At 63.5% G+C, this 56,753-nt stretch carries 51 protein-coding genes and 1 tRNA gene (1 of these 52 running past the window's edge); 22 read left to right on the forward strand and 30 right to left on the reverse strand.

Annotated features, from left to right (window positions below; translation table 11 throughout):
* Window positions 1-395 precede the first annotated feature (395 nt).
* Window positions 396-650, forward strand: a complete 255-nt coding sequence (locus CIK76_RS11630; RefSeq protein WP_096286620.1) for a hypothetical protein — start codon at window positions 396-398, stop codon at window positions 648-650.
* A gap of 243 nt (window positions 651-893) precedes the next feature.
* Here the strand turns inward: CIK76_RS11630 and CIK76_RS11635 are convergent, their stop codons facing one another.
* From CIK76_RS11635 to cobA, 6 genes are all read right to left on the reverse strand, one after another.
* Window positions 894-1,223 (reverse strand): hypothetical protein, encoded by a 330-nt coding sequence (locus CIK76_RS11635; RefSeq protein WP_096286622.1) that lies wholly within the window; start codon window positions 1,221-1,223, stop codon window positions 894-896.
* Window positions 1,224-1,469: 246 nt separating this feature from the next.
* A complete protein-coding gene (hutU, locus tag CIK76_RS11640; RefSeq protein WP_096286624.1) occupies window positions 1,470-3,140 on the reverse strand; it encodes a urocanate hydratase in 1,671 nt (556 codons plus the stop codon).
* A gap of 101 nt (window positions 3,141-3,241) precedes the next feature.
* Window positions 3,242-4,030 (reverse strand): IclR family transcriptional regulator, encoded by a 789-nt coding sequence (locus CIK76_RS11645; protein ID WP_096286627.1) that lies wholly within the window; start codon window positions 4,028-4,030, stop codon window positions 3,242-3,244.
* A 77-nt stretch (window positions 4,031-4,107) separates the two neighbouring features.
* Window positions 4,108-5,022, reverse strand: coding sequence for a carbohydrate kinase (locus CIK76_RS11650; protein ID WP_096286629.1), 915 nt, complete (start codon window positions 5,020-5,022; stop codon window positions 4,108-4,110).
* A gap of 245 nt (window positions 5,023-5,267) precedes the next feature.
* On the reverse strand, window positions 5,268-6,389 hold the full coding sequence (locus tag CIK76_RS11655) for a uroporphyrinogen-III synthase (RefSeq protein ID WP_096286631.1): 1,122 nt from the start codon (window positions 6,387-6,389) through the stop codon (window positions 5,268-5,270).
* Window positions 6,386-7,399: a uroporphyrinogen-III C-methyltransferase gene (cobA, locus tag CIK76_RS11660; RefSeq protein WP_096286633.1), complete on the reverse strand. Its 1,014-nt coding sequence runs from the start codon at window positions 7,397-7,399 to the stop codon at window positions 6,386-6,388. The genes CIK76_RS11655 and cobA overlap by 4 nt, the downstream gene beginning before the upstream one ends.
* Before the next feature lie 500 nt (window positions 7,400-7,899).
* Here cobA and CIK76_RS11665 point away from each other — a divergent pair, with 500 nt between their 5' ends.
* Window positions 7,900-8,622 (forward strand): CbiX/SirB N-terminal domain-containing protein, encoded by a 723-nt coding sequence (locus CIK76_RS11665; protein ID WP_096286635.1) that lies wholly within the window; start codon window positions 7,900-7,902, stop codon window positions 8,620-8,622.
* A 56-nt stretch (window positions 8,623-8,678) separates the two neighbouring features.
* Window positions 8,679-9,347, forward strand: a complete 669-nt coding sequence (locus CIK76_RS11670; protein WP_096286637.1) for an alpha-ketoglutarate-dependent dioxygenase AlkB — start codon at window positions 8,679-8,681, stop codon at window positions 9,345-9,347.
* Between the two features lie 4 nt (window positions 9,348-9,351).
* On the opposite strand, the gene CIK76_RS11675 is transcribed toward CIK76_RS11670, so the two are convergent.
* On the reverse strand, window positions 9,352-10,296 hold the full coding sequence (locus CIK76_RS11675) for an endonuclease/exonuclease/phosphatase family protein (protein ID WP_176484188.1): 945 nt from the start codon (window positions 10,294-10,296) through the stop codon (window positions 9,352-9,354).
* A 170-nt stretch (window positions 10,297-10,466) separates the two neighbouring features.
* Here CIK76_RS11675 and CIK76_RS11680 point away from each other — a divergent pair, with 170 nt between their 5' ends.
* The gene (locus CIK76_RS11680; protein ID WP_096286641.1) at window positions 10,467-11,711 is read left to right on the forward strand and encodes an MFS transporter; all 1,245 of its coding nucleotides are present in this window, start codon (window positions 10,467-10,469) and stop codon (window positions 11,709-11,711) included.
* 67 nt (window positions 11,712-11,778) lie between these two features.
* On the opposite strand, the gene CIK76_RS11685 is transcribed toward CIK76_RS11680, so the two are convergent.
* The gene (locus CIK76_RS11685) at window positions 11,779-12,213 is read right to left on the reverse strand and encodes a VOC family protein (RefSeq protein WP_096286644.1); all 435 of its coding nucleotides are present in this window, start codon (window positions 12,211-12,213) and stop codon (window positions 11,779-11,781) included.
* Between the two features lie 193 nt (window positions 12,214-12,406).
* Here CIK76_RS11685 and CIK76_RS11690 point away from each other — a divergent pair.
* Window positions 12,407-12,479, forward strand: a tRNA-Ala gene (locus CIK76_RS11690).
* A 98-nt stretch (window positions 12,480-12,577) separates the two neighbouring features.
* Here the strand turns inward: CIK76_RS11690 and CIK76_RS11695 are convergent.
* From CIK76_RS11695 to CIK76_RS11705, 3 genes are all read right to left on the reverse strand, one after another.
* Window positions 12,578-13,177 (reverse strand): NADPH-dependent FMN reductase, encoded by a 600-nt coding sequence (locus CIK76_RS11695; protein WP_096286646.1) that lies wholly within the window; start codon window positions 13,175-13,177, stop codon window positions 12,578-12,580.
* A gap of 138 nt (window positions 13,178-13,315) precedes the next feature.
* Complete coding sequence (locus CIK76_RS11700; protein ID WP_096286648.1) at window positions 13,316-13,582, reverse strand: hypothetical protein; 267 nt, start codon at window positions 13,580-13,582, stop codon at window positions 13,316-13,318.
* Window positions 13,583-13,595: 13 nt separating this feature from the next.
* A complete protein-coding gene (locus CIK76_RS11705; protein WP_096286650.1) occupies window positions 13,596-14,792 on the reverse strand; it encodes a S8 family serine peptidase in 1,197 nt (398 codons plus the stop codon).
* A 680-nt stretch (window positions 14,793-15,472) separates the two neighbouring features.
* Between CIK76_RS11705 and CIK76_RS11710 the strand changes: the two genes are divergently transcribed.
* Window positions 15,473-17,251, forward strand: a complete 1,779-nt coding sequence (locus tag CIK76_RS11710) for a BCCT family transporter (protein WP_343252130.1) — start codon at window positions 15,473-15,475, stop codon at window positions 17,249-17,251.
* 201 nt (window positions 17,252-17,452) lie between these two features.
* Window positions 17,453-18,667, forward strand: coding sequence for an FAD-dependent oxidoreductase (locus tag CIK76_RS11715; protein WP_096286654.1), 1,215 nt, complete (start codon window positions 17,453-17,455; stop codon window positions 18,665-18,667).
* Here CIK76_RS11715 and CIK76_RS11720 read toward each other — a convergent pair.
* From CIK76_RS11720 to CIK76_RS11750, 7 genes are all read right to left on the reverse strand, one after another.
* Window positions 18,640-19,068 carry a cupin domain-containing protein gene (locus tag CIK76_RS11720; protein ID WP_096286656.1) on the reverse strand — a complete coding sequence of 143 codons (429 nt, stop codon included), beginning with the start codon at window positions 19,066-19,068 and terminating at the stop codon, window positions 18,640-18,642. The two genes, CIK76_RS11715 and CIK76_RS11720, sit on opposite strands and share 28 nt — an antisense overlap.
* Before the next feature lie 21 nt (window positions 19,069-19,089).
* The gene (locus CIK76_RS11725) at window positions 19,090-19,911 is read right to left on the reverse strand and encodes an IclR family transcriptional regulator (RefSeq protein ID WP_096286658.1); all 822 of its coding nucleotides are present in this window, start codon (window positions 19,909-19,911) and stop codon (window positions 19,090-19,092) included.
* 55 nt (window positions 19,912-19,966) lie between these two features.
* On the reverse strand, window positions 19,967-21,310 hold the full coding sequence (locus CIK76_RS11730; RefSeq protein ID WP_096286660.1) for an MFS transporter: 1,344 nt from the start codon (window positions 21,308-21,310) through the stop codon (window positions 19,967-19,969).
* A 184-nt stretch (window positions 21,311-21,494) separates the two neighbouring features.
* On the reverse strand, window positions 21,495-22,751 hold the full coding sequence (locus tag CIK76_RS11735) for an aminopeptidase P family protein (RefSeq protein ID WP_096286662.1): 1,257 nt from the start codon (window positions 22,749-22,751) through the stop codon (window positions 21,495-21,497).
* Window positions 22,752-23,050: 299 nt separating this feature from the next.
* A complete protein-coding gene (locus CIK76_RS11740) occupies window positions 23,051-24,742 on the reverse strand; it encodes a BCCT family transporter (protein ID WP_096286783.1) in 1,692 nt (563 codons plus the stop codon).
* A gap of 52 nt (window positions 24,743-24,794) precedes the next feature.
* A complete protein-coding gene (locus tag CIK76_RS11745; protein WP_096286664.1) occupies window positions 24,795-25,589 on the reverse strand; it encodes a creatininase in 795 nt (264 codons plus the stop codon).
* A 383-nt stretch (window positions 25,590-25,972) separates the two neighbouring features.
* The gene (locus tag CIK76_RS11750; RefSeq protein ID WP_096286666.1) at window positions 25,973-26,632 is read right to left on the reverse strand and encodes a GntR family transcriptional regulator; all 660 of its coding nucleotides are present in this window, start codon (window positions 26,630-26,632) and stop codon (window positions 25,973-25,975) included.
* Between the two features lie 151 nt (window positions 26,633-26,783).
* Between CIK76_RS11750 and glyA the strand changes: the two genes are divergently transcribed.
* The 7 genes from glyA (at window position 26,784) to CIK76_RS11785 (ending at window position 35,288) form a co-directional block, all read left to right on the forward strand.
* Complete coding sequence (gene glyA, locus CIK76_RS11755; RefSeq protein ID WP_096286668.1) at window positions 26,784-28,100, forward strand: serine hydroxymethyltransferase; 1,317 nt, start codon at window positions 26,784-26,786, stop codon at window positions 28,098-28,100.
* A gap of 2 nt (window positions 28,101-28,102) precedes the next feature.
* Entirely contained in the window at window positions 28,103-29,320 is a 1,218-nt protein-coding gene (locus CIK76_RS11760; protein ID WP_096286670.1) for a sarcosine oxidase subunit beta family protein, read from the forward strand.
* 16 nt (window positions 29,321-29,336) lie between these two features.
* Window positions 29,337-29,636 (forward strand): sarcosine oxidase subunit delta, encoded by a 300-nt coding sequence (locus tag CIK76_RS11765; protein ID WP_096286672.1) that lies wholly within the window; start codon window positions 29,337-29,339, stop codon window positions 29,634-29,636.
* The gene (locus CIK76_RS11770; RefSeq protein WP_096286674.1) at window positions 29,633-32,542 is read left to right on the forward strand and encodes a sarcosine oxidase subunit alpha family protein; all 2,910 of its coding nucleotides are present in this window, start codon (window positions 29,633-29,635) and stop codon (window positions 32,540-32,542) included. The genes CIK76_RS11765 and CIK76_RS11770 overlap by 4 nt, the downstream gene beginning before the upstream one ends.
* Complete coding sequence (gene soxG / locus CIK76_RS11775; RefSeq protein WP_096286676.1) at window positions 32,535-33,155, forward strand: sarcosine oxidase subunit gamma family protein; 621 nt, start codon at window positions 32,535-32,537, stop codon at window positions 33,153-33,155. The genes CIK76_RS11770 and soxG overlap by 8 nt, the downstream gene beginning before the upstream one ends.
* Before the next feature lie 182 nt (window positions 33,156-33,337).
* Window positions 33,338-33,829, forward strand: a complete 492-nt coding sequence (locus CIK76_RS11780; protein WP_096286678.1) for a universal stress protein — start codon at window positions 33,338-33,340, stop codon at window positions 33,827-33,829.
* 58 nt (window positions 33,830-33,887) lie between these two features.
* Window positions 33,888-35,288 carry a mycothione reductase gene (locus tag CIK76_RS11785; RefSeq protein WP_096286680.1) on the forward strand — a complete coding sequence of 467 codons (1,401 nt, stop codon included), beginning with the start codon at window positions 33,888-33,890 and terminating at the stop codon, window positions 35,286-35,288.
* Here CIK76_RS11785 and CIK76_RS11790 read toward each other — a convergent pair.
* Window positions 35,285-35,608 carry a CHY zinc finger protein gene (locus CIK76_RS11790; protein WP_096286682.1) on the reverse strand — a complete coding sequence of 108 codons (324 nt, stop codon included), beginning with the start codon at window positions 35,606-35,608 and terminating at the stop codon, window positions 35,285-35,287. The two genes, CIK76_RS11785 and CIK76_RS11790, sit on opposite strands and share 4 nt — an antisense overlap.
* 417 nt (window positions 35,609-36,025) lie before the next feature.
* Entirely contained in the window at window positions 36,026-36,274 is a 249-nt protein-coding gene (locus tag CIK76_RS19605; RefSeq protein WP_096286684.1) for a hypothetical protein, read from the reverse strand.
* Between the two features lie 25 nt (window positions 36,275-36,299).
* Here CIK76_RS19605 and CIK76_RS11800 point away from each other — a divergent pair, with 25 nt between their 5' ends.
* Window positions 36,300-36,848 (forward strand): CGNR zinc finger domain-containing protein, encoded by a 549-nt coding sequence (locus tag CIK76_RS11800; protein ID WP_096286686.1) that lies wholly within the window; start codon window positions 36,300-36,302, stop codon window positions 36,846-36,848.
* Between the two features lie 66 nt (window positions 36,849-36,914).
* On the opposite strand, the gene CIK76_RS11805 is transcribed toward CIK76_RS11800, so the two are convergent.
* Complete coding sequence (locus tag CIK76_RS11805; protein WP_176484189.1) at window positions 36,915-37,340, reverse strand: LysR substrate-binding domain-containing protein; 426 nt, start codon at window positions 37,338-37,340, stop codon at window positions 36,915-36,917.
* A gap of 21 nt (window positions 37,341-37,361) precedes the next feature.
* Here CIK76_RS11805 and CIK76_RS11810 point away from each other — a divergent pair, with 21 nt between their 5' ends.
* From CIK76_RS11810 to CIK76_RS11825, 5 genes are all read left to right on the forward strand, one after another.
* Window positions 37,362-37,745 carry a hypothetical protein gene (locus tag CIK76_RS11810; RefSeq protein ID WP_176484190.1) on the forward strand — a complete coding sequence of 128 codons (384 nt, stop codon included), beginning with the start codon at window positions 37,362-37,364 and terminating at the stop codon, window positions 37,743-37,745.
* 41 nt (window positions 37,746-37,786) lie between these two features.
* Window positions 37,787-38,047, forward strand: a complete 261-nt coding sequence (locus CIK76_RS19085) for a hypothetical protein (RefSeq protein ID WP_141393542.1) — start codon at window positions 37,787-37,789, stop codon at window positions 38,045-38,047.
* Window positions 38,044-39,195, forward strand: coding sequence for an ROK family transcriptional regulator (locus tag CIK76_RS11815; protein WP_141393543.1), 1,152 nt, complete (start codon window positions 38,044-38,046; stop codon window positions 39,193-39,195). The genes CIK76_RS19085 and CIK76_RS11815 overlap by 4 nt, the downstream gene beginning before the upstream one ends.
* Before the next feature lie 111 nt (window positions 39,196-39,306).
* Window positions 39,307-40,116 carry an ROK family protein gene (locus tag CIK76_RS11820; RefSeq protein WP_096286693.1) on the forward strand — a complete coding sequence of 270 codons (810 nt, stop codon included), beginning with the start codon at window positions 39,307-39,309 and terminating at the stop codon, window positions 40,114-40,116.
* Window positions 40,117-40,122: 6 nt separating this feature from the next.
* A complete protein-coding gene (locus CIK76_RS11825) occupies window positions 40,123-40,938 on the forward strand; it encodes an HAD family hydrolase (protein WP_096286696.1) in 816 nt (271 codons plus the stop codon).
* A gap of 145 nt (window positions 40,939-41,083) precedes the next feature.
* On the opposite strand, the gene CIK76_RS11830 is transcribed toward CIK76_RS11825, so the two are convergent.
* The 5 genes from CIK76_RS11830 to CIK76_RS11850 all read right to left on the reverse strand — a co-directional run bounded on the left by CIK76_RS11830 (window position 41,084) and on the right by CIK76_RS11850 (window position 46,976).
* The gene (locus CIK76_RS11830; protein ID WP_096286698.1) at window positions 41,084-42,280 is read right to left on the reverse strand and encodes a serine hydrolase; all 1,197 of its coding nucleotides are present in this window, start codon (window positions 42,278-42,280) and stop codon (window positions 41,084-41,086) included.
* Window positions 42,281-42,367: 87 nt separating this feature from the next.
* Entirely contained in the window at window positions 42,368-44,008 is a 1,641-nt protein-coding gene (locus CIK76_RS11835) for a biotin carboxylase (RefSeq protein ID WP_096286700.1), read from the reverse strand.
* Window positions 44,009-44,250: 242 nt separating this feature from the next.
* Window positions 44,251-45,462 carry an amidohydrolase gene (locus tag CIK76_RS11840; RefSeq protein ID WP_096286702.1) on the reverse strand — a complete coding sequence of 404 codons (1,212 nt, stop codon included), beginning with the start codon at window positions 45,460-45,462 and terminating at the stop codon, window positions 44,251-44,253.
* 23 nt (window positions 45,463-45,485) lie between these two features.
* Window positions 45,486-46,211 carry a hypothetical protein gene (locus CIK76_RS11845; protein ID WP_096286704.1) on the reverse strand — a complete coding sequence of 242 codons (726 nt, stop codon included), beginning with the start codon at window positions 46,209-46,211 and terminating at the stop codon, window positions 45,486-45,488.
* A 15-nt stretch (window positions 46,212-46,226) separates the two neighbouring features.
* A complete protein-coding gene (locus CIK76_RS11850) occupies window positions 46,227-46,976 on the reverse strand; it encodes a DUF5058 family protein (RefSeq protein WP_096286706.1) in 750 nt (249 codons plus the stop codon).
* A gap of 188 nt (window positions 46,977-47,164) precedes the next feature.
* Between CIK76_RS11850 and CIK76_RS11855 the strand changes: the two genes are divergently transcribed.
* The gene (locus CIK76_RS11855; RefSeq protein ID WP_096286708.1) at window positions 47,165-48,118 is read left to right on the forward strand and encodes an AsnC family transcriptional regulator; all 954 of its coding nucleotides are present in this window, start codon (window positions 47,165-47,167) and stop codon (window positions 48,116-48,118) included.
* On the opposite strand, the gene CIK76_RS11860 is transcribed toward CIK76_RS11855, so the two are convergent.
* The 3 genes from CIK76_RS11860 to CIK76_RS11870 all read right to left on the reverse strand — a co-directional run bounded on the left by CIK76_RS11860 (window position 48,104) and on the right by CIK76_RS11870 (window position 52,340).
* Window positions 48,104-49,519: an NAD-dependent epimerase/dehydratase family protein gene (locus tag CIK76_RS11860; RefSeq protein ID WP_096286710.1), complete on the reverse strand. Its 1,416-nt coding sequence runs from the start codon at window positions 49,517-49,519 to the stop codon at window positions 48,104-48,106. The two genes, CIK76_RS11855 and CIK76_RS11860, sit on opposite strands and share 15 nt — an antisense overlap.
* A gap of 213 nt (window positions 49,520-49,732) precedes the next feature.
* Window positions 49,733-51,238: a sodium/proline symporter PutP gene (putP, locus tag CIK76_RS11865; protein WP_096286712.1), complete on the reverse strand. Its 1,506-nt coding sequence runs from the start codon at window positions 51,236-51,238 to the stop codon at window positions 49,733-49,735.
* Between the two features lie 157 nt (window positions 51,239-51,395).
* Window positions 51,396-52,340: a LysR substrate-binding domain-containing protein gene (locus CIK76_RS11870; RefSeq protein ID WP_096286714.1), complete on the reverse strand. Its 945-nt coding sequence runs from the start codon at window positions 52,338-52,340 to the stop codon at window positions 51,396-51,398.
* A gap of 259 nt (window positions 52,341-52,599) precedes the next feature.
* On the opposite strand from CIK76_RS11870, the gene CIK76_RS11875 reads away from it, so the two are divergent.
* Window positions 52,600-56,121 carry a bifunctional proline dehydrogenase/L-glutamate gamma-semialdehyde dehydrogenase gene (locus CIK76_RS11875; protein ID WP_096286716.1) on the forward strand — a complete coding sequence of 1,174 codons (3,522 nt, stop codon included), beginning with the start codon at window positions 52,600-52,602 and terminating at the stop codon, window positions 56,119-56,121.
* Window positions 56,122-56,228: 107 nt separating this feature from the next.
* Here CIK76_RS11875 and CIK76_RS11880 read toward each other — a convergent pair whose 3' ends face one another.
* Window positions 56,229-56,753: the end of a peptidase C39 family protein gene (locus tag CIK76_RS11880; protein ID WP_096286718.1), read on the reverse strand. It continues 561 nt past the right edge of the window; 525 of the gene's 1,086 nt are visible here — the last part of the coding sequence; its start codon lies off the right edge, out of view — the gene reads right to left on this strand; its stop codon occupies window positions 56,229-56,231.

The raw sequence follows: 56,753 nt of genomic DNA on the forward strand, positions 1-56,753 counted from the left end.
TCATGAAATACCCGGGCTAGAGCAAGACGCAAATGACGACAGATTTGACGCCGGTTAAAACGCCTCCGGTTGCTGAAGGATCTGTGTGAACCCTCGTTGGAACGTCTTTTCGGGAGTATCGTGGTAAGTAGTAGCCGTGATCGGATGGCATGGCTACCCGGCCATTTAATGGTCGAAAATTGACCCGGAAGGGACCAACCTATGGGAGTTCAAAACAACGACGGTGACTAGGTCATCGACGTCATCGACGTAATTCGCGAGTCTCAATGTGAATTAACGTTATTCACGTCGAGGCCTTTTCGCTTCGCAGGCGGAGCCTTTCTTGCTGCACCGCCAACCCAATGGAAGATAGCCGATTCTAAGCCGGGAATACCGGTAAGAACAGGAGAGACGCCATGTCGACAATTCACGGAGCGTCCAGACCGCACAGCACACATTTGGGTTTGGGACTAGCCGCGGGCGGTGCCCTGCTTGCAGCCATGTTCCTAGCCATCATATTTTGGGTTCCCATGGGACTCATTCCCAGCATGAATCCCATGTGGATCGTCGTCGCATGGGGCGCCATGCTCATGTGCTGGGGTGTTTTCCGGTTGATCGCCGGGCCCAGCAGCCTAGACCATTTTAATGGCGGTACCAGCGCAGGCTCTTAGCCTCAGAGAGAGTGCTTTCTGCCGAAGGGCGGAGCACGAACTCACAGCTTAGAAAAACGAAGCCACTGTGCCACTTGAATTCGAAGTGGCACAGTGGCTTCGTAAAAGCTACAAAAGTGATACCTGCAGATATTGCGTCGCCGACGCGTCAGCTTCGGTTACTAGATCTCAATACCGGGATCTGCCCGTTTCCGGCATCAGTAGTCGACGAGGCCCTAATCAGTAGCAAGTACCACTTCGGTTCTAATTTCCGAACTGGTTGTCTTCTCCACCTTCGCTGCCGAAATCATTGCCACGATTGGCTGATTCCGTTGAGCCAAACTGATTTTCTTCGTCGTCGTCTCCACCGTAGGATCCCTGGCTGGAGTCCTGGTCGCTACCGCTACCGTAGGATTGCTGTCCACCACCGCTGCCGAAATCACTGCCATCGTTGGCGCTGTTTTCGGAATCTGGCTGGCGTTCGTCGTTGCCACCGCTATTCTCATAGCCACCCCGAGAGCCGAAGTCGCTGGTCCCCTCGGATTCGTTGTTGTCGAAGTTCCCGAACTGCTCACTTGAATCGTGCTCGGACATGATGTCCTCCTTGATCGTGTTGATCGTGGTTCCTGACTAGTTCCACGCTATGGACCCCTATCCGAAGTACGCAAGGTATGTGCAAGTTCTAACTGTGAAATGCTATGTAACGTTCAGGTAACGCTCACACTTGTTTCGAATTCCTCAACGGCGAGGCAAACTTCCGGTGAACAACTGACAGCCACGGGGACCTTCCTGCACTAGCGCTGAAGATCCCCGTGGCTCTCGAAATGAAAATGTATATTTCTATTTGTGGTTCATCGGAATGCGTACGCCGCGTTCGGCGGCAACCTCGATGGCGCGGTCATAGCCAGCATCAACATGGCGGATGACCCCCATGCCAGGGTCGTTGGTAAGCAGGGCCTCTAGCTTTGCGGCGGCCATTTCCGTGCCGTCGGCTAGGGACACCTGGCCTGCGTGGATCGAGCGGCCCATGCCCACGCCACCGCCGTGATGGATCGAAACCCACGAAGCACCGGAGCTCGTCGCGGTCAGGGCATTGAGCAGCGGCCAATCGGCGACGGCATCCGTACCATCGGCCATGGCTTCGGTCTCCCGGTATGGCGATGCCACCGAACCCGAGTCCAGATGATCGCGTCCAATGACGATCGGCGCAGAGACTTTCCCGTCGGCAACCAGCTGGTTGAATAGCAAGCCCGCCTTGTGGCGTTCCCCGTAGCCCAGCCAGCAGATGCGTGCAGGCAGGCCTTCGAATTCGACACGTTCCGCCGCGGCATCCAGCCAACGGTGCAGGTGTACGTTTTCTGGAAACAGCTCCTTGAGCGCTTGGTCAGTCACGCGAATATCCTCCGGATCGCCGGAGAGCGCAACCCAACGGAATGGGCCCAGACCCTCGCAGAACAACGGACGGATGTAAGCCGGAACGAAGCCAGGGAATTCGAAAGCACGCTCGTACCCGCCCTTGCGTGCTTCATCGCGGATGGAATTACCGTAGTCGAAGACCTCGACGCCGAGGTCCTGGAACTCGACCATCGCCTCAACCTGCTTGGCCATCGCTGCTTGGGCCTTGAGGGTGAAATCGGCTGCGTCTGCGGCCGCGGCGGGGGCCCACTGGTCCAGCGTGTATTCCACCGGCAGGTAGCTCAGCGGATCATGGGCACTGGTCTGATCGGTGACGACGTCAATCGAGATCTCGCCTGCCTTCTGGCGCCGCAAGAGCTCCGGGAAAACTTCCGCCGCATTGCCGACGAAACCTACGGAGTGTCCGCGGCCTTCGGCCTTAGCCGCTGCTACCTTGGCTAGAGCCTTGTCGAGGTCCAGCTCCACCTCATCCAGGTAGCGCTTTGAAACGCGTCGGCGCAGACGCGACTCGTCCACATCCACAATCAGGCAGGCCCCCTCGTTCAAGGTCACCGCCAATGGCTGGGCACCACCCATACCGCCGCAACCGCCGGTGAGGGTCAGCGTGTTTGCCAGCGTACCGTTGAAGCGTTTCGCGCCGATAGCTGCGAAAGTTTCATAGGTGCCCTGCAAAATGCCTTGAGTGCCGATGTAGATCCACGAGCCGGCGGTCATCTGGCCATACATCATCAGGCCTTCGGCTTCGAGCTTGCGGAAGTGCTCCCAATTTGCCCAGTCTCCCACCAGATTCGAGTTGGCGATGAGCACACGAGGTGCCCACTTGTTGGTGCGGAAGACACCGACGGGCTTGCCCGACTGGACCAGCAAGGTCTCGTTTTCTTCCAGGTCCTTCAGAGTCTCGACAATTGCATCGAATGCTTCCCAAGAGCGTGCCGCCTTGCCGGTTCCTCCGTAGACGACGAGGTCTTCGGGGCGCTCGGCAACTTCTGGGTCGAGGTTATTCATCAGCATGCGCAGCGGGGCTTCGGTTGCCCAGGACTTGGCGTTCAGCTGGGTCCCGCGCGGGGCGCGGACGACTCGTGGTTCATGATTCATGATTGGCTCCTTTGGCAGCAGCGGAAGTAACTTTCTATCTTCCATCATTGGCCAAAGCAGGCAAGGAGGGTACGCCCTAGCACAGGGTCATGTCCGGAATTTCAGACTGGGCGTACCGGAGCGAGGCGTCGCCCATGCACCCGGCTGGTCAGCTGCCCTGCGGTTTGCCGAATCTGTTCGAGCAACGGTTCCCAACGTTCCTCGGGGACCCGATCACCGAGGAACGTCACCGCAACCGCGGCTACCGGCCAACCATTCGCATCCTGTATTTCGACGGCAAGGGAATGGAAGTCCGCGGTGACATCCCCGCGTTCTACGGCGAACCCGCGTTTTGTTGTCTGGTCCAGCTCGCGGCGTAGCTGCTGATAGGAATTAATCCCGCTATCTTGCGCGCGATTGCTGAAACTTGAGGTGCCCGGGTACAGCGCACGAACCTGTGACTTCGGCAGGGCAGCCAGAATCGCGCGGCCCGAGGCGGTCAAATGCGAAGGCAGGCGCACCCCGACGTCGGTGACCAGCGAGGGGCGGCCCTTGGCGCGTTCCTCTACGATATAGAGCACGTCAGGCCCGTGGAGCACGGCCAGATGGGCGCTTTCGCCTACCTTGTCCACGAGTTGCGCAATCAGCGGTGCTCCGAACCTAGCCAGAGGTTCTTGCCTGGTGTAGGCACTGGAGAGCTCGAAGGACGATACCCCCAAACCGTAGGCTTTCTCCTCGGGGTAATGGGCGATGAAACCTTGTTCGAGCATCACATTCAGCAGCTGGTACACACTGGATCTGGGCAGCTCCAGCAGCTTGGCGATCATCGCCGCCGGGGTCGGCGACTTTCGGCTTGCGAGTAAACGCAAGACGCGGAGCGTATTTTCCGCTGCCGGAACCTTGCTGCCCATCAATGACCCCTTAGTCGAAAAACGCCTACCTGCTAGGGAACTCTAGCAAGACTCTGAGCAAAGGAGCGTTTTCTTCCCTAGGAAATTTGGTCTTGAAAAGACTCGTTGAGCTGTTCGAGCCTTGGCGGGTGGGCCCCGGAAACCAGTACTGTCAGCTCCGAACAACGAGTCGCCTGAGTCAGCGCAGACTCCAATTCCTTCTGGTCCAAGGCTTCGCCCTTTGTGATGAGCGCCTGCGCCAACGAACTATTGAGCAGCCCATGAAGCAGGCCGGACATGAATGCGTCGCCAGCACCGATGGAGTCCACGACCTTCACCGCACGGGAATGGACGAGTACCTCGGTGTTCTTCGTGCGGGCGGTTGCGCCGCGTGCCCCGAAGGTCATCACGGCAAGCTTGGCGCCGCGTTCCAGAATATGATCCAGGATGCGTTGGCAGTCCCAACCGGGGTAGAGCCACAAGGCATCGTCATCGCTGAGCTTGACCACATGGGAGAGGCTCATCAGTTTTTCTACCTGCTTCAGCGCCGCGGCACGCTTGGGAATCAGTTGCGGACGCAGATTCGGGTCATAGCTGCGCAATTGCGTTGCCGGAGAGCCTTGGAATGCTTCCAATACTTTCTCGCATCCCGGTGCCAGCCATCCAGCGATGGAGCCTGCATGCAGGAGTTGCGCCTCGGAGCTTGGGACGCCGCCCGGAAGTTCCCAGGACAAGTCGAATTCGTAGCTCGCGTCGCCCACTCCGTCGACGGAAACCGTGGCGGAGTTCGTGGACTGCTGCGCGAAGCTGCCGGCCGCGAGCGCTACACCGGAATTTTCGAGGTGCGCGGCGATCAACTTGCCGTACGCGTCTTCGCCTAGCTCTGTATGCAAGTTGACTTGATGGCCTAAGCGTCCTAGGCCCACCGCGACATTCATCGGGGAGCCACCTGGATGAGCCACGTCATCAACGATATCGGCTAGAGCTTCGCCAACCACCTGTATCTGTGCCATGACTCGATACTACGGAAATTCACCTAAATAGCCATTTCCGGGGCGTGGGTTCGGCGCTTATTGCGCGGAACCTCACAAATGCGTGTCGAGACCGTGGAAAATCGGTGAGCTTATTCGCGCTGAGCTATCAGGAACCACCGCTATCGGTGAGTCGCCTTCGGCCCTCGTTCCCCTGAACCGGCGGGGGCAGGAGGCCCCGGCCTGCCGAATCCTGAACGTTCCCGGGATTCAGCCGGCCGGAGGACTCAATAGCGCGCGGCCTCGACATTCAGCCGGTAGCCGCGCTTGATGACGGTGGTGATCAGGTCCGGGTGCGGGAGCGTGCGCCGCAGCCGGCTGAGCGTCATGTCCAGCGCGTGCTTCGAGGACACCGTGGGCAGCACGGCGCCGAGTTCGTCGCGCGAGACGACCGATCCTCCGGCCTCCAGCAGGCAGCGCAGGATCTCGGTCTGGGCCGGGGTGAGTTCGCAGCGCTCATCGTTCAGGCTCAACGTGCGCCCGCGCAGTTCGCATTCCCCGAAAACCGTCGGCGCGCTGAGTGTGCCCAGCGCGCCCAGATGCTCGACCAGCTGCAGAATCATCGCGCCCATGCGGTGGCGTTCGGGAACCAACGCGCCGTGCACACCGGAGGACTGCAGCGGGGCCGCCGTCACCGGGCCCACCGTTGCCACCGCAATGCGTTCGTTCAACGAGCGGATCAGCGCCTGGTAGCGATTGCGCGTGCGGGCCGCGGCGAACAGCGCATGCACGCTGGGCGCGCTGGTGAAGGTGATGGCGTCGAAATGCGCGGCGCAGATCCCCTCGACCAGCAGCGAAAGGTGCTGGTCGGAGCTGGTGTCCAGCCAGCGGTACGGCTCGACCTTCAGTACCCGCGACGCACCCAGATCCCGCAGCGACTGGGCGAGCCCATGGTCGCTGTCCGCATGCAGCTGCACCGCCACGGTTTGCCCCGCGATCGAATGCCCCAGCAGCGGAAGCAGCCCGGCGGTGGTGCCGTCCTGGGCGACACCGGCGGCGTGGAATCCCAGGGCGCGCACCGCACCGTGGGCCTTCGCACCGCGCACGTAGAGCTTCGCGGCCTTCATCGACTGGCACAACTGGTGGCCGAGCCCTGCGGCCTCGGCCGAATCGAACCAGCGCCGCAGCCCATAGGCGGTGGAGATGATCACCGCCTCCGGGCGCAACTCGATCAGCTTCCTGGTCTGCTCCACGAGCAGTGCCTCGTCGTCCAGCGGTGCGAGCTTCAGCAACGGTGCGTGGGTGACCTCGGCGCCGCGGCGTTCGAGAGCTTCGATGAGTTCGGCCGACCGCCGGTCGCTGGTCACCGCGATCCTGAAACCGGACAGTGGCAGATCCAGCGCGCTCATGCGCTGGCCCCAAAATTTGCCATTTCCTCGGCCAGCAGCCGCTGCGGCAGGGCCGCCACCTCGCCGATGACGATCACCGCAGGATTCGCGCACCCGCGCGCCCGGGAGGTCGCCGTCAAGGTGGCCAGCGTTGCAAAGGTGGTGCGTTGCTCGCCGGTGGTCCCGGATTCGACGATTGCACAGGGCATGGTGGCCGCCATGCCCTGGCGCAGCAGGCCGGAAGCGGTGCTTTCCAGGGTGCCCATGCCCATCAGGATGATGATGGTGCCGCCCAGCCCGGTGAGCTGCTCCAACTGCTGGCTTTCCAGCGGGTCGTGGCCCGAAATGACGGAGAACACCCGGTTCACGCCGCGTGCCGTGACCGGAATGCCGGCGGCCGCGGGAACCGTAATGCAGGAACTGAGTCCGGGAACCACGCTGATGGCAATGCCTGACTTGGAGGCGGCGGCCATCTCTTCGAATCCGCGGCCGAACACAAACGGGTCTCCGCCTTTGAGCCGAACCACATTTGAACCGGCCTTGGCGGCGGTCAGCATCTGCTCTTCGATCTGGGACTGGCTGACCTTGTGGTGGCCGGGCTGCTTGCCGACATCCACGATCACCGCCTGCGGGGCGAGCTTCCGCACGAGATCGCCGGGGCCCAACCGGTCAACGAAGACCATGTCGGCGTCGGCTAAGACGCTGACCGCTCGCACGGTCAGCAGATCGAGCGCGCCGGGGCCACCGCCGACCAAGGTGATCTGGCCGGAGCCGGAGACCGGTTGGCGCGTCAAGACCGGCAATCCCCGTCGCTGGGCCGCTTCGCGCAGCGGCTGGAGCCGCTGGGGAAAGGCATCGCAGATGACCAGCAGGTTCGCGGTTTCGAGCGCTACGAGTCCGCTTTCCGGGTTATCCGCGGAAATTACCTGCGCCCCCTGCGCGATGAAATGCTCCGCTGCCCCGCGTGCGCCCCTTCGCTCTCCGGCGAGCAGCAGCGTGCAACCCTTGATCTCGAACGCTGTGCCGTTCATCGGACAGACCCCGCAGCGCGTTCGCAAGCCATGCGGTCGGCGCGGAATAAGCCTGCTTGTCCAACAAAAACCTTTTTCCCGCTCACCGCTTCGTTGACGCGGTGAGCGGGCAAACAGTCGCCGGCAGTGAGGGTCGTTTGATCTTTTGAACGGTTTGACATGGGAAGTCAGCTCCACTTGTTTCTCGATGGCTCGATGCTGACAACACTATCGAGGAACCTTTGCCCCGAAATTTCCCATTTGTTTCCATAGGAATAATTCATACATAAACTCGACGAGACTTATGGGGGCGTTTGTGCACCGCCGCGCAATGAAGCCTGGCCGCGGCCAATGCCGGTGAAACGAGATTTACCTGGGCGCAACAGAACCGTGCGATCGGCCGTAACACGCGCTTCGTAGACTGCAATCACCGGCTCGTGGCAACGAGCCTCGAAAATATAGAGGGGAAGAGGCATGGGCCTACGCATTGCCCGCGTCATGCCGGAGCCCGGTGGGACCGCATGAGCAGGGGAGCAACAACCGCACCGCAAACCGAGTCCCTGGTGGCCGTCTCGCACGGCACCAGCGATCCGGCGGGCCAACGGGCCATCAATTTACTGGTGGAGGAAATCCGCCGGGCAGCCGAAGTGGCCGTGCACCAGTCATTCGTCGACGTCCAAGAGCCCCGGGCAAGTACGCTGCTCCGCGGGTTGTCGGACGAAGAGCCGCACGCGGTCCTCGTGCCGTTGCTGCTTTCGCGGGGTGTGCACGTGGATCAAGATCTCACCGAGGCGGCGGCGCTGCGGACCGATACCCGCATCGCACCGGCCCTCGGCCCGCACCCGTCGCTCGCTCTGGTTATCGAGCACCGGCTCGTGCAGGCCGGATGGCGGCGCGGAGAACCGGTCATCCTCGCCGGCGCCGGGACGCGGCTGGCCCAGGGCGTGCACGACTGCCAGCAGGTTGCCAACCTGCTGGCCGGCCTGCTGGGGGTGCAGGTCACCGCCGCCTTCGTGGCCGCGGCGAGCCCTTCGCTGGGCGAAGCGGTCGCCGCGGCCCGGGCGGCGAACCCGCAACACCGAGTGGTCGTGGCCAGCTACCTGTTGGCGCCAGGCTACTTTCAGTCCCTGGTCGAGCGCTGCGGCGCAGATCTGGTCAGCGACCCGTTGCTTGCCCCGGAGGCTGAGGTGCCCGCAGAATTGGTGAATCTCGTGCTGGAACGATTCACCGCGGCGCAAGCTTAGACCGACGCCAACCTTCCGCACTTGCCCGGCAAGGACCAAAACGGCACAGTGGAAGCATGCAGTCGCTTTTCGATGACGGCGCCTTCGAGCGTCGGCCCCACACGGTGCGCGCGGGCGCGGTCCATCTGCCCGGCTGGCTAACCCGCGAGCAGCAGGAATGGATGACCGAACGCTTCCTGGAGTGGGGCAATGGACCGGTCCCGCCGCATTCCACGCTGGTCAATGGCCACCCGATGAAGGTCAAGACGGTATGCCTGGGCTGGCATTGGGGAAACTACACCTACACGCGCACCGCCGAAGACCTCAACGGCCAGCGGGTGCCGCCGATGCCTGATTGGCTGGTGGGACTGGGCCGACGCGCGGTGCTGGAAGCGACCGCGGACGGAGCAAAGGCCGCGGGCTACAACCCCGATGTGGCGATCATCAATTACTATCCGCCGGGCTCGACCATGGGCATGCACCAAGACGCCGAAGAGAAAATCAACGCACCGATCGTCTCGCTGTCCATCGGCGAGAGCGCGAACTTCCGCTTGGGCAACAACGAGACACGCACCAAGCCCTACCAGGATGTGCGCCTGGCTTCCGGGGACCTGTTCGTCTTCGAAGGGCCCGCCCGGTGGGCCTTCCATGCGGTGACGAAGATCCATCCGGGCACGGCTCCGGCCGGCTGGCCGCTGTGCGGCGGCCGGATCAACATCACGCTGCGTGAAACTGGGATGGGCTAAGTAGCTATTCGGAGGCCAGATCGAGGGTGGCAATGACCGCCCGATGATCGGAGTCTCCCACCGCCAAGGTGTCCGAGGAGCCGGTATCGAGGCCGCGAACCAGCACGTGATCGATGCCCAGCACGGGCAGCGGACGATTCGGCCAGGTCATCCCGAAACCCCAGTGCTCATGCGGCACCTTGTCGAGCTGATCCGAGACCGGCGCGAAATGGCGGTCCGCATTCGTCGCATTAAAATCGCCCAGGGCAATAATCTTCGCGCTTCGGTCGGCGGCGAGCATGCTTCCCAGATTGCTTAGCATCAGGTCGCGTTCGGAATGTTCCAGGGGCCGGGCCGAAGCCACATGGACGGCGTACACCGTCACGTCCCCGGCAGCGGTTTGAACGCGCAGTTTCACCGCTCGGGACCAACCCAATCCAAGGTCCAATGGCTCTTCTGCGAGGATCGGGTACTTGCTGTAGACCCCCACGGTTCCCACGGTGTACTGGTGCGGGTGGGTTTCTTCCAGCAGTGCACCGACTTCCTGGGCCTGGCCTTCACCCAGTTCCTGCAGGCTTATCAGATCTGCGCCCGTGGCTAGCAGGCCCTGTGCGGAACTGTGCGCCCCGTCTTCGTGCACATTCTGCGTGGCGACAATAAATTTGGCGGCCGGTTCGGGGGCATTCGCCGGCAGGAACGCCGCGCCAAAGATCCACGACCAGGCCACCAACGGAAGCAGAAGCACCAGAAACGAGATGCGGCCACGCGCCGCCAGCGCCCAGCAGAACAACAAGGGCACGCCGAGGCCTAGCCAGGGCGCCAAATTGTCCAGAAAAAGTCCGAGCCCGCCGCGTTCGGGGAAACTGCGGTGGGCAACTAGCACTATGGTCAGTGCCAAAGACAAAAGAACTATCAATAACCGGGCGGCCATCCGGCCGGCGGTGAGGCGTTTATGAGCTGCATGGGACATGAGAATTCCACAGTGCCACATGTTCCTCGCCCAGCCGTGGATTGAGCTTGGAATACCCGCGCCGCGTTCCGTGTTGGGTACCCGAGAGGTATTGTCATTACGATTGATACGGGCGCCAACGTAGCCGTGCCATGAACACACCCGAATCGCAGCAAAGTAAGAGGCCCCCAATGAACCGTTTAGCGCCCCCGCGGTATTTAGAAGGCAGGACACTGCTCTTCGCGATTATTGCCCTAGGCATGGGTGGCTTCGGCATCGGTGTGACCGAGTTCGCCATGATGGGCCTGCTCCAGGAAGGCGCCGAGGACTTGAACGTCACGAATTCCCAGATGGGGCTCGTGATCAGCACCTACGCGATCGGCGTGGTTGTCGGTGCGCCGCTGTTGACCGCGGTCGCCGCAAAAATCCCGAAAAAGCGTGCGGTGCAGCTACTGATCCTGCTCTTTGCCGTGGCAAATCTTTCCTCATTCTTCGCTCCGGATTACGGAACCATGCTGTTCACCCGGTTCCTTTCCGGACTGCCGCACGGGGCCTACTTCGGGTTGGCAGGTGTGCTGGCAGGTAATTTGGTGCCCGGCAGCATGCGTGGGCGAGCCATCGCGTGGGTAATGCTGGGCCTGTCGGTGGCAAACGTCGGCGGTGTCCCCTTGGTGACCTTGCTGGGCCAGGAAGTCGGATGGCGTTCGATGTTCCTTGTGGTCACCGCGGTGGGGCTGCTCACCTTTGCCTTGATCACTATTTTCGTCCCGCTGCGCAGGGCCGAAGCGGGAGCAAGTATGCGCCGCGAACTTTCGGCGCTTAAAAGCCTGCAAGTCTGGTTGGCCATGGCAACCGGCATCGTAGGCTTCGGTGGGTTCTTCGCGGTCTACTCCTATATTTCTCCAACCCTCACCGACGAAACCGGGCTGGATATTGTGCTGGTTCCACTGGCCCTGGCGCTCTACGGGGTGGGCATGGTGGTCGGCTCGTTGATCGGAGGACGGCTGGCCGACTGGTCGGTGTTCGGAGCGATCAAGCTGGCCAGTGTGCTCATGGTTATCAGCATGCTGGTGTTTGCCGCCGTTGCCTCGTGGGTGATCCCAACACTCATCATGGTGTTCGTCCTGGGCAGCGTCGGTTCGCTGCTGATCCCGAGCCTGCAGACGCTGCTGATGGATTCGGCCCCACATGCGCAGTCGTTGGCCGCGTCGCTGAACCACTCGGCGCTCAACGTGGCCAATGCCCTCGGCGCTGCGCTCGGCGCGATCGTGATCAGCGCGGGCCTGGGCTACCGTGCGCCGTCGGTGGTCGGAGCCGGACTTGCGGCCCTGGGCTTGCTGATCGCGTGGATTACCCAGCTCCGAGCCCAGAAGCTTGGCCTGGTTATCGGCGCCGCAGCGGCTCTCGAACGGGTAGACGCACCGGAACAACGCTAAACGTCGAATGCTGACGAGTGCGGGGCGTGGATCCAATGGATCCATGCCCCGCACTCAGCTGTACTGGTCAGCCCTCTTGGCTTCCTACGGCGCCGATATTGAACATCCAACACACCCCGAACTTGTCGGTCAGCATTCCGAACGAGTCACCCCACGGGGCCTTGGCCAGAGGTTCATCGATGCGCGAACCCTCGGAAAGTTTCTCCCACCAGGCGGTGAGCTTCGCTTCGTCTGCTGGGTCGGTGGCATCGTTGCTCAGGGCAATGGTGCCGTTTCCGGTCACATTCATTTCCGGCAGGGCATCGGAACCCATCAGGTGCAGTCCTCGATCGACGAATAAGGAAGAGTGCATGATCAGGTCGGCGGTGGCGGGATTGCCGTCATCCATTCCTTCTTTGAATGTCATGGCGGAGTATTCTCCGCCGAAAACGGAGTGGTAGTACTCCATTGCCTCGCGGGCGACGCCGCCAAATTGCAGATAAGGGGTCATAGCAACGGACATTGGGAAGTGACCTTTCGCCGAAGTTCGTAGGACGGATCCGTCCACGAGGCACATTCTTCCACCGGAATTCGAGGATGGGAAGAGCGGCTGTGATTAGCCTCTCGGATTCCCGATTGGTATTTATCTGCAGGCTCCGGTAGAGTTATATCTCGGTTCGGAGGTCCAAAAGATCGTAAGAACTAAACCTTCATCTGGGGGTATGGCGCAGTTGGTAGCGCGTCTGCATGGCATGCAGAAGGTCAGGGGTTCGAATCCCCTTACCTCCACAGATTAAAATCCCGGTATCACTTGCAAAAAGTGATACCGGGATTTTTTCGCTTAAGCTTCTGCGGCCCTTTGCCGAATTCCGGGACGCGCCGGGCGTCTAGCCGTGCTGCGGGCTCGGGTCGCCGATATGGCCCTCGGCGCTGGCATCCAGCACGCGGGCGACAAAAGCTGCATACTCACCCATGTAGTGCTTCAGGAAGTCGGCCGTCGAATGATTGAGCACATTGCCCTCGGCGTCGAAGTCTTCCTGATTGAACGCCAGATAGACCTCGGGGGAGTTCAGCTGCGGGGAGTCGAGGAAGCTGAGCACGCCGCGCATCGAGGACTGCATCACCGCGGTGCCGATGGCACCCATTGAGGCTCCGACAAGTCCGCTGGGCTTGCGGGCGAACGAGTTGGTGCCCCATGGCCGTGAACCCCAATCGATCGCATTTTTCAGCGCACCGGGAATCGAGCGATTGTATTCGGGGGAGATGAACAACAACCCGTCCGAAGCTTCGATGGCCCGTTTGAGTTCGGTACCGACGGAAGGGTAATCCTCGTCGTAATCGTAGCTGTAGAGCGGCAGATCCTTGATCGGGATTTCGGTGAATTTCAGATTTTCCGGGGCCAGTTTGATCAGGGCCTTGGACAACGTGCGGTTGATGGAATTCGTGGCTAGCGAACCGACAAAATAGCCGATGCTGTACTGTCTCATGTCCCCAGTTCACCACCGTCGCCGGCATCCGTCTAGAGATTTTCGAAGAAGAAATTCGCCGGGCATCATTTCCTTGCGGCGCAATAGAATGACGCACGCCGAGAGCCTGCGTCATTCTATTGCGCCTCAGGTCAGCGACTACTGCAGGGGATCTTTCGGATTGGGCAGCCGATAAACTTTTTCATCATCCACCGACTGCACGCCTTCGACTTGCTGCAGCTGGGCACGCAGTTCCTCGTTGCCGTGACCGATCACCTGGCCCAGTGTGCCAAGTACCTTGTTGATCCGCAGCCCGGAGGCTTCCAGCGAACTGACCACCTGATCGATCCGAGCGGTATAGGTCGCCGTCACGGTCACGACATAGGTGTGCGAGGAGGCTACCCGATCATCGGATGATTCGCTCATGATCTCCGCGCCCCTAAGCTTCGGCCGGTGGCGGAGCTTGGGTGAGGCCTGATCCAACATCCACGGAGAACAGCTCCAACCGCTGGGCTTCCTGCACGAGCTCCGCCCACAACTCCCGCGCCCGGAAGCCGGTGGCCTCGGCAAGCAACGCCGCGATGCCGGCCACATGCGGGGTAGCCATGGAGGTGCCGCTGATGGTGTTGTACCGTTCGGCCCCCGGCCACGAGGAATAGACCGCTACCCCCGGACCGCAAATATCCACCTGGCCGCCACGGCCCGGCAGCGTGCGAGCGGAGAAGTCGGCTATGTCCAGCGTGTTATCCAGCGCGCCGACCGCCATTACGTAGGGGCTGTTGGCCGGTGCGCCGACGAACCCTGCGTTCCCCTGCGAGCGTTGGGCGTTATTGCCCGCCGCGGCGATGATCAGCGAACCGAGTTCCAGCGCCCGGCGTCCGGCGGTCACATAGGGCGGGTGCACCTGCGGCACATCGGCCCCCAACGACATGGAGATCACCTGGCATTCATTTTCCAAGGCCCAGTCGATACCGGCCAGGATGGTTGCGTCAGACCCGGAGCCGTCGGCGCCAAGCACCTTGCCCGCGTAGATATCCGCCCCGGAGGCCACGCCGTAGCCGCGTCCGTCAGCCAGGGTGCGCGGCCCGCAGGAGGAACCGATGCAATGGGTGCCATGTCCGTGGCCATCTTGGGCGTCCTCACCCTCGACGAAGGACTTGGACACCACCGTGCGTCCGGCAAAGTCGGGGTGGGCCAAATCAAAGCCGGTGTCCAGCACCGCCACCTTGACGCCGGCGCCGGTGAATTTGGAGTCGACCGCGGCTACCGCCTGCAGGCCCCAGGTCGCTTGGTCGGTGTCGTTGAAAGAATCGGAGGGCTGCGCGGCGGGCTCTGCCGACAAGGCGTAATAGACCATCTCGGGGACCACGCGGGTTGGCATCCTCCGGCTGGCGCAACGTGCCTGGAACTCGTCGAGATGCTCGGCGGCGCTGCTGACCACGGCAATGCCCAGCCGCGGGAAGTATTCGGTCAAGCCGTAGCCTTCGGACTCGAGAATCTGCGGGACATCCTCGGAAAGCGCGCGGAGTCCAACGCTTGCGCTCTCGGTTTGTTCGGCCGAATCGAAGACCAGCACGTAGCGACCAGGAATAGGGGTAGCGCTGGAACGGAGAAAGGGAACCTCTGGGGTGAACATGGTCGACTCCTTCAGAACAAGTCAGCTTCCAGCTCCGCGCCGCTAGGTGAATTCATCCGCTGCCGAAGCTGTGGGTACTTAGCACTGTACAGCTCTTGGTGTGCGCGTCACCACGATTTGGCATGAAACTTTTCGGCCTGCGCACTGCGGGGTTAAAAGTGCCAGAAGATCCAGTGGATTGCGCTCTGATATCGGTCGAGTCGGAGATGAATGAATATTTCGCCCAGAATCGTGCCGCACAGAAGAGATGAATTTTCTCTCAATTACTTGACGTCTGGATTTGCGGATCAAGCGCCGGGAATCCGTGGAAATCTGCGGCTACGGCAGCGCGGGTTCTTCGCTAAATTTGTTTTTAGTCTCGACAAACGCACTAGTCAAGGTCGAATCAATGGTCAACCGAACGAGATTTCGAATATTTTTCGCCTGTGCGTGTCACGCAGAGCAAAGCTGATGCACAAGGCGCCGAACCCACAGGGATAATGGGACTAATTTTCCCGGTTCCACTTGTATCTTAGTCCGCGACGCATAAGGGTGTTAAACCATAGGGCAATACTCGCAGCAAAGGACAACTTACGATGACGCGAAATATAGACGAGGTCGAACCTCCCGAGAATCCGGATGGACTCGGGGTGGACGAGACTGTTTCGGACTCACCGCATACCGCGCCGATTCCGGTGCATATGCACATTGCCGAAAACGACACCGACGAACAGATCACCGCTAAGCTCCGCCGCCAAGGCGTGCGTTTGGGCAAGGGCGGAATCGCGCCAGCGGTCTTCTGGCCGTCATTGATCGTGATCGTGGCCGTGGCGCTTTTCGCCATTTTCCTGCCCAACGCGGCGGATACGGTGTTCAAAGGGGTCCAGAACTGGATCGTGACGAACCTGGGTTGGTACTACATGCTGATCGTCGGCGGCTTCGTGGCCCTGGTGATCGTGATCGGCTTCTCCAAGCTCGGGCGGATCACGCTGGGCAATGACGGGGAGAAACCGGAATTCGGCTTGTTCAGCTGGTTCGCGATGCTCTTCGCCGCCGGCATGGGCATCGGCCTGGTGTTCTACGGCGTCGGTGAACCGCTGATCTATGCCACGGTTGACCCGAAGCCCGGATGGGAAGGCACCGAAGCGGAGCTGGCAGGCCTTGCCATGGCGCAGACCTTCATCCACTGGGGCCTGCACCCGTGGGCCATCTACGCCGTGATCGGCCTGGCCCTGGCCTACGCAATCCACCGCCGCGGCCGTCCGGTCTCCATTCGCTGGGCGCTGGAGCCGATCCTTGGCGATCGCGTCAAGGGCTGGTTGGGCGACGTGATCGACGTGCTGGCCATCTTCGGCACGGTCTTCGGCGTGGCTACCTCGCTGGGCCTTGGCGTGCAGCAGATCAGCTCGGGCATGGAGGCCATCGGCCTGGTCGACTCGGTGGACAACACGCTGCTGGTCATCCTCATCGTCATCATCACCTTCCTGGCCACCATGAGCGTGGTCAGTGGCCTGGGCGCCGGCATTAAGTGGCTCTCGAATATCAACCTGTCCATGGCGGGCCTGCTGATGATCAGCGTGCTGCTGCTGGGACCAACCTTGTTCCTGTTCCAGAACTTCGTGCAGTCCATCGGCGTGTATCTGGCCAACTTGATGAACATGACCTTCGACGTAGGAGCATTCCAGCAGGGCGAAGCAGCGCAAACCTGGTTCTCCAGCTGGACTGTCTTCTACTGGGGCTGGTGGATCGCTTGGGCGCCGTTCGTCGGCATCTTCATCGCCCGCATCTCGCGCGGGCGCACCGTGCGCCAGTTCATCACCGGCGTGCTGCTGGTACCGACCATCGTCGGGTTCCTCTGGTTCTCGGTGATGGGCGGCTCGGGAATATTCCGCCAGTTCTTCGGCGCCGGGGATATGGTCCAGGACGGTGCGGTTTCCGCCGAGGGGTCACTGTTCCAGATCCTCGGGGACCTGCCGCTGGGATCGATCCTCTCGGTAGTGGCGATCATCCTGGTCGCGATCTTCTTCATTACCTCCTCGGACTCCGGCTCGCTCGTCGTGGATATGCTCGCCTCCGGCGGACACCCGAATCCACCGACCTGGTCCAGAGTTCTCTGGGCCGTGCTCGAAGGCGTGCTGGCCGCTGCACTGCTGATGGCCGGCGGACTTCAAACGCTCCAGGCGGGCTCGCTGGCCACGGCGCTGCCGTTCAGCGTTATCCTGATCCTGATGGCGGTGGCCACGCTCAAGGGCCTGCGCCACGAGAGCAAGGCCCTGGAAGTCATCGAGGCGAAGCTTCGGCTCGAAAAGGTCACCGAACATGTCTCCGACGAGCTGTGGGGCGCCCTGGATGACCAGCCGGAACTGCGCCGTTACGTCGATGACCGCATCGACTATCGGGTGACGCGCTCGCGCGGCGTTTTCGGCCGACGCGATGAAGGTAGCGGAAAGGCCCAGCATAAAAGGGGAACCGAGCAGTAGCAACGCCTTTCGGTAGGCTTTGAACGTCGGCTGGCGAGCCGACCGCATCTTGCGGTCGGTTCGCCAGCTTTTTCGTTACCGGTAGCTGAACGGCGCAAACCTTGCCAAGCGGGTCATGGAAGTGTGAGGATCGAAGAGACAAGCACTAATCAACTGCCGGCGGCAACATGCTTGCCGCCGGCAGAAGTTAAGGGGTGTTCGATGAGCCAGGAATCAATCGTCATCGTTGGTGCGGGTCTTGCCGCGGCCAGCGCCGTGAAGGAACTGCGCAGCTTGGGGCACACCGGGGCGATCACCCTGATCGGCGAGGAGCAGGAACTGCCCTATGAGCGGCCGCCCCTGTCCAAGGGCTACCTCCAGGGCCAGGAGAAGCTCGAGGACTTCACGGTTAATACCGCGCAGTGGTATGCGGACAATGAGGTGGAACTGCGGCTCGGGGTGCGGGTCGAGGAAATTGACCGGAAAGCACAGACGCTGGCCCTCGCCGATGGCAGCAGCGTCCCGTACGGCCAATTGGTCTTGGCCACCGGCGCCCGCCCGAACCTCGGCGGCGCCCATCCCTTCGCCGGCCATGACCTGCCCGGCGTGCACGTGCTGCGCACCGTACAGCAGGCGCATGCACTGCGCGAATCGCTGGACGAAGACACCCAGCTGGCGGTGATCGGTTCGGGCTGGATCGGCATGGAGGCCGCCGCGAGCGCCCGGCACCGCGGGGCGCGGGTCACCGTGTACTCCCCGGACGAGGTTCCGCTGGGCAAGGTCTTCGGCGACCGCTTCGGACATCACCTGCTGGAGCTGCATCAGCGCAACGGGGTAGACGTGCGCACAAGCACCCAGGTGGAAGCGATAAAGGAAACCGGCGGACACCTCGAGGTGGTCAGCAGCGCGGGAACCAGCCGCGCCGACGTGGTGCTCCTGGCCATCGGCGCGGTGCCGAATATCGAATTGGCGCAGCAGGCGGGGTTGGAGACCGATCGCGGGGTGATCGTCGATGCCGCGCTGCGCAGCTCGGATCCAAAAATCCTCGCAATCGGAGACATCGCGCAGGCCTTCAACAGCGCACTGCGCCGGCAGCTGCGCGTGGAGCACTGGGATAACGCCATCCGCCAGGGCAAGCTCGCCGCCGCGACCCTGGCCGGGAAGGACGCAAACTACGATTGGGCCCCGTACTTCTTCACCGACCAGTTCGATCTGGGCATGGAGTATGTCGGCTATGCGGCGCCGGAGGACACCACGGTGGTGCGCGGGGACACCGAATCGGGGGAGTTCATCGTCTTCTGGCTCGATGGCGGAAAGCTCACCGCGGCGATGAATGTGAACATCTGGGATGTGAACGAGACCTTGCGCGGATTGCTGGGACGGAGCATCGCCCCGGAGCGGCTCACCGATCAGTCGGTGGAGCTGGGTGAGCTCTGAGCCGCGCCGCGTAGCTGCTCCGCGCGGCGGTGCGACCCGTAGGGCGTGAGGTCGACGCTGCCCGGCGGGCCCCACACCACCAGCACCCGCAGCTCCGCGGGCCCGGTGTTCGTCAGGCCATGCAGCTCGGCGGGCCCGGCGAGCACCGAGTCCCCGGAAGCCAGCTCATAGGTTTTTGTGCCCACGCGCATGCGGCCGGTCCCTTCCAGCACCTGGTAGAACTCGACCAGCTGCTCGCCCTGGTCGTGCCGGTGGAGTCCCTCGAAGCCGCCGGGCGGGATCACCCAGGTTTGAATGGCCACCGGCAACCCGGTGTGCCCGCCGAAATGGTGGTGCAGCAGCATTTCGCTGCCCTCGTGAAGCCGGTAGCCGAAGCCATCGGAGTCGCGTTTTTCCAGCATCTTTCCTCCGTGACGGTAGCGCTAGGCCAGCTGGCGGGTATATCCCATGCGCTGGCTGATTTGGCGTGCCGTGCCTACGCACGCGGTGATCAGTTCGTCCAGGATTTCGGGCGTGATCCGGAAGAACGGTGCCGCGATCAAGACGCTGGCGACCACCTCGCCGCGATGATTGAATATCGGGGCCGCCACACCGACTTCCTCTGGTGAAGTTTCGCCGTAGTTCACCGCGTAGCCCCGGTTTCGTGCGACGCTGATCCGATCAAGGAATTGCTCCGCCGAAAGATCGCCTTGCAGGAGGATGCTGCCGTTCTCCAAGAGCTCCCGGGTGCTATCCGGAGTCTCATAGGCCAGAAACAGCTGAACCGTTGCGCTCAAGGCGGTGTTGTAGCGGCTGCCCATCGCGGAAGTGTGCTTGACCGGCCGCGAGGAGGGGATCTGCTCCACCGACACCGATTCGTGGCCATCCCAGATGTTGAGCACCGCGGTTTCCCGGACGCTCTCAGCGAGTTCCTTCAAGGGCAGATATGCCGTCTGGCGCACGTCGAGATTCGCCAGCAGCGGGCCGGCGATGGCGATCAATCCCAATCCCAGGCGGAATTTCCGGGTGGGCTCGTCGCGTTCCACGATGCGTTCCTGAACCAGTGCGGCAAGAATCCGGGACACGCTGGATTTATGCAGACCCACTTCCGCCGCAATCTCCGTCACGCCAACCAGCTGCCGCTCGACGGTGAAGCAACGCAAAACATCAATCACGTTGACGATCACCGATGCGCCGCGGACTTCGGGAGTCCGCTCGTCGTCGACGTGTGGTGCGCCCGATCCTTCGTTCTCGAATGCAGTCATGATTTCCTCAACCTGTACGTGCGGGTAATTCAGCTAATCCTAGCTGGCCAAAGAGCTAAGCCAGCGGCTTCTTGCTCGTTTCGACGGAGAGCGCCACGGCAATCAGCGAGACCACCGCAGCGCCCATCAGATACCAGCCCGGGGCAAGGACGCTGCCCGAGGAGGCGATGAGCAGAGTTGCGACGAAGGGCGCGGTGCCGCCGAAGAGGGCATTGGAGAGGTTGAAGGAGACGGCGAATCCCGAGTAGCGCACGCGGGTCGGGAACATCTCGGCCAGGAAGCTGGGCAGGGTTCCATCGTTCAGCGTCAGCATGGCGCCGAGCAGGACCTGGACCAGCAGGATCATGGCGAAGTTGCCGGACTCCAGCATCATGAAGGCGGGAACGGTGAACAGCACGAACAGCACCGATGCGGTGATCAGCACCCGGCGTCTGCCGAAGCGGTCCGAGAGCAAGCCGGTGAGGAAGATGAATCCGATGTACGTGGTCAGGGCCACCGTCGTCGCGATATAGGCCGAGGTGCGATCCAAGCCCAGCTCTTCGGACAGGTAGGTGGGCATGTAGCTGAGGATCACGTAGAAGCCCACGGCGTTGAGCAACACCGCTCCGGAGGCCTGGAGAAGCTGGCGCCAATGGTTCCGGAAGAGCGATGACACCGGAGTCTTGGAGGTATTCTCCTCCTTGGAAAGTTCCCGGAAGACGGGGGAGTCCTCGAGCTTGGTGCGGATGTAGCGACCGATGAGGCCCATCGGCGCGGCGAGCAGGAACGGGATGCGCCAGCCCCAGCTCTGCATCTGCGCCGGGTCCAGAAGCCCGGTGAGCAGGGCCGCCATCAGCGAGCCGAGCAGCAGGCCCGCCGCGGTGCTTGCCGGCACCACCGCGGCATACAGGCCGCGGCGATTGGCTGGCGCGTATTCGACCAGGAACGCCGAGGCCCCGGCGTACTCCCCGGAGGCGGAGAAGCCTTGCACCAGGCGAAGAGCGAGCAGCAGCAAAGGTGCGCCGATGCCGATGCTGGCGTAGCCCGGCAGCAGCGCGATGGCGAAGGTCGCTCCGGACATCAGCAGGATCGACCAGCTCAGTGCCTCGCGGCGCCCCACGCGGTCACCGATGTGGCCCCAGACGAAGCCGCCCAGCGGGCGGACCAAAAATGAGATCGCGAACAGCCCGAAGGTCAGCAGCAATGCCGTTTGGGGAGCCGATTCGGGGAAGAATACCGCGGCAATGGTCACGGCGAGATATCCGTAGGCCGCGTAGTCGAACCACTCCACGAAATTTCCGATGAAGCTGGCGGCGACCACCTTGCGGCGGGTCTGCGGGTCGACGGAAGCCGATGCCGGGCCGTTATCGGCCGAGAGTGCGGCTGCTGCGCCCGGTGGGTTGTTGTTGCTCTGGATCATGGGAGATGCCTCTGCATGGGGGCGGCGCCGGCCGCTTGGCCGCGATGCCGCGGGGATATCAGGTGGTGTCGGAACGCCGTTCGGAGCCCGATACTTGGCGCAGCGCCCGTGCATGCTGCGCATCAGATGGTTAAAGCAGCCGCGGGGCGGGGTTCGGGCCCCGCCCCGCGGTTATCGCTTGCCCTTAGGCATCGATGATGTTGTTCTCCGGACCGAAGCCGAACTTGGTGATGTTCTCGACGCCACCGTCCTCGCCGATGACCAGGATGTCGTGCTCGCGGTAGCCTCCGGCGCCCGGCTCGCCGTCCATGACGGTGAGCATCGGTTCCATCGAGACGACCATGCCCGGCTCGAGCACTGTGTCGATGTCCTCGCGCAGTTCCAGGCCGGCTTCGCGGCCGTAGTAGTGCGAGAGCACGCCGAAGGAGTGGCCGTAGCCGAAGGTGCGGTTGGGCAGCAGGCCGTGGGAAATGTAGATCTCGTTCAGTTCCGCGGCGATGTCCTTGCAGACCGCGCCGGGCTTGATGAGCTCCAGTCCGCGCTTGTGCACCTCGACGTTGACGTTCCACAATTCCAGGCTGCGGGCATCCGGCTCGCCGAGGAACAGGGTGCGCTCCAGCGCGGTGTAGTAGCCGGAGGTCATCGGGAAGCAGTTCAGCGAGAGGATGTCCCCGCGCTCAAGCTTGCGGGTGGTGGCCCAGTTGTGGGCGCCGTCGGTGTTGATCCCGGACTGGAACCAGACCCAGGTATCGCGCACCTCGCGGTGCGGGAAGGTCTTGGCGATCTCGTGCACCATCGCTTCGGTGCCGATCAAAGCTACTTCGTATTCGCTGATTCCTTCGCGGATGGCTGCCTTGATGGCTTCGCCGCCCAGATCGCCGATGCGCGCGCCGTGCTTGATGACTTCGATTTCCTCTGCGGACTTGATCATGCGCTGGCGCATGGCATCCTGCGAGACATCCACCAGCGCGGCACCACTGAAGCTGTCGGCGATCTGCTGGCGGGTCAACCCCGGCAGGGCGTCGTCCTCCACGCCGATCCGGGTCGCCTTCACACCGTCGCGCTTCAGCGCTTCCTGCAGGCCGTAGAAGAAGTTGTCGCGCTTCCAGTCGGTGTACACGATGTTCTCGCCGTAGCTGGTGCGCCATGGCATGCCGGCATCGATGTTCGCGGTCACCGTGGTGGAGTTCTTCGCGGTCACCACGAGCGCGTAGTTGCGGCCGAAGGTGGTGTACAGGAAGTCCGAGTAGTACTTGATGCCGTGGTAGCTGGTCAGGATGACCGCGTCCAGGGACTTGGCCGCCATGATCTGGCGCAGTCCGGCCAGGCGGCGTTCGAACTCGGCATCCGAGAAGGTCAGCTGCTGCTTGGCTCCGTTGTGCAGGGTCTTCAGTCGCGCCAGCTCGGAAACGTTGGTGGCGGTGTTTGCGGTGGTGGTCATGGTTTTGGCTCCTTGTAAGAAATGAAGTGTCAAGGTAGGCCGGCCCAATCAGATGGATTGCGAGGATTCATGGGAATCGCCGGTGAAGAGTTTACGAGTTGCAATGAACGCAACGTCGTTGCAAGAAGACTATGTGTGCTGCGGATCACTGTCAAGAAGTATTTTGGAAACCCTGCAGGCCCAAGTAAAAGAATCGGTGTGACTTGGAATGATCAATGCTTTCAGCGGAATGGATGAAGGCCGTGAGGCTCATTGTTTCGAGCTTCACGGCCTTCCTGGATGTACGGGTTTGCGCAGAACTAGCCCTGCTCGCCGTCCTTCGGCGCCTTCTTGCGGATGGCACCCTCCCCGTCTGGATCCGGGACGAAGACCAGGCTTGGATCCGGATTATTGATGTCCTTCTCCAGCTGCCTGATCGCCTTGTCTCGTTTGAGCAGCCGGCGGATCAGGTTGATGATCATCAAGATGATCACGAAGGAGAAGGGGAAGGCGCCGACGATCGTTCCGGTTTGCACGGTATCGACCACCGCGGTTCCACCCATGGTCAGCAGCACGGTCGTCACCGTAGCAACGGAGAGCACCAAGACGACACGGAACACCGGGCCGGACTTGTGCGGAGCCGAAACGAACTCACTCAGCGCATAAATCCCGGAGTCCAGCGAGGTGACGTAGTAGGTGGCAACCAGCACGGTGGCTACGACCAGCAGGACGGTTCCGATGACCGGTACCGAATCGAGCATCGCAAACAGGCCCGAGGAGGTATCGGCGGCCACGGCGTCGCTGATGCCGCGGTTGGACTGGTCGTCGTAGTAGATGGCGGCCGAACCGAGGATGGCTACCCAGACCATGACGATCAGCGATGGAATGATGGTCACGCCGAGAACGAATTCGCGAATGGTTCGTCCGCGCGAGATCCTGGCGATGAAGCCGGCCACAAATGGCGAGAATGCGATGACCCAGCACCAGATGAAGACCGTCCACCAGCCGTTCCAGCTGTCCTTCCAGCTCTCCAAGGTGGTGGCAGCCAACCCCGAATCGGTCCAGAGGCTCATAGTCGCGAAGTTCGTGAAGAAGCTGCCAAAGGTCTGGGACATATTTGAGATGATGAACAGCGATGGGCCGAAGACCAGTACCGCGGCGATCAAGGCGATGCTCAGAATTGAATTGAGCCCGCTGATCCGGGCCATGCCCTTGTTGATTCCGACGATGGCGGAGATCGAGGTGATGCCCGCGAAGACCAGGATGACCATCAGCCACATCATTGGGGTGGCGTTCAATCCGGTGAATGAGGTGAGGCCGGAGGAGAATTGCATGGCCGCAAAGCCGAAGGAGGTGGCCAGGCCGAGAACCGTCGCGATAATAGCCAGCAGCTCGATGACGACGCCCGCCCCGCGGCGCGACCAGCGCGGCAGGATATCAACCGTCGCCTCGCGGAAGGTGAGCGTCTTGCCCAGATTGTGGTGCGAATAGGCCAGGCAGACCGCGACGGCGCAGTACATGGCCCAGGCCGTCAGCCCCCAGTGGAAGTAGGTCCAGACGATGGCCCCCTCCTGGGCGCCATTCGGGCCGGATGGGATGACCGGATTCTCCTCGCGCAGCATGATCGGTTCGGCAACCGACCAGAAGATCAGCCCGATGCCCTGCCCGCAGGCGAAGAGCATCGAGTACCAGGCGAACTTGCTGTGCTGCGGTTTCGCCAGCGGCCCGCCAAGGCGGATCTTGCCCACGCGGCTCATCGACAGCCAGATGCAGACCACCACGGTGAACACGGAGTACAAGATGAACAGCCAGGTGAATTTCCCGGTCACGAAGGTGCGCATTTCGGAAATTGCGGCGGAGGCGGATGCCGGGTTGCCGAGCACCCAGATGATCACCGCAAGGATCAGCACCGGAGGGATTACGCGGATCAGCAATCGATCGATGGGCGGAATGTGCCGGCCCATGAATCGCGGAACCTCTACCTGTTGGCTTTCCCGGTCTCCTTGGCGCATGGCCTTGCCTGATTTTTTCCGGCCCTGGGACGTTGAGTGATCCACCGACATGCTAGTTCGCCTCCAGGGGCATGCCGCCGAGCAGCAATTCGTTCTTGAGGGCGTCGGCCACCTGGCTCGTGACGGTTTCGAAAAGCAGCCGCCCGCGCTCGGCGGTCGCCCCCTTTGCCGAAGAGAGGCAGCCGCTGTCCGGTGTCCGGGACGGGTCTTCGGGAAAAATGTCGTAGGGGGTGAGCTTTGCCGGTGGGTGGTCGACAACGCGATCCATGCTGACCAATTCGGGGTGCAGCAGCAGCATCAGCGACGTTTCGAGGATGCCTCCATGTTCTATGTCCCAGCCGAGGAAGCCGTCCGGGAAGACCTTGGACAGGGTCTCTTCGTCGACGAAGTCCCAGTAGGAAAGCAGCATGGCTCGGGCGGCGGATCCGGGATTGCGGGTGCTGGCCACCGCGTTGTCCAGGCCCTCGTAGATGAATTGGTAGTTCTCAAAATGCCCATTGAGCACGACAACATTGTCGAACCCCTGGGCTATGAATGAACCGACGACATCTTCAACCATCTGGCTGAGCGAGCAGCCGCCGAGGCTGACGGTGCCCGCGCGGTGGTTGCCGCCGCCGGAACGGGGCTGTGATTTGTAGCCGTAGCAAAGGGCAGGAGCGACCAGTGCTCCGGTTTTTTCTGCCACGGCTCCGGCGATGGTGCGTGAGAGCATTGCATCGACGCCCAGCGGCATGTGGGGACCGTGCTGTTCGGTGGCTCCGGCTGGAATGATAATGGTGGATCCGGTGCGTGCCAAGTGCTCCGCGTAGGTTTGGGCATCAAGCTCTTCGATGAATACTGAGTGCATGGAAATCTCCTGGCCCCAAGGGGCGCCGAAGCGCCGCGGAAGGGACTTGTTCTGTTTCGGAGTCTGGTTGCAGTAAACGCAACACTGTTGCACTGCATCATTTCAGTGGCTCAGGTCACAGTCAAGACCTCGCGTGAAATAATTTGACGCACCGGATGCACATTGAAGCCGCGCTGGATACCGGTCCGGAGGGGTTGCGGCGAGAAGCGCCGCTAGGCGCCAGGGCGCGAGGAAGCTGCCGATTGGCCTCCTGGATGCGCAGGCGATCGGCGGCATGCCTTGAGGGGTGCAACTCGGCGCGGAAATCCGCTGAGCCATTCGTTCCGCTGGCGGTCGCGCGCGGGGACGGCCCTTCGGCGACGAGTCGGGGTGGATCGGGGAATTTACAGGACCGCGCGCACCGACGACTCAAAGTGCACGATGTGTTCCAGCGCCAGCTCTTCGGCCGCATGGACGTCGCCGTCCAGAATGGCTTGGAGCAAGTTGGCGTGTTCTGAAATGTGCTCATCAACCGTGGGCATTCGGTCAAGCGTCATGCACCAGATGCGTGTGGCCAGGTTATCCAGTCGAATGAGGGTTTCTTCGAGGTGGTGATTGCCGGCCGCGCGATAGATCAGCCGGTGGACCTCCAGATCGTTCTCCATCAGCTCGCGGCGGGCAGTGGTCGAGTTCAGTGCGCCGACCGCCCTGACGGTGTCCTCCATCCGGGCGCGGGCGATCCCGCCGTGCAGGGCGGCGGCTTTTCCTGCCGCCAATGGCTCCAGGGCCTGGCGAACTTCGGTGATATCGGCCAGTTCGGTAATGTCAACGCGCGTGGCGAAGGTTCCGCGGCGCGAATAGGACTGCACGAGATGGTCGACTTCGAGGCGCTTGAGCGCCTCGCGCAGCGGGGTGCGTCCAAGGCCCAGCTCTTCGACCAGCCGGGCTTCGTTGATGGGGTCGCCCGGGGCGATGTCCATCATGATGAGCCGATCGCGCAGTACCAGATAAGCGCGTTCGGCCATGGACTCGCCGCCGCTAATCAGCTGAGCTGTCATGGTCATCGTGTCCTCCGAATTCCCGGCGCCATTGTGCCGAAATGCTATGCGTCAAAGAAATTCCAGCTAACCCATTGACTGGGTGTGGCTCCCATCATACAGTGAATTACAGATTGATATATCAGTTGTCGGCAATTCATACATTTAGGAATGGGCAATGACTCTAACTACCTCCCTCGCAGCGGATTCGCTGACCGAGGATCTCGGAACCCTGGACCCGGAGATCGCGCAGCGCATCGACGCGGAGCTGGCTCGCCAGCAGCGTGGTCTGGAGATGATCGCTTCGGAGAACCATACCGCGCAGGCCGTGATGCAGGCGCAGGGTTCGGTGCTGACCAACAAGTACGCCGAGGGCTACCCGGGCCGCCGTTACTACGGTGGCTGCGAAGAGGTCGACGTGGTGGAGACGTTGGCGATCGAGCGTCTGAAGGCTTTGTTCGGTGCGGAGTATGCCAATGTGCAGCCGCATTCGGGGGCGCAGGCCAACGCGTCGGTGTTCCATGCGCTGGTTCGCCCGGGGGATACCGTGATGGGCCTGAACTTGGCTCATGGCGGTCATCTGACCCACGGGATGAAGATCAACTTCTCCGGTCGTCTGTTCAACATCGTTCCTTACGGTGTGGATGAGCAGACCTATGAGGTGGATATGGATGAGGTGGAGCGTCTTGCCGTGGAGAGCCAGCCGAAGATGATCGTGGCTGGCTGGTCGGCGTATCCTCGCCAGTTGGATTTCGCCCGTTTCCGTGAGATCGCTGACAAGGTCGGTGCGTACTTGTTCGTGGATATGGCGCACTTCGCTGGGTTGGTGGCTGCTGGGTTGCATCCTTCGCCGGTGCCTCATGCGCATGTGGTCACCTCCACGACGCATAAGACTCTTGCCGGTCCGCGTGGTGGCATCATCCTGACCAATGATGCTGATATTGCCAAGAAGATCAATTCGGCGGTGTTCCCTGGTCAGCAGGGTGGTCCGTTGGAGCATGTGATTGCTGGCAAGGCGGTGGCGTTCAAGATTGCTGCGTCGGCGGAGTTCAAGGAGCGCCAGGCGCGTACGTTGGCTGGGTCGCGGATTCTGGCTGAGCGTTTGGGCCAGGGGGATGTGGCGGCTAAGGGCATTAGCGTGCTGACCGGTGGCACGGATGTGCATTTGGTTCTGGTTGATTTGCGTCATTCGGAGCTTGATGGGCAGCAGGCCGAGGATTTGTTGGCGCAGGTGGAGATCACGGTGAATCGTAATGCGGTGCCGTTTGATCCGCGTCCGCCGATGGTGACGTCGGGGTTGCGCATTGGCACTCCGGCGTTGGCGACTCGTGGTTTCTCGGAGGCTGCGTTTGGCGAGGTTGCGGAGATTATTGCGCAGGCTTTGATTGCTGGTGCTGATGGTGATACTGGCGTATTGCCGGAGCTGAAGGAACGTGTTTTGAAGTTAGCTGCCGCTCACCCGCTGTACCCGAACCTGCCGAAGATTGGAGCATAATCATGGCTGACCTGCTTCCCGAGCACCCAGAATTTCTCTGGAACAACCCGGACCCGAAAAAGTCCTACGACGCGGTGATCGTCGGCGGCGGCGGGCACGGACTGGCGACCGCCTACTACCTGGCCAAGAACCACGGCATGACAAATATCGCCGTACTTGAAAAGGGCTGGCTGGCCGGCGGTAATATGGCCCGCAACACCACCATCATCCGTTCGAACTACCTGTGGGACGAATCGGCTGGCATCTACGAGCACTCCCTGAAGCTCTGGGAGCAGCTGCCCGAGGAACTGGAATACGACTTCCTCTTCTCCCAGCGCGGGGTCATGAACCTGGCCCACACCCTGGGAGATGTGCGCGAATCGGTCCGCCGCGTGGAGGCGAATAAGCTCAACGGCGTGGACGCCGAATGGCTGAGCCCGGAACAGGTCAAGGAAGCCTGCCCGATCATCAACATTTCCGACGACATCCGCTACCCGATCATGGGCGCCACCTACCAGCCCCGTGCCGGCATCGCCAAGCACGACCACGTTGCCTGGGCCTTCGCCCGCAAATGCAACGAGCTGGGCGTGGACCTGATCCAGAACTGCGAGGTCACCGGAATCCTCAAGGACGGCAACAAGGTCACCGGAGTGAAGACCAACCGCGGCACCATCCTGGCCGGCAAGGTCGCCCTCGCGGGCGCCGGCCACTCCTCGGTGCTGGCCGAAATGGCCGGCGTCGACCTGCCGATCCAGTCCCACCCGCTGCAGGCGCTGGTCTCCGAACTCTTCGAACCGGTGCACCCGACGGTGGTCATGTCCAACCACATCCACGTCTACGTCTCCCAGGCGCACAAGGGCGAACTGGTGATGGGCGCGGGCATCGACTCCTACAACGGCTACGGCCAGCGCGGGGCCTTCCACGTGATCCAGGAGCAGATGGCCGCCTCCGTGGAGCTCTTCCCGATCTTCGCCCGGGCCCACGTGCTGCGCACCTGGGGCGGCATCGTGGACACCACCATGGACGCCTCGCCGATCATCTCCAAGACCCAGGTCGAGAACCTCTACGTCAACTGCGGCTGGGGAACCGGCGGCTTCAAGGGCACCCCGGGTGCCGGCTGGACCTTCGCGCACACCATCGCCAACGACGAGCCGCACAAGCTGAACAAGCCGTTCGCGCTGGAACGCTTCGAAACCGGCTACCTCATCGACGAACACGGCGCCGCAGCCGTGGCCCACTAAGAAAGGGAACCAGCTCATGATGCTGATTGACTGCCCGAACTGCGGGCCACGCAATGAAACCGAATTCAAATTCGGCGGCCAGGCGCACGTCGCCTACCCGGAGGACCCGCAGGCGCTGAGCGACAAGGAATGGGCCCAGTACCTGTTCTACCGCAAGAACCCCCGAGGCATCAACGCCGAACGCTGGGTGCACGCCGCCGGGTGCCGCAAATGGTTCAACGCCCTGCGCGACACCGTTACCTACGAATTCAAGGCAATCTACGGTGCCGGCGAAGCCCGCCCGGCACTGCAAAACACCGAGGGAGGCACCCGATGAGCACCACCGATTCATACCGTCTGGACGCTGCGCAGGCAGCCGACGCCCGGGTGGACTACGCGCAGCCGCTCGACGTGAAGCTGAACGAGAAGCCGCTGTCCGCGCTGCGCGGGGATACCCTGGCCAGCGCGATGCTGGCCTCCGGCATCCGCCGGGTGGGCGACTCGCTGTACCTGAAGCGCCCGCGGGGCATCTTCGCCGCCGGGGTGGAGGAGCCCAACGCGCTGGTCCACATCCACGCGCGGCACAGCGATGACGTGGACGAGTCGATGCTCGCCGCCCCGGTGGTTCCCGCCGCCCAGGGGCTGTCCGCCCGCACCCTGTCGGGCCTGGGCACCATGGATCCGCGCAAGGACGAGGCCTACTACGACCACGCGCACGTGCACACCGACGTGCTGGTGGTCGGCGCCGGCCCGGCAGGCCTGGCCGCCGCCCGCGAGGCCGCCCGCAGCGGGGCCCGGGTGATGCTGCTCGATGAGCGCGCCGAAGCCGGCGGAAGGCTGCTCGACGCCCCGGACGAACAGATCGACGGGATCGACTCCTGCCAGTGGATCGCGCAGGTCACCGCCGAGCTTGACGCCGCAGAGGAGACCACCCACCTGCAGCACACCACGGCGCTGGGCAGCTACGACTCGAACTACGTGATCGCCGTGCAGCGCCGCACCGCGCCTCTGGACGATGCCCCGGCTCCGGGGGTCTCGCGCGAACGCGTCTGGCATATCCGTGCCGGTCAGGTGGTGCTCGCCACCGGCGCCCACGAGCGTCCGCTGGTCTTCGAGAACAACGACCGCCCGGGCATCATGCTCGCCGGCGCCGTCCGCTCCTACCTGAACCGCTACGGGGTGCGCGCGGGGTCGCAGATCCTCGTGGCCACCACCAACGACTCGGTCTACCCGCTGGTCACCGAGCTGGCCGCCAGCGGCGGGGTCGTCGCCGTCGTCGACGCCCGCGAAAACGTCTCGGTGGCTGCCGCCGAGGCGGTCGGCGCCGGGGTGCACGTGATCACCGGTTCGGTGGTCGTGGATACCGAGGCCGGCGCCAACGGCGAGCTGTCCGCCGTCTGGGTCGCCAGCCTGGATGCGCAGAACGATATCGGCGCCGCGCAGCGCCTTGAAGCGGACACCCTGGCCATCTCCGGCGGCTTCAACCCGGTGGTGCACCTGCACTCCCAGCGCCAGGGCAAGCTCGCCTGGGATGCCACCGTGCACGCATTCCTGCCCGCGGCACCCGTCGCCAACCAGCACCTCGCCGGTTCGCTCACCGGCCGCTTCGACACCGCCGGAGCGCTGGCCGGGGGCGCCGCCGCCGGTGCCGCGGCGGCCACCGCCGCCGGCTTCGAGACGATCGCCCGCGTGCCCGAAGCCATCGAGGTGGCCCTGGGCGAAACCCGCCCGGTCTGGCTGGTCCCTTCCCGCCAGGGCGAGGATGCGGTGCACTACAAGCACCACTTCGTGGACCTGCAGCGCGACCAGACCGTGGCCGAGGTGCTGCGCTCCACCGGAGCCGGCATGCGCTCGGTGGAGCATGTGAAGCGCTACACCTCGATCTCCACCGCCAACGACCAGGGCAAGACCTCCGGGGTGGCGGCGATCGGCGTGATCGCCGCGGTGCTGGGCATCGAGAACCCGGCGGAGATCGGCACCACCACCTTCCGCGCCCCCTACACCCCGGTCTCCTTTGTCGCCCTGGCCGGGCGGAACCGCGGCCAGCTGCTGGACCCGGCCCGCGTCACCGCCATGCACCCCTGGCATCTGGCCCAAGGCGCCGCGTTCGAGGACGTCGGGCAGTGGAAGCGCCCCTGGTACTACCCGCAGCCGGGTGAAAGCATGGACGAGGCCGTCTACCGCGAATGCGCCGCGGTGCGCGACTCGGTGGGCATGCTGGATGCCAGCACGCTGGGCAAGATCGAGATCCGCGGGGCGGATGCGGCCGAATTCCTCAACCGCATCTACACCAACGGCTACACCAAGCTGAAGGTCGGCATGGGCCGCTACGGGGTCATGTGCCACGCGGACGGGATGATCTTCGATGACGGGGTGACCCTGCGCCTGGCGCAGGACCGCTTCCTGATGCATACCACCACCGGGGGCGCCGCCGAGGTGCTGGATTGGCTGGAGGAGTGGCTGCAGACCGAGTGGCCGGAACTGGATGTCGTGTGCACCTCGGTCACCGAGCAGCTGGCCACCGTCGCGGTGGTCGGGCCGAAATCCCGCGCGGTGATCTCCAAGCTCGCCCCGGAGCTGGACGTGTCCAACGAGGCGTTCAAGTTCATGGCCTTCGCGGATACCACGCTGGAGAACGGCACCCCGGCACGGATCAGCCGGATCTCCTTCTCCGGGGAACTCGCCTTCGAGATCGCGGTGCCGAGCTGGTACGGGCTGGGCACCTGGGAGGCCGTCTACGCGGCCGGCGAGGAATACAACATCACCCCGTACGGCACCGAAACCATGCACGTGCTGCGCGCCGAGAAGGGCTTCATCATCGTCGGGCAGGACACCGACGGCACGGTGACCCCGCAGGACGCGGCCATGGGCTGGGTGGTCTCCAAGCTGAAGGATTTCGTGGGAAACCGCTCCTTCAGCCGCGATGACAACCAGCGCACGGACCGCAAGCAGCTGGTCTCCGTGCTGCCGGTGGACAAGACCCTGCGCCTGCCCGAAGGCACCGCGCTGGTCGGAGCCGGAACACCGTTCACCCCGGCCGACGGCCCGGTCCCGATGGAAGGCTGGGTCACCAGCTCCTACAACTCGCCCGCGCTGGGCCGGACCTTCGGCCTGGCCCTGATCAAGAACGGCTTCAACCGCATCGGTGAAGTCCTCAAGGCCCCCGTCGGCGACCAGCTGGTCGACGTCGAGGTCTGCGAAACCGTCCTCTACGACCCGGAAGGCAGCCGCCGAGATGGCTAAGCACAGCGTAATCGAACCAACCACCGATCTGCGCCGCTCCCCGGCCGCGCACCTGGCCGAGGCGATGGCCCGGGCCTCCGTCGCCGGGGCGCGCGCCGTCGCATTGCGCGAGATCGCGCTGGCCACCGCCGTGTCGCTGCGCGCGGTTCCCGGCAGCGCCGGGCACCAGGCGCTCGCGGCGGCCACCGGCGTGGGCTTGCCCGCCGGCGTCGGCGAGGTCGCCGGGTCCATCGAGGGCACCGCGGTGCTCTGGCTCGGGCCGGATGAATTCATGGCCTTCAACGCCGCCGGGGAGGAGCTCACGCAGCCGCTGGACTCCGCCCTGGGTCAGGCGCCGGGCCAGGTCATCGACCTCTCGGCGAACCGCGCGGTGCTGGAGCTGCGCGGCGCGGCGGCCAGCCTGGTGCTGCGCAAGAGCTGCCCGGCCGATCTGCATCCGCGGGCCTTCGCGGTCAACCAGGCGATCACCACCACGGTTGCGAACGTGCCGATCCTGCTCTGGCGCACCGCGGAGAACAGCTGGTATGTCATGCCGCGCGCCTCGTTCACCGAACATGTGGTGCACTGGATGATCGACGCGATGGCCGAGTTCGCCTCGGACCCGGTCATCTAGCCGAAGCACGATCGGCAACAAGAGGGCACCTGGCGGGCCGGTCCATCTTCGGGCCGGCCCGCCGGTGTCCGGCGGCAAAAATTTGCGGACAAGACAGCGGCGCGCTGGCATACTGGGATTAGCGACGCAAACCCGTTGCGGCGGATGAAAATCCGCACTCGGCACGATCCGTGGGAGTCCTGATGACTGAGCGTATTTTGTTGGTTGGCGTTGAACTGGGGCAGGCACCGGCGGTCCTTGAAGCCGTCATCGAGCTGGCCGAGGCCACGGGCGCGAAGGTCATGTGCCTCTACGCGGACTCGGGCCGATTCGTCACCGAACGCCTGCCCACCGGAGAAATAGTCGAAGACACCACCTTCGACGGGGACGAACAGTTTCAGCAAGATTTCTCCCCGGCGCTCGCCGAACAGCTTTCGAAGGCCTTCGCCGGGACGAAGATCAGCTGGGCGGCGCGCACGGTCGCCGGAGATCCTGCCAAAGCTCTGATGCGGGTCGCCGCAGAGCTTGACGCGCAATTGATCGCCATCGGCACCCGGCGTCCGGGGCTGCGCAGCAGGATGGAAGAGCTGATGGATGGTTCGATCGCCGTTGCGCTGGCCCATCGGCAGTCCCGCCCGGTGCTCGTTGTCCCGCAGGTTCCCGGCTTCTTTGAGGCGCAGCCCGCCAAGTCATGAAACTTCGCTCGGCGGCGAAAATGTTTCTCTGGCTGGGCCGCTGGCCTACGATGAAGCCATGACTCGGCGTAACGTAGATCTTGCAATCATTGGCTCCGGTTCCGGCAATTCGCTGATTACCGACTACTGGGATGACAAGCAGGTAGCTATCGCCGAAGGCTCAACTTTCGGCGGCACCTGCTTGAATGTCGGTTGCATCCCGACGAAGATGTTCGTCCGCCCCGCCCATCTGGCCCGCGGGACCGAGGAAGCGGCCCGGCTCGGGGTGCAGATGGCCGTGGAGAAGGTCGACTGGCTGGCCATCCGCGACCGGATATTCGGGCGCATCGACCCGATCTCCGCAGGCGGCGAAGACTACCGCAAGCGGTTGGAGAACGTCGAGCTCATCTCCCAGTTCGTCACGCTGCGCGAAGGCAAAACCCTGCGGGCCGAAGACGGCACCGAAATCACCGCCGAGCAGCTGGTCATCGCCGCTGGTTCCCGCCCCACCATGCCCGAGCTGGAAGGCATCGAGCTGGACGGGGTGCACACCTCGGACACCATCATGCGGCTGGCGAAGCTTCCCGAACGGCTGGTGATCATCGGCGGCGGCTACATCGCCTGCGAATTCGCCGCAATCTTCTCCGCGCTGGGCACCGAGGTCATCCAGCTGGTCCGCTCCGGAGCGCTGATGCGCCACCTGGATGCCGAAATCCGCGGGGCCTTCAACGCAGAAGCGACCGGCCACTGGCAGGTGCGCTATCACACCGAAGCCCGCGCGCTGCGCCCGGCCGATTCCGGGCTGGACGTGGTGCTCGGGTCCGAAACGCTGCGAGCCGACGCGGTGCTGGTGGCCATCGGCCGCACCCCGAATACGGATCTGATCGGCGCGCGGGAAGCCGGCCTGGAGCTGCACGAGGACGGCCGGCTGCAGGTGGATCAATACCAGCGGGTGCTGCGCGGCGGGCAGCCGGTGACCGGCACCTACGCGTTGGGGGACATCAGCTCACAAACGCAGCTGAAGCATGTGGCGAACTACGAGGCGCGGCTCGTCGCCCACAACTTGGAACACCCCGGGCAGCTGCGCAAGAACTCCGATCGTGCGGTCCCGGCAGCGGTGTTCACCCACCCGGAACTTGCCACCATCGGGCTCACCGAGGAAGAAGCGCGCGCGCAGCTCGGAGCGGAGCACCTCACCGTGAAGACGCAGAAGTTCGGGGACACCGCCTATGGCTGGGCGATGGAGGACCGCTCCGGTCTTTTCAAGGTGCTGGCCGACAAGCGCACCGGCCAGCTGGTCGGCGCGCACGCCATGGGGCCGGAGGCCTCGAACCTCATCCAGCCGGTGATTATGGCGATGAACCTGGGCATCGATGCGCACACCGCGGCCACCGGCCAGTACTGGATCCACCCGGCGCTGATGGAGGTCGTGGAAAACGCCCTGCTCGGTTTGGATGTCCCGGACTCTGGGCTGCTCTAAACCTCGAAATACAGTGCCAGGTGCAGCTTGCACCCGGGGTTGAAGAGCGCATCGCAGGCAGGGCAATGGCTCGCGCCCAGATAGTCCGTGACGCTCAGCTGCGCTTTGCAGACTCCGCAGAGCACCGCCGGTTCGCCGAAGCGCTCCGCGGGCCAGAGTCGTACCTGGTGGCCGGCGACTTCCGCGTGGCACAGGTGGCACGGATAGTACTGTCCGCAGCAGAAGTGCTTGATAGCGATGATATCGACGTCCTGATGATAGTGGGCGCAGCGCGTCTGCGGGTCGACCTCGACCCCGCGGACCGTGGGTGTATCGCTCATTTGTGCTCCTTGGTTCGTGCAGCGCCCGAGAGCCTGCGGTGCTCCTACGCTACCGCGAGGACGCGCGTTGCCGGGCAGAACCCGAAACCATTGTGCATTGATGCACGCTCGATGTGCGAAAGCGGAACCCGCAATGGGGCGCCAACACCTACCTTCCAAGGGTGATCCAGGACATACTCGTGATTGATCATCACAGGTGGGGTTCGGTGGCTGAATGAATAATATTTTTAGTCAGTGCCCTGGTTGGTGCGGTGCTAGGCAGGCATGCTGGTGGAGCGGGCTAGCCGTGTGGGGGTGAATGGAAAATTTATTCACTCATCGTCTTGCACCAGATTCGTGGATGGCGGTCCGGTCGCAGCGGAACGGCAGCCCGGTCTGCGGGTGCTGGGACTGTTGTTCGGTCCAGATGGGAAACCGTCAGTTGCTCCTCTGACTCACATTGCTCGATGCCCGACCTGGCAGGGGGTGCAGCTCGGCGCTCACCGGTGTTGGTACGAGGTTCGTTTGGTTCTGGATGTCCACTCGCCGCACTCCGCAGGCATTGCAACGCACGTAGATGACATAGCCGATCGAAGTAGGGTGCTTGGACTCGCTGATCCAGCTGTGCTCGTGGGTGCCGACGAGCGACGTGTTTTGCTGAGTTTTGATGTTCTGTTTAATGTGCATACTACTACCATGATGTAATGGTCTTATGCATCTCAACCCTTACGGAGAATATGCGGTTCTGCTAGCTGCCTCGCTCGCCTCGTCCTGGCCGGAAGACCGTGCCGGAATCGTCTCTCGCGCACGGGAATTCGGAATGACAGTTCCCTTTCCCGAGGAAACGGGGGACTACATTGCGGTTCGCCGTGTCATCGACGACTGGCTGACCGTGGTGGATGCACCGGACCCGCAAGAGCGTGCACGCATCCTCAATGAGCACATGGCCACCGCCTCTGCGTATCCGCGGCTTACCGACCACGATGATGAAGGGTGGCATCTGCACTACCGGGATGACGACGCGCGCGCCTTGCCCCACGTGCTCTCGGCTGTCTTCAGCGTGGGAACCGCCTTGCATCTCACCACCCGTGGGATGCACCGGCTGCACCGCTGTGCCGCGGGAGCGACGCCGGGGGATCCCTGCACGGCGGTGGTGGCCGATGTGACGCGCAACGGACGGCAGCAGTATTGCTCGGTGCGCTGCGCGAATCGGGCGGCTGTGCGCAGGCATCGTGCCCGAGCGGCGGCGGGCAGCGACTAGTGCGGACTGGCTGCAATCGAGGGGCAACGGGTTCGGGGCTGCCCTTTGCCTGGGTAGTGCGCCAGTTCAGCAGTCGAAGGGCGGGATGAACCAGTTGCCATTTGCGGCGGCATCGTTCAGCGCACGCACCGTCGCATGCACCGCCTTGTTGCGCAGCGCCTCCTCGCGGCCCACCAGCCAGTACTCCGAGGTGTAGGAGAACTGATCGTGCAGCACCGGCGCCAGGGTCGGGTACTGCTCGGAGAGGAAGACCGGCAGCAGGCCTAGTCCGGCGTGGTTCATTGTCGCGGCGAATTGCACCGCGATACTGGTGGAGGACACCGAGCGGCGCATCGGCGGAAATAGGCTGGTTGCGTCGTCGAGCTTGTCCGCGGTCAGCGCGGTGTCGATGTAGTAGTTCAGATAGTGCTCGCGCAGGCCCTCCAGCGTGGTGGGGGTGCCGCGCCGCTCCAGGTACTCGGCGGTGGCGTAGAGCCGCAGCTCATAGTCCATCAGCTTCGGGGAAACCGCGCGGTGAGCAACGCGGGCCGGCCGGTGCAGGGCCAATCCCTGATGGTGCTGGGCCTGGGCGGGGTGGGCATGGCGGCGCTGCTGGTAGCCATCGCCCATACCGCAGGCTGGAAGCGCCCGGCCCGGCTGATCGCGGTGGATATGAACCGCGAGAAGCTCCGGCGCGCACTGGAGCTAGGTGCCACCGAGGCGCTCACCCTCATCGGCTCCTACCTCGGCTCGGCCGTCCCCGCCCGCGACATCCCCTACTACGAACAGCTCTGGCGCGACGGGCTGCTGCCGGTCGAGGAATTGCTTACCGGCCAGCGCCCGCTGAGCGAAATCAATCTGGCCTTCGACGAGCTCGCCGATGGGAGCAGCATCCGCCAGTTGATCACCTTCGACTGACCACGCCAGACAACGGCGCCAGCCGTGATAGTTTAGCGATTATGTCCGTGAAGAATGAGCCGCCCGCCTTGCCGAACCTGCGTGAGGCCGGCGGGATTCCCGCCGCCTGGCTCGACTCCATGCGCACGATGCTGTCCGAAGAGCTTCGCCATCTGATGCTTGGCACCAGCGTCGCCGGGCTGGAGCGGGCCCCGGACCTGGGCATCGCGCAGCACGGTTCGCTCGGCGACTACCGGTCCGCCCACGGCTTGAGCACCCGGCGCTTCGAACGCCTCGCGGAGCGGCTGGTGGACTCCCGGTGAGCATCCCCGCACCGACCTCCGGTCCGCGGGCCTTGGCCACGCTGACCGACCGGCAGATCTTCGATTACCTGTGCCTGCGCCAGCCCGCCACGCGCACCGATATCGCCGATTCTCTGGGCCTTTCCAAACCCACCGCCTCCCAGGGGATCTTGCGCCTCCAGGAAAACGGCCTGGTCAGCTCCGTAGCTGCCGACTACGATCCGAAGGCCGCGGTCCGGCGCGGACGTGCCCCGGAAAGCTACGGAATCAACCAGGACTTCGGCCATCTGCTCGGCCTGAGTCTGGAAGCAGGCACGCTGCTGGGCCGTACCACCGATCTGTCCGGCCGCACCCTGGCCGACGCGCACCTCGCGGTGCCCACCGAGGCCAGCGCCGCGGCGGTGCAGCAACTAGCGGCGGACATGGTCCAGGAATTAATTGCCGCCAGCGCGGGGCAGACCCTGGCCGCGGGGGTATCGCAAAGTTCGCCGGTGCAGCGCGCCGGAGAGCAGAGCACGGCGCTGCCCACCCCGGTTTATGCCGGTTCCTCGGCCTCTGTGGCGCCGCTGGTGCGCGAGCAGACCGGGGCTCCGACCAGCTTGGACAATGACGTGAACTGGATGGCGCAGGCACAGATCGCACTCGATGCGGGCCGTGCTGCCGGGTCCTTCGTGCTGCTCTATGTGGGGCCCGGTATCGGCACGGCGTTGGTCATCGACTCCAAGGTGCACCGCGGCGCCAGCGGCACCGCCGGCGAGCTGAGCGCGCAACGCTTCGCGGAACACACCTTCCTGGAGCGATTGCGCGCCGCCGGGCTGACCGAGGCCGGCAGCTCCCGGGTGGATTGCGCCCGCCTGCTGCGGGCGCTGAGCGGGAAGGAACCGGACGATCACCTGGTCGCCGGGCTCACCGAGTTGCTGGCCGACGTGCTGGGCAACCTGCTGGCGTTTTTCGATCCGCACCGCTTGGTGCTCTGCGGTCCGCTGGCTCCCTTCGAGTCCTTCACCATTGGTCTGCAAAGTGCGCTGGCCCGTAGGATGGGGCTGGGAAGAACCGAGTTTGAGGTCAGCACGCTGGGCGAGGATGCGGCACTGCGCGGGGCGCTGCATGGGGCGAGGTCGAAGCATCTGGTTCGGCTTTGGTCCAGCTACCGGGCAGAAGCCGTCTAGGCGTTGACTGCGAACGCCGCCGCTAGCTATTGTTAAGAGTCCTTAATATAGTTTCTGGTTTGCTTTCCGTGGGTACCCCACGGCATGAACCACTTGCAGGGGAGTATCCTGATGGCAACATCTGACGCATCGGCAGCTGAGTCGCAGTACGCTGCCATCGGCCTTGACCTGGGCGGATCATCGATCAAATACGCCTTGGTCGACTCCGCCGGCAAGCTCGTGGAGAGCACCTTCGGCCAGGCCACCACCCCTGAGGGTGCCCACCCGGACGCCGTGGCCCAGGTGATGACGGAGATTATCGGCGAGCTGCAGCGGCTCACCGGCGAAGAGCTGGACGGCATCCCCGCCGGCGTCACCGTGCCCGGCGTGGTGATCGACGGGGTGGTGCATACGGCCGCGAATATCGATGAGGCCTGGATCGGATTGGATGCCACGGCGATGCTGGGCCAGCTGCTGGGCCGCGAAGTTTCGGTGCTCAATGACGCCGACGCGGCGGGCATGGCCGAGGTATACGCCGGCGCCGGCTCGCAGGACGGCCGGCCGATCAAGGGCAGCACCTTGTTGCTGACCCTGGGTACCGGCATCGGATCGGCGTTCTTCCGCGACGGGGTGCTCTTCCCGAATGTGGAATTCGGGCATCTGGAGATCGACGGCTTCAACGCGGAGAGCAAGGCCGCCGCCCGGGTGATGCGCGAAGAGAACCTCAGTTGGGAGCAGTACATCGCGCGCCTGCAGCGCTACCTGTCCCACGTCGAATTCCTCTGCAGCCCGGATCTGATCGTCATCGGCGGCGCGATCTCCGAAGACCATGAGCAGTTCTTGCCGCAACTGAAGCTGCGGGCCAAACTCGTGCCGGCAGAATACAACAACGCCGCCGGGGTGCTGGGCGCCGCGCATCGCGCCCTGCACTCGGGCACTTAGGAACCTATGCATACCATTGACCCGAACGCCCAAATCAAGCTCGTCGCCGTTGACATGGACGGCACCTTCTTGGACGGTGAGGGCCAAATCCCCGACGCGGCCTGGGCCGTGATCGACGAACTGCAGGATCGGGGCATCAGCTTTGTCCCGGCCTCCGGGCGGCAGTTCGCCACGTTGCGCGAACAGTTCGCGCAATTGGGCGAAATCGCCATCATCGCCGAAAACGGCACCGTGGTGATGCACGGCGAGAACGAGATCTATTCGAACATCATCGCCGGAGAGTCGGTCGCCGCGGTGATCGCCGCGGTCCGCGGCCAAGGGCAGCTGAATGCCGGGCTGGTGCTCTGCGGCCGCCGCACCGCCTATGTGGAACGCAGCGACGCGGCCTTCGCTGCCGCGATCGCCCCGTACTACCGCGCGGTGGAGGTCGTCGAGGACCTGGCCCAGGTGCAGGACGAGATCATCAAGATGGCGGTGAACGTGGGCACCGGCGCGGTCCAGGAGATGGCCGCGGCCCTGGACGTTGAGCTGCAGGTGGTGATCTCCGGAAGCCATTGGGTCGACGCCATGAACCACGGGGTGCACAAGGGCCTTGCGCTCAACGCGCTGCAGGAGAAACTCGGCGTCAGCGCCGGTGAAACGGCGGTCTTCGGTGACTACCCGAACGATCTGGAAATGATCAAGGCCGCCACCTATTCCTTCGCCATGGCCAACGCCCACCCGGTGGTGGCCGCCGCGGCGAACTTCACCGCCCCGGCGAATACCGAGCACGGGGTGCTGCAGGTTTTGCGTGCCTACCTCCAGGGCCGCAGCGAACTCTGACCCCGTCTGCCTTTGCGGGTGCCGGGTTTCAAACTGGCCGCACCGCGCTGGGCAGGAATTTGGCCGGGAAACGAAGAGCGCCCCAGTCTCGGCACACGGTGCCGAAGCTGGGGCGCGGTCAGCCGATGGCCGCGAGGCCGAAAGCCTAGCGGCCGTCCTGTTCGGCCAGATGGTTGGCGATCGCGTCGAAGGCGCGGATAGTGGGGAAGAGCTTGGAGGCATCCTGCGGCAGTGGCCAGCTGGAGAGCTTCACGCAGACCATCTTCGTTGCGGGATTCATGTAGATCATCTGCCCGTGGATGCCCAGCGCCAAGGCAACATTCGACTTGGGGTAGGGGAACCAGATCTGATTGCGGTAATGCCCGCCGGGCATCATATTATCGCCCGGTGAATCGGCGAAGGCTTTGAGCTGGTCTTCGGTGGCGGTGAAGGTATCGCGAATCCAATCTGGCTCGAATACCTTCTGCCCGGTCAGCGCCACCCCGTCATTGACGTACAGGTGGCCGAGGCGCGCCAAGTCGCGCAGGGTCGCATTGAAGCCGCCGTCGTACATGCCGGTGCCGAATTGGTCGGTGCCCATCACCAGGTCCTGCTGTGCGCCGATCTTGGCCCATACATACTCGGAGAGCAGCTGCGCCATGCGCGCACCGCCGGCCGCCTCCAGTACCCAGCCGAGCACATCGGTCTCGCAGGAACGGTACTCGAAAGGACCGCCGTGTTCGGTTTTGGACTTCAGCGTCAGCAGGTAGTCGTACATCCCGATCGGGCCGATCGCGCCGCTGGGTTCGGTCCAGCCGATGGCCTCCTCCAGCAGGCGCACCTCGGCTTTCGGGTCCAGATACTCCTCGGAGAACTGGATGCCCGAACGCATGTCCAGCAGGTGGCGGACTCTCGCCCCGGCATAGCCCGAGCGTTCCAATGACGGCACATAGTCGGTGACCAGCGCGTCCACGTCCAGCTTTCCGGCGCCTACCAGCGCGCCCGCCACGGTGCCCACGACGGTCTTGCTCATCGACATCAGCAGATGGTCGGTCAGCGAGGTCATGGTGTTGTAGTACTTCTCCACCAGTACCCGGCCATTGCGCATCACCAGCAGGCCATCGGTGTTCGTCGAGTTGATGACCCCGCGCACGGTCATCGACGGTTCGGACGCGGAGACCTTGGCTACCTCAAGCTCGCCGATCTCCATTTCGGTGAACGGCAGTTTCGCGATCGCGTCATCGCCGCGGGAGACCTTGGTGGTAGGCAGGAACTCGGCGATGTTCTGGAAGGATATCTGGATGTTTTCCGGATACTGCCAGTTGGCGATCGTTAACTCGGTTGTCGCTAGGCCGCTGGTCATCTGCTGGTCCGTCTTCTCTTGGGAACGCTGTTGTGCTCTGTGTTTCGGAGCCTACCACCAGCAGTTGAATGGGGCAGTGATGCTGGGTTAGCGGTTTTCCGCCGGCGGAACGTCGATGCCCTTGTACTGCGCGCGGATCGAGGAGATGAAGTGCTTCGCGTCGATGGTCAACTTCGTCTTCTTCTTCCCCTCATACTGCAGCTTCGCCTTGGTCACCAATACACCCAAGTCAGCGCCCTTCCAACGGTAATCTTCGGCACCGTAGATGCGCAGGAAGAACGCTTCCTTGTGGTTCTGCAGCTGGTGCCAGTCCAGCGCGCTGCGCGAGAACTGCAGCTTGCCCTTGGAGTCCAGGAAGTACTTGCCGGTGCGCGGGGCATGGGTGATGTACTGCACGATGTCATCGGTTTCCTTGATGATCATGTGGCTCCAGACATCCGCCCCGGAGAGCTCCTCCCAGCGCGCGTTGATCTCATCGACGTCCAGCTCGAAGTCCACGTCGAGGTATTCGAGCAGGTGGAAGAGGAACAGCGGGATATCCGCGTAGGCGCCGGCGGTCACGTTGGTGATCGCGCTCGCCCCGGAGATGCGCGGGTTCAATTCGCCCAGGTACACCTCGTCGGTGTCGGTATCGACCAGCACGTCGACCTCGAAGAAGCCGCGGTAGCCGGTGGATTCAAGCCCCGCTCCGACCTTGCGGACCAATTCGATGGCGCGGGCGCGCTGCCCGTCGGTGACCACATCGGGGTGCATCTCGTTGCCGCACCAGCCGCCCTTGTACGGGGTCAGCTCCTTGTATCCGGCCAGCTCGGTGAGAATCGGGCCGACGACGGTGCCGCAGCGGGTGAGCACCGCTTCCACGGCCACCGGCTGGTTGTTGATCCGCTTCATGACCTTGAGCTGTTCGCCGATGATGTGCTTGGAATACTGGTTCCAATCATCCTCGCTGGTGATGAAGAACGTGGTCTTGCCCGAATCGCCGTATGGGGTCTGCACCACCAGATCATCGCCGAGCTTCGCCCCGCGGGAAAGCTTCTGCAGCTGCGCATAGGAGTCGGCGGTGCCCAGCACATTCGGGACCGAGTGGGCGCCGGCGGCGTTGCCCAGTTCGGTGGTGACGATCTTCGAATCCAGATGGGTGCGCAGCTCGTGCGATGGCAGGATCAGGTCGTAGCCCAGCTCCTCGCAGATCGCCTCGGTTTCCTCGTCGAAAAACACCATCGCGATCTTCGGGCGCTGGCCTCCGGGGGTGCGGCGCGCATCGATGTATTCGCGCACCTCGGGGTTTTCCAGCAGCCAGTTGTTGATTTCTTCGGAGCTCTGGAAGTCCACATGCGGCTTCTCACTCGGGGTGAAAACCCGCGGGTGGTGTCCGTCCCAGCCATCGTAGTAAGTGATATAGCTGAATTTGCGCACCCAGCGGTCAAGGCCCAGCAGGTTCACCGGGGTGGCGCCGATGAAATAGATCGGAGTCTGGTTGGTGCGGAAGAAATGGCGCGCCTCGCTCATATTCTTCAGCGTGCGGCCAAAATTCACGATGCGTGGAGCCTCCACGATGCTCTCGTCGTCGTTATAGGCGGCATCCACGGCAACATTGGCAGTCATCTCGTCCAAAACGCTTTCCTGCGACTGCGTTTTGCCGGCCTGTTTGCGTAATTTGGCCAGATCGCTCGGTTTGGGCATCTGCGGTCGTGCCGTGCCTTCGCTCGCCTCAAGAAAATTTGCCATGGGATGTCGTTCCTTCAAAGTGGTAGACCTAGTAATTCTTCACGTGCCCGACGCTGGACACGCTGCGTACCGGTTGCTCTATCCATGCTTCGGGGTGCGAGTAAGGCGAGAGCAACGGTGAGGTAAAGCTGCGGTGAATAGTGAGTTTTGGGGCGCTTTGGCGTTGGGTAATAGCCTAGACGCGCGAAAGTCCTAACGTGAATTTAATGACACGTTAGGACTTTCTCTGTCATGTGACGATGTCAGCTAGCGGAGCCGACGTAATACCCGATGGCTGCCAGGGCTGCCCGCACCCCGGTATCCAGGGCTGGAACATAGTCGGGCAGGAAATGCGGGGAGTGGTTTACCGGGGCGGGCCGAGCGGTGGTGTCGAAGCCGCCGAACATCCAGAACACATTCGGTACGCCCAGCGCATCGGCCAGCGCCCCGAAGTCCTCCGAGCCCATCGCCGGGGGCACGAAGCGCACCTGTTCGGCACCGAACTCGGTCCCGAAGGCCGAGGCCATGGACTGGGTTTGCTGCGGGTCGTTGTAGAGCCGCGGGAAGCTGTAGAGCGGCTCGATCAGCGGCGCCGGCGCATTGCCGGCGGCGGCCTCGGCTTCGATGATGCGGGTGACCGCGCTGAGCACCTGCGCGCGGACCTCTTCGGTGAGCGTGCGGATATTCAGCGTGAACTCCGCGCGATCCGGAATGATGTTCTCCTTCAATCCCGCATGGAAGGTGCCGCAGGTGATCACCGCCGGGCTCAGCGGATGCAGTTCGCGCGAAACGATGCTCTGCAAGCGGGTGATGATATGCGCGCCGAGCACGATCGGGTCGATGGAATCCTGGGGCTGCGAGCCGTGGGACTGCTTGCCGAAGAGCGTCACCTTCAGCGAGTCGGCCAGCGCCATCGCGCTGCCCTCGGTGACCGCAATGGATCCGGTCTGGAAGGGGAAGACATGCTGGCCGAGCACCACCTGCGGGTGCGGGACCTTGTCCCACAGCCCGTCCGCGAGCATCGCCTGCGCGCCGGCCGCGGTTTCCTCGCCCGGCTGGAAGATCCACAGCACCGTGCCGGACCAGCTGTCGGTGCTTCGGGCCAGCACCTGCGCCGCGGCCAGCGCGGAGGCCACGTGCGTGTCGTGGCCGCAGCCGTGCATTACCGGAACCTCGGTGCCGTCGGGCAAGACCCCGGTGGCCACCGAGGCGTAGTCCGCGCCGGTGTCTTCCTTGATCGGCAGCCCGTCGGAATCCGCGCGGAAGGCGATCACCGGGCCGGGGCCATTGGCATGGATCCCCACCACCCCGGTGCCGCCGCAGCGGAAGTTCTCGATGCCCAAATCATTCAGCCGGCCCTGGATGTAGTCGGCGGTGGCGTGCTCTTGCATCGATAATTCGGGGTGTGCGTGCAGGTGCAGGTAGCTTTCGTGCAGCGCACGAGTCTCCTGGAGGTTCAATGCGAGCTCGTTCATGGTCTTCCTTTGCTTGGTGGTGTTTAGTCTTCGGTGGTCGCCGCGAACTGGGTGCGGTCCCGGACCAGCCAGGAAACGAGGATGGAGGCGATGACCACCAGCGCGGTGGCGAACATCGCCAGCCCGGGCATAGCTGGCAGGATCACGAAGTTCATCAGCAGCGCGAGCGTAATGGCCACCAGGGTGGGGCGCAGCGACTTCATCGCAACGATGGACTGCACGAGCACCGCACCCATCAGCGAGGGCAGGATGTAGAGGCGGGCGACCTCGACTACCTCGGCGGGAACCATGGATACCAGCCAGGTGCCCAGCAGCCCGACGAAGAGCAGCAGGCTGGTGAGGTGAACCGTGGCCGCGCCGCAGATGGCCATCACCGCGGCCAGGTCTCCGCGTTTGCTGCCCGGCTTGGCGCCGATGGACGCCTGGGCGACGATCGCGGCCGGAAGCAGCTTATTGGAGATGTTGCCGATCATGAACGCCTGGTACATGGCGGCCGAGCCGAGGATCGGGAAGTAGGTGGCCGGTTCGACGATCCACAGCACCCCGAAGGTCGCCGCGACCGCGAGGAACGCCACCCAGATCATCGACGGGGCGATGTCCAGATCGCTGAAGAAGACCAGATAGATCGGGCCGAGCAGGGAGAAGAGCAGGCCGGCGGACATGGTCAGCGAGCCGTAGCGGGTGGTTTGCTTTTCGAAGCGCGCCATTGAGGCGTCGGCGCCGGTCAGTTGTGCTGCTGAGGTGCTCATGTGGTGCTCCTGGTCTTAGGCTGCGGTGTGCAGGAAGTAGCCGGCGGTGATGGCAACGGCGATGGAGATGCCCAACGCCCATTCCTTCAACCATTTCGCGTTCAGCGCTTTGGCCAGGAAGAGGCACAGCGCCATGGTGGCTGCGGACACCGCAACCAGGATCAGGTGGACGTTCGATTTGGGCAGTTCGGCAATGGTCAACGCGGAGAACGCGCCGAGCAGGGCCGCGGTGGGGATCAGCGCCATCACCGCGGGATTGCGTTTGGCCAGCGACTTGCCGCCCTTTTTCATGATCGGGGTGAGGATCAGCGTGGCGAGCATCCACATGGCCCCGGACAGGCTCATCGCCATGAACGCGACCGCGAAGACCTGCTGGGTGTAGTCCGCCCCGCCCAGCGAGGCGCCCATGGCGACCGCGGAGATGGTCGCCGATCCGGTTTCCGCCGAGACCGAACCGATTAGTCCGATGCGCACCAGCACCGCGGGGGTGCCGAACAGGGCCAGCAGCGCAATGGCGACGAAGACGACCGCCAGCGAGGGGCCGACGGAGGCGACCGCACCGGCGCGGAAGGATTCCTTCAGCTCGCGCGCCGGCATGTCCACATGCGGCGCGGCGACCTTGGCCGCCCGCGAGTAGAGGACCGTCTGGATGAAGATGACTGCGAATACGCCCAGGGCGCAGAACCACAGGAAGGGGGTGTTGGCGATGGCCCAGATGTTCGTTGAACTCGGGTCGCCAGCGGCCAGAACGAGCTGTGGCTGCATGGTGGGCTCCTGAAAGGGGTAGGTGGCAAAGCTTGATGTGATGTGGATCGCATCTAGTAATAACCTTGCTAGCTCCCGTCAATAACGGCAATAATTGGCACGTATTGCCAAGTTTCTGTCGTTTTCCGCCAAATCCATGATGGACTTGCCCAATAGATGCAGGATTTAGTCACCAAGGGGAGCCTGTGATGGCGCAGCATGAAGTTTTCAACGAGCTGGAACGCCGCATCGTCATCGCGATGCAGATCGACGGACGGGCCACCTGGCGGAAGATCGCCAGGGTGCTGCACGAGCCGGAACGGACCGTCGCGCGCTATGGCCAGGCGCTGCTGGAGAGCGGGAGAGTTTCGGTGGCGGCGATCGCGCACCGGTCCGGGTCGCTGGTCGCCTCCTTCACCTGCGCGCCGGGGACCGTGCGGGTGGCCTGCGAGGCGCTGGCCCAGCGCCCGGATACCAGTTTCAGCTATATGGTCACCGGGCAGAGCGACGCGGTCACCGAGCTGCACTACGACGGGGACCTGGCCGAAATCCTCACCATGCAGCTGCCGGCTACCCCCGGGGTGAACTCGCTGGCCGTCTACCCGATCCTGAAGTACTTCAAGACCATTCGCGCCTGGCGCGCCGAACCGGTCAGCGAGGCCCAGGAGCGTGCGCTCACCCCGGCCACCGGCGGGGAGCTGACCGAATGGAATCCGGCCCCCGGGCTCACCGAAAACGATTCGATGATCATCGAGGTATTGCGCAAGGACGGGCGGGCGAGCATCGATGCGATCTCCCGGCAGGTGAAGATGAGCGAATCCTCGGTCTCCCGCCGAGTGGACTGGCTGCTGCGCGGCGAGCAGATCAGCATCCGCACGCTGGTGGAGCCGGCGCTGCTCGGCTTCCCCGTGGAGGCGCTGCTGTGGGTGCAGACCTCCCCGCATAGCGTCGAGGCGCTCGGCCAGCGCCTGCGGCTGCTGCCCGAGGTGCGCTATGCGGCGGCCGTCGCCGGGGACGCGCAGCTGATCGTCGACGTCACCGTGCGCACCCAGAAGGACCTGTACCGGTTCATCTCGGACACCGAATGGGGCGAGATGGTGCAGATCAAGACCGCGATGGTGCTTTCGGCACGCAAGCGCGGAGGGCGGCTATTCGCCGTGTAGCGTGGCGGAGAAGTCGTTCTGCGTGAATTCGAATCCGGCGTCGGCCAGCACCCTGCTGGTGACCTTGCGCCCGGTCAGCGCCACCCGGGCGTTGGAACCCAGCGCCGCTGCGCCAAGCTTGGGCAAGAGCGTACCGGTGGGCAGCCCGGGCAGCCCGGCGATCGAGCGCAGCGCGGCCATCACTTCGTGGTTGCGCAGCGGATGCGGGTTCGCCGCGTGCACCACACCTGCGGGGATCGGCGGGGTCTCCAGGCCCAGCAGATTGCGCACCAGGCGCAGCCAGTCCTCCATCCCGATCCAGCTGAACCACTGCTTGCCGCTGCCCAGCGGACCGCCCATGCCGGTGTGCACCAGCAGGCTCAGCGGCTTGAGCAGCGGGGCATCGGGGTGCATCACCAGCGAGGTGCGCAGCACGTAGCTGCGCGCGGCGTTGACCTGCGCGTCGTTGAAGGCCTGCTCCCAGGCCGAGGCCACTCCGGTCATTTCCGGCAGCGCGCGTGCGTCCTTAGGCAAGGGGCTGTCTTCGGTGAATTCGGTTTCCCCGCCATCGCCGAAGATCGCCGTGGTGCTGGACTGGATCCAGCTGGCCAGCGGGGTCTCCAGCGCGGCCGCGGCCTCGGCCAGGGTAGCGGTGCTCTGCACGCGCGAGGCGGTCAGCTTGGCGATATTCTCCGCCGTATTGCGCTTGTCCACGCGCTCGCCGGCCAAATTGATCAGGTGCACCGGGTACTTCTCGTGCGTCAGCGCGCTGGCCCAGGCCCCCTGGTGGCGCCCGTCCCAGGGGTACTGCTCGGCCGGGAAGTCCGGTTCCGCGTTCCGCGTGAGCACCGCGACCGAGGCACCGCGGCAGACCAGCTCGGCGACCAGATTGCGCCCGAGGAAGCCGCGTCCCCCGGAGATGACCACATGGGCCGGTACGGTGCGGTGCGCGGCCGGCGGGATGACCTTGAACAGGCGTGCGGCCGCCAGTGCGAAGTCGGCGCACAGCGCGTTGGCGACGCTGAATTTGAAGGCGGCGGTGCCGACCCCGCGCAGCGCAACGGTAAAGCGCAGCAGCGCGCCGCTGCCCGCGGAGTCGACTTGCCAGCGCAAGACCATCTCTCCGCCGGGCTGCGGCTGGGTGAATTCCACCATGCGTTGGGCCGGATTGCGGCGGGTGATCGAACCGGCTGGGGCGGTGGCGCGGTGCAGCGGGCCGAACAGCCTGCCCGGCGGGCGCAGGTCGACCTTGGTGCCTACCCCGCGCTGGTCGTCGTGCACCACGAAGCCGTCGAAGCTTTTCATCCAGCTGCCGGTCTGCGACAGGTTGCCGACGATGGAATACACCGCCTCGGGGTCTGCGGCGAGGTACTGCGATTCGGTGCGCTGCCAGCGGGTGAACTTATTGAGCATCTGCGCCATTCTCAGATCATCCTTCGAGTTGATCAGAAACTTCGGACTTCTCCAAGGCTACTTCGGTTTGCTGTGCCCGGGCGTGATGCCCGCCCGATGCTGTCCTGAAGTGTCGCGCCGGGCTTGGAAGTGGCGCGGTGATTAAAGGAGAAAACCGGCGTCCGCCGAGTGCCGTTGGGCATTCGGCGGGCGCCGGTTTTCTCGGGAAGAACGACTTGCGCGTTAGGCGGTAACCTTCGTGCCCAGTTCTTCTTCCATGGCGGTGAATTCCGCGTCGATCTCAGCGTTCGGCTTGTAGGTCGCCCGCGAAACGAGCCACGCGACAACCAGCGAGACGATGAAGCCCGGGACGATCTCGTACATGTTGCTGGCAAGCACGTCGATGTTGCCCCAGATGTAGACGACCGCGGCACCGGAAACCATGCCGGCGAAGCCGCCCAGAGCGGTCAGCTTGCGCCAGTACAGGGCCAGCAGCACGATCGGACCGAAGGAGCCGCCGAAACCGGCCCAGGCGAAGGAGACCAGGTCCAGGATCGAGGAACTTGGGCTCAGCGCCAGCAGCGTGGCGATCACCGACACGATCAGCACGCCGGTACGTCCGAGCATCACCAGTGCCTTAGGCGAGGCCTTGCGTCCGGTGATGTTGTAGAGATCTTCGACCAACGCCGAGGAGCAGACGATCAGCTGCGAGGACATCGTCGACATGATGGCTGCCAGCACGGCGGCCAGCACCAAGCCGGCGATCAGCGGGTGGAAGAAGATCTGGCTGAGCAGCAGGAACACGGTCTCGCTGCTTGCATCGGTCAACGGCTCGTCGGCGAAGTAGGCGACGCCAACCAGCGAGGTGGCGATGGCGCCTGCCGAAGCCAGGAACATCCAGCCGATGCCGATGCGGCGTGCCGTCTTGGCCTCGCCCGGGCTGCGCAGCGCCATGAAGCGCACGATGATGTGCGGCTGGCCGAAGTAGCCCAGTCCCCAGGCGGCGGTGGAGAAAATTGCCACGACCGCGAGGAACCAGTTGCTGCCGGTGAAGGAGGAGAACAGGTTGAATGCTTCCGGATTCACCTCGGTGATCTTCGAGGCCAGGGAGCCGAAATCGCCCATCTGGATGACGGCGACGATCGGCACCGCGATCAGCGCGGTGAACATCAGCAGGCCCTGGGCCACGTCGGTGAGCGAGGCTCCGAGGAAGCCGCCGAACAGCGTGTAGAGCAAGGTGATGATGGCAACGAAGATCATGCCGTTCAGATAAGGCCAGCCGAAGGAAGCTTCGAAGAACTTGCCGGCGGCGACCATGCCCGAGGACACGTAGAAGGTGAAGAACACCAGAATGATGACCGCCGAGGCGATGCGCAGCAGGTGCTTGCGGTCCTTCAGGCGCTTCTCGAAGAAGCTCGGAATGGTGATCGCGTTCTGTGAGATGGCGGTGTAGGAACGCAGACGAGGGGCGACGAACTTCCAGTTCGCCCAGGCGCCGATCAGCAGGCCAATGGCGATCCAGGCTTCGTGCAGGCCGCCAAGGTAGATGGCGCCGGGCAGGCCCATCAACAGCCAGCCCGACATGTCACTTGCACCTGCGGATAGCGCTGCCACCCAAGGCTTCAGGCCACGGCCTGCGAGCATGTAATCGTCGATATTCGATGTTCGCCTAAAAGCTATATAGCCGATGCCAAGCATCACGGCCATATAAAAAGCGATTGCGATGATCTGATAAGTCTGGTCAGACATTTTTCCTCATTGCCGTTTTTTGTTCGCCGGCGCGTGTTATTGCCCGGCGAACCGCGGATCTAGTGGTGCGAATCACCACTATTGCACTTATTTTTCTATTTGTCTTGGCTGCCTTCACTGCTCGTTATGGATTTGTAACTTAAAAGACCGTATCGAACTAGTGCGCAGAATCAGAATCGAGTTCCTGCGCTTCGTGTTGAATTGCCAGCTCTTCGTGCACCAGCGTGCGCACCGCCGCGATCGCCGGGGATCGCGCCGAAGAGTGCCGCATCGCGGTGAAAATGGTGCGCACCGGGGCGTTGTGCAGGTCCACGAAACGCAGCTGCCGCTCGAACTGGGTCCATACCAGATCCGGCAGCAGCGCCACCGCCGTGCCGGTCTCGACCAGGGTGACATGTGCCTGAAGATCGGCCGTTTCGTAACGTACGTCCGGCTCGAATCCGGCCATGCGGCAGGACTGCTCCGCCCAGTGCCGGCTTGCCGCGCCCGGCGGTTCCATCACCCATGGAAGGGCAGCGGCATCGGCCAGGGAAGTGGCCCGGTCGAATTCGGCGTTGCCCTCGCCGCCGGGCAGCGGAAGCGCCAGGCGGATCGGGTCATGCGCGAGGTGGCGCCGATCGAGAGTTTCAAAGATCGGTGCCGCATGCCCCTGATACTGTTCGGCGATCACCAGATCGAAGTTGCGGGCGCTGGTTTCGTGCAGCGCTTCTTCGGGTTCGTGCTGGGTCATCTCCACGCGCAGATGCGGATGCATGGAGTGCAGCTTGCGCAAGACCGATGGCATGATGGCGAGCATCGCGGTCTGGAAAACCGCTAGGCGCACGGTGCCCGAGACGTTGGACATGGTCGCCGCCAGGTCCGCTTCGGCGCGTTCCATCGAGCCGAGCAATTCCTCGGTGTGGGCGACGAGAACCTGGGCTTGCGGAGTCAGCTGGAGCTTGCGTCCATTGCGTCGCAAAAGCTCGACTCCGGCTTCGTCTTCGAGCTGGCTGAGCTGCTGTGAAACCGAGGACGGGGAGTAGCGGAGCACATCCGCAACCTCGGCGATCGTTCCGCGAATACTTAATTCTCTGAGAAGACGTAATCGTCGCATTTCAAGCATTGATTCATATCCTAATCACACGCATGTTAAGTGAAGTTATGCCCGGGCGTTTCGTGCACCCATTAATACATTAGCAAACCCGAACGAAGCCCTTCGGGTTTGTTCACTTTTGCTTAATCAAAGTTGGGGTCATACTCGATCTTGCACACAGCATTTTCGCGGCCAACTATCCGGTGATTCCGTAAGCTCGTCAGCCACAACGAAATTCGCGATCGGTGTATCAATATAAGGACGAACTGCATCGAAGGGAACGGCACATATGTCATCCTCTATCACCTCTCAGCGAACCGTCGCTCCGGCGGTTGACGCAACAGGCAAGCCACTGACCCACCCCTCAGAACTTGCCGATGAGACCATCGCCTTGGTCCGCCACTGGCTGACCGAAGCCGCCAATTTCCCGGTCGACGCCTCTGCGGCGCGCCTCGCGGGAGTACTGAAGGATCCGAAGGGCCTGGACTTCACCGTTGGATTCGTCGACGGCGTGATCCGCCCCGAAGATCCAAAGGTCGCGGCCAGCAACCTGAAGCGGCTGGCCCCGATGGTCCCAGCCTTCCTGCCGTGGTATCTGCGCAAGGCCGTCGCACTGGGCGGCACCATGGCTCCGCTGCTGCCGGGAATCGTCGTGCCCGTGGCCCGCAAGGTGCTGCGTGAAATGGTCGGCCACCTGATCATCGACGCCTCGGATACCAAGCTGGGCGGCGCGATCTCCAAGATCAAGCGCGAAGGGGTGAACCTGAACGTGAACCTGCTCGGCGAGGCGATCCTCGGCGAGGGCGAAGCGACCCGCCGTCTGGAGGGCACCTCCAAGCTCTTGGCCCGCGATGACGTGAACTACGTTTCGATTAAGGTTTCCTCCACCGTGGCCCCGCACAACCACTGGGCCTTCGATGAGGCCGTGGAGCACATCGTGGCCAAGCTGCGCCCGCTCTACGAGCTGGCCAACAACGCGAGCGCGAAGAAGTTCATCAACCTGGACATGGAAGAGTTCAAGGACCTGGAACTGACCATCGCGGTCTTCACCAAGATCCTGTCGCTGCCGGCGTTCAAGGACCTCTCGGCCGGGATCGTGCTGCAGGCCTACCTGCCCGACGCCCTGGGCGCGATGATCGAGCTGCAGGAATTCTCCGCCGCGCGCGTGGCCGCCGGCGGCGCGCCGATCAAGGTGCGCGTGGTCAAGGGCGCGAACCTGCCGATGGAAATCATGGAAGCCGATATCCACGGCTGGCCGCTGGCCACCTGCCACTCCAAGCAGGACACCGACACCAGCTACAAGTCGGTGCTCGAATACGCGCTGCGCCCGGAACATGTGCCGAATGTGCGCATCGGCATCGCCGGGCACAACCTCTTCGACGTGGCGCTGGGCTGGCTGCTGGCCAAGGCCCGCGGCGTGCAGCATGGCATCGAGTTCGAGATGCTGCTGGGCATGGCCACCGGCCAGGCCGAAGCGGTGCGCCGCGATGTGGGCGAGCTATTGCTCTACACCCCGGTGGTGCACCCGGCAGAATTCGACGTGGCCATCGCCTACCTGATCCGCCGCCTCGAAGAGGGCGCCAGCCAGGAGAACTTCATGTCCGCGGTCTTCGAACTGGAGAAGAACGAGGAATTGTTCGAGCGTGAAACCAACCGCTTCCTCGCCTCGCTGGAAAACCTGAGCGACGTGGTGCCCGCAACGCACCGCGTGCAGAACCGCCAGCTGCCCGACGCTTCGCTGACCGAGGTAGTGGCCGGATTCGCCGATGGAAGCACCGAGTTCTTCAACACCCCGGACACCGACCCGAACCTGGCCGCCAACCGCGCCTGGGGACGCGAGATCCTGTCCAAAATGCAGGATTCAAATCTCGGCAAGGACCTGGTCGCCGCCCATACCCTGTCCTCGACGGCGCAAATGGATGAGGCCATCGCCATGGGCGTGGACGCATCGGCTAGCTGGCAGGCGCTCGGCGCGGCCGGCCGCGCGGAGATCCTGCACCGTGCCGGGCTGCTCTTCGAAGAGCGCCGCGCGATGCTGCTGGAGGTGCTCGGCTCCGAATGCGGAAAGAACATCGACCAGGGCGACGTGGAGATCTCCGAGGCGATCGACTTCGCCCACTACTACGCGCAGCGCGGCCTGGACCTGGAAAACGTCGACGGGGCAAGCTTTGTGCCCTCGAAGCTGACCGTGGTCACCCCGCCGTGGAACTTCCCGATGGCGATCCCCGCCGGGTCGACGATGTCCGCGCTGGCCGCCGGATCCGCGGTGATCATCAAGCCGGCCACGCTGGCCGCCCGCATCGGCTCGGTGATGGTGCAGACCCTGTGGGATGCGGGAGTGCCCCAGGACGTCTTGCAGCTGGTCTTCGCCGGCGAGCGGAAGCTCGGCACCCAGCTGGTTTCCGACGAGCGGGTTGACCGCTTGATCCTCACCGGCGGCTACGAGACCGCGCAGCTGTTCCGCTCCTTCCGCAAGGATCTGCCCTTGCTGGCCGAAACCTCGGGGAAGAACGCGGTGATCGTCACCCCGCACGCGGACCTGGACTTGGCCGCACGCGACGTGGTGGCCTCGGCCTTCGGGCACGCCGGGCAGAAGTGCTCGGCCGCCTCGCTGGTGGTGCTGGTCGGCTCGGTGGCCGAATCGCGGCGCTTCAACAGCCAGCTGATCGACGCGGTGAAATCGCTGACCGTCGGCTACCCGTGGAACCCGGAATCCCAGATGGGACCGCTGATCGACGTACCGGGGGAGAAGCTCGCGCGCGGCTTGAGCACCCTGGGCGAAGGGGAGCGCTGGGCCATCGAGCCCAAGCAGCTCGACGAGTCGGGCAAGCTCTACTCCCCGGGCGTGCGCTACGGGGTGCAGCGCGGCAGCGAATACCACCAGACCGAGTACTTCGGTCCGATCCTGGGCGTGATGACCGCGCAGAGCCTTGAAGAAGCGGTCGAAATAGTCAACGACATCGACTTCGGACTCACCTCCGGGCTGCACTCGCTGGATTCGGAGGAGATGGCCTACTGGCTGGAGCACATCCAGGCCGGCAACATCTACGTGAACCGCGGCATCACCGGTGCCATCGTGCAGCGCCAGCCCTTCGGCGGCTGGAAGCGCTCGGCGATCGGCGCGGGCACCAAGGCCGGCGGCCCGAACTACCTGGTCGGCATGGGCAGCTGGCGCGATGCTCCGGTGACCGAAACGGCCACCTTGTCGGCCTTCGACGAGCGGCTGCTGAACGCCGCGGAGCTATCGGGCGAAGACGCCGACTGGTTGCGCGGTGCGCTGGGCAGCGACAAGCTGTGGTGGCACCAGGAGTTCAACGCGGCCAAGGACCGTTCGGGACTGGCCGCCGAGCGCAATATCTTCCGCTACAAGCCGGTGGATGTCACGGTGCGCTTCGAAGCCGCCTCCAGCGGGCACGGCATCACCGAGGCCTTGCGCGTGGTGGCCGCCGGGGTGACCGCCGGTTCCCGGGTGATCTTCTCCGCGGATGCGGACCTGCCACGCGGGGTGCGCAACCTGTTCGCCGAGCACTCGGTGACGGTGGTCCGCGAAGATGCAGCGGCGTTCGCCGCCCGGGCCGCGCGCCTGGCCGCGAAAGAGGGGCCGACCGCGGCCTCGCGCATTCGCTTGATCGGCGGTTCGGCCAAGGCCGTTGCCGAGGCCACCGACGGCAAGCCCGATGTGGCGATCTACGCCTCGCCGGTCACCGGTGCCGGACGCGTGGAGTTGCTGCCGTTCCTGCACGAGCAGGCGGTATCGATCACCGCGCACCGGTTCGGTACGCCGAACCACCTCAGCGACGAGCTGATCTAGTCCGCTAGTTTCCTGCGTTGACCGTGGGCCGGTCCGTACCTCGTTTGAGGTCCGGGCCGGCCCGCGGTTTTTTGTGCTTCGTTTCAGGCCCGAGACTCGCTGGTCATTCAGTCAGTCAGGATCAGCGCAGCGCGATATCCATCTGCCTCAAGACAAGACATGGCATCTAATTCTTGGCCGGTGATGGGAAGGCAGGTCGCATCCACCCAACTCTCCCCGCTAGGAGCATCAATCCACGAATCATCGATGATGATCACCGGATGTTCCGCGGAACCCGCTGTCCCATGGCACAAGATCCAATGCGGGACGTCGTAGCCGAGCATCTGCTGCAACGACACCAGCAGCAGCACCCGGGCACCGTTACCCACCGCTTCTTGGATCTGTGAGATCTGCAGCCGCGTAGAAGTCACCGGCAGTCCGGTCGCCTTCGCCCGGCGGTGCGATTCAGCTTGGAGGATGCCGCGCCAGCCGCGTTCGGCCTCGGGATAGTAGTCAACGATGACCGGCTTTCTGGTATCCAGAGACACCTGGACCGAGCTGGCTGGCCAACGCTCTGCGATGGCCAGCCCGAGCCCCACTGGTTCACAGGCCATGAAGTTGGTCGCTTGACGCCACAACAGCAACTCCGCGGT

Origin of the sequence: Glutamicibacter sp. BW80 (assembly GCF_002332385.1) — a bacterium.
Lineage (GTDB): Bacteria > Actinomycetota > Actinomycetes > Actinomycetales > Micrococcaceae > Glutamicibacter.

Coding starts and splice junctions, on each gene's coding strand:
- CIK76_RS11630 (WP_096286620.1), top strand. CDS start 396: ATGTCGACAATTCACGGAGCGTCCAGACCGCACAGCACACATTTGGGT.
- CIK76_RS11635 (WP_096286622.1), bottom strand. CDS start 1,223: ATGTCCGAGCACGATTCAAGTGAGCAGTTCGGGAACTTCGACAACAAC.
- hutU (WP_096286624.1), bottom strand. CDS start 3,140: ATGAATCATGAACCACGAGTCGTCCGCGCCCCGCGCGGGACCCAGCTG.
- CIK76_RS11645 (WP_096286627.1), bottom strand. CDS start 4,030: ATGGGCAGCAAGGTTCCGGCAGCGGAAAATACGCTCCGCGTCTTGCGT.
- CIK76_RS11650 (WP_096286629.1), bottom strand. CDS start 5,022: ATGGCACAGATACAGGTGGTTGGCGAAGCTCTAGCCGATATCGTTGAT.
- CIK76_RS11655 (WP_096286631.1), bottom strand. CDS start 6,389: ATGAGCGCGCTGGATCTGCCACTGTCCGGTTTCAGGATCGCGGTGACC.
- cobA (WP_096286633.1), bottom strand. CDS start 7,399: ATGAACGGCACAGCGTTCGAGATCAAGGGTTGCACGCTGCTGCTCGCC.
- CIK76_RS11665 (WP_096286635.1), top strand. CDS start 7,900: ATGAGCAGGGGAGCAACAACCGCACCGCAAACCGAGTCCCTGGTGGCC.
- CIK76_RS11670 (WP_096286637.1), top strand. CDS start 8,679: ATGCAGTCGCTTTTCGATGACGGCGCCTTCGAGCGTCGGCCCCACACG.
- CIK76_RS11675 (WP_176484188.1), bottom strand. CDS start 10,296: ATGTCCCATGCAGCTCATAAACGCCTCACCGCCGGCCGGATGGCCGCC.
- CIK76_RS11680 (WP_096286641.1), top strand. CDS start 10,467: ATGAACCGTTTAGCGCCCCCGCGGTATTTAGAAGGCAGGACACTGCTC.
- CIK76_RS11685 (WP_096286644.1), bottom strand. CDS start 12,213: ATGTCCGTTGCTATGACCCCTTATCTGCAATTTGGCGGCGTCGCCCGC.
- CIK76_RS11695 (WP_096286646.1), bottom strand. CDS start 13,177: ATGAGACAGTACAGCATCGGCTATTTTGTCGGTTCGCTAGCCACGAAT.
- CIK76_RS11700 (WP_096286648.1), bottom strand. CDS start 13,582: ATGAGCGAATCATCCGATGATCGGGTAGCCTCCTCGCACACCTATGTC.
- CIK76_RS11705 (WP_096286650.1), bottom strand. CDS start 14,792: ATGTTCACCCCAGAGGTTCCCTTTCTCCGTTCCAGCGCTACCCCTATT.
- CIK76_RS11710 (WP_343252130.1), top strand. CDS start 15,473: ATGCACATTGCCGAAAACGACACCGACGAACAGATCACCGCTAAGCTC.
- CIK76_RS11715 (WP_096286654.1), top strand. CDS start 17,453: ATGAGCCAGGAATCAATCGTCATCGTTGGTGCGGGTCTTGCCGCGGCC.
- CIK76_RS11720 (WP_096286656.1), bottom strand. CDS start 19,068: ATGCTGGAAAAACGCGACTCCGATGGCTTCGGCTACCGGCTTCACGAG.
- CIK76_RS11725 (WP_096286658.1), bottom strand. CDS start 19,911: ATGACTGCATTCGAGAACGAAGGATCGGGCGCACCACACGTCGACGAC.
- CIK76_RS11730 (WP_096286660.1), bottom strand. CDS start 21,310: ATGATCCAGAGCAACAACAACCCACCGGGCGCAGCAGCCGCACTCTCG.
- CIK76_RS11735 (WP_096286662.1), bottom strand. CDS start 22,751: ATGACCACCACCGCAAACACCGCCACCAACGTTTCCGAGCTGGCGCGA.
- CIK76_RS11740 (WP_096286783.1), bottom strand. CDS start 24,742: ATGCGCCAAGGAGACCGGGAAAGCCAACAGGTAGAGGTTCCGCGATTC.
- CIK76_RS11745 (WP_096286664.1), bottom strand. CDS start 25,589: ATGCACTCAGTATTCATCGAAGAGCTTGATGCCCAAACCTACGCGGAG.
- CIK76_RS11750 (WP_096286666.1), bottom strand. CDS start 26,632: ATGACCATGACAGCTCAGCTGATTAGCGGCGGCGAGTCCATGGCCGAA.
- glyA (WP_096286668.1), top strand. CDS start 26,784: ATGACTCTAACTACCTCCCTCGCAGCGGATTCGCTGACCGAGGATCTC.
- CIK76_RS11760 (WP_096286670.1), top strand. CDS start 28,103: ATGGCTGACCTGCTTCCCGAGCACCCAGAATTTCTCTGGAACAACCCG.
- CIK76_RS11765 (WP_096286672.1), top strand. CDS start 29,337: ATGATGCTGATTGACTGCCCGAACTGCGGGCCACGCAATGAAACCGAA.
- CIK76_RS11770 (WP_096286674.1), top strand. CDS start 29,633: ATGAGCACCACCGATTCATACCGTCTGGACGCTGCGCAGGCAGCCGAC.
- soxG (WP_096286676.1), top strand. CDS start 32,535: ATGGCTAAGCACAGCGTAATCGAACCAACCACCGATCTGCGCCGCTCC.
- CIK76_RS11780 (WP_096286678.1), top strand. CDS start 33,338: ATGACTGAGCGTATTTTGTTGGTTGGCGTTGAACTGGGGCAGGCACCG.
- CIK76_RS11785 (WP_096286680.1), top strand. CDS start 33,888: ATGACTCGGCGTAACGTAGATCTTGCAATCATTGGCTCCGGTTCCGGC.
- CIK76_RS11790 (WP_096286682.1), bottom strand. CDS start 35,608: ATGAGCGATACACCCACGGTCCGCGGGGTCGAGGTCGACCCGCAGACG.
- CIK76_RS19605 (WP_096286684.1), bottom strand. CDS start 36,274: ATGCACATTAAACAGAACATCAAAACTCAGCAAAACACGTCGCTCGTC.
- CIK76_RS11800 (WP_096286686.1), top strand. CDS start 36,300: ATGCATCTCAACCCTTACGGAGAATATGCGGTTCTGCTAGCTGCCTCG.
- CIK76_RS11805 (WP_176484189.1), bottom strand. CDS start 37,340: ATGGACTATGAGCTGCGGCTCTACGCCACCGCCGAGTACCTGGAGCGG.
- CIK76_RS19085 (WP_141393542.1), top strand. CDS start 37,787: ATGTCCGTGAAGAATGAGCCGCCCGCCTTGCCGAACCTGCGTGAGGCC.
- CIK76_RS11820 (WP_096286693.1), top strand. CDS start 39,307: ATGGCAACATCTGACGCATCGGCAGCTGAGTCGCAGTACGCTGCCATC.
- CIK76_RS11825 (WP_096286696.1), top strand. CDS start 40,123: ATGCATACCATTGACCCGAACGCCCAAATCAAGCTCGTCGCCGTTGAC.
- CIK76_RS11830 (WP_096286698.1), bottom strand. CDS start 42,280: ATGACCAGCGGCCTAGCGACAACCGAGTTAACGATCGCCAACTGGCAG.
- CIK76_RS11835 (WP_096286700.1), bottom strand. CDS start 44,008: ATGGCAAATTTTCTTGAGGCGAGCGAAGGCACGGCACGACCGCAGATG.
- CIK76_RS11840 (WP_096286702.1), bottom strand. CDS start 45,462: ATGAACGAGCTCGCATTGAACCTCCAGGAGACTCGTGCGCTGCACGAA.
- CIK76_RS11845 (WP_096286704.1), bottom strand. CDS start 46,211: ATGAGCACCTCAGCAGCACAACTGACCGGCGCCGACGCCTCAATGGCG.
- CIK76_RS11850 (WP_096286706.1), bottom strand. CDS start 46,976: ATGCAGCCACAGCTCGTTCTGGCCGCTGGCGACCCGAGTTCAACGAAC.
- CIK76_RS11855 (WP_096286708.1), top strand. CDS start 47,165: ATGGCGCAGCATGAAGTTTTCAACGAGCTGGAACGCCGCATCGTCATC.
- CIK76_RS11860 (WP_096286710.1), bottom strand. CDS start 49,519: ATGGCGCAGATGCTCAATAAGTTCACCCGCTGGCAGCGCACCGAATCG.
- putP (WP_096286712.1), bottom strand. CDS start 51,238: ATGTCTGACCAGACTTATCAGATCATCGCAATCGCTTTTTATATGGCC.
- CIK76_RS11870 (WP_096286714.1), bottom strand. CDS start 52,340: ATGCTTGAAATGCGACGATTACGTCTTCTCAGAGAATTAAGTATTCGC.
- CIK76_RS11875 (WP_096286716.1), top strand. CDS start 52,600: ATGTCATCCTCTATCACCTCTCAGCGAACCGTCGCTCCGGCGGTTGAC.